This is a genomic window from Streptomyces sp. ST2-7A (assembly GCF_021390475.1).
Taxonomy (GTDB): Bacteria; Actinomycetota; Actinomycetes; order Streptomycetales; family Streptomycetaceae; genus Streptomyces.
Map to the genome: position 1 here is coordinate 57672 of NZ_JAJUWS010000022.1, position 44146 is coordinate 101817.

Genomic DNA, 44146 nt, shown 5'->3' on the forward strand with positions numbered 1-44146 from the left:
GCTCGTCGCGCAGAGTCCAGAACGGCTGGTCGAGCAGGATGCCCAGTTCGGCGTAGAGCGCGACCCCGCGCGGGGCGCTGCCGCCGGCCGCCCGCAGGAAGGACCGGTAGGAGTCCGGCAGCCGGTAGCCGAGCTTCTCCTCGACCGCCCGGACGCGCTCCTCCGGCACCGCGACCGAGCGCGGCACGGTGAAGTGCGCGGGACGCGTCTCCGCCAGCGGCCGGGTGCCGCGCTTGTGGTGGTCCACCGGACTGGTGGCGATGCCGCCGTGGTGCCGCATCAACGCCTTGACCTCGACCGGGATCAGCTCCAGGCGACGGGTGCCGGCCACGTGGTGCCAGGTCCAGCCGTGCGGGGTGGCGACGGCCGGCAGGTCGGCCCACAGCTCGTGTCCGGCGGCGCGCAGGGCGGCGTTGGCGGAGACGTAGTCGGTCAGCCGCAGCTCGTCCACGCCGAAGCCCTCCGGAGGGTCGGCGATCTCGGCCGCCGCCCGGGCGTAGGGGGAGAAGTCCGGGTAACCGGAGTCGTCCACCCGCACGCCCTCGGGGTACCGGCCGGCCCGCACCGGGTCCGGGAAGCGCACCACCTGGCCGGCGTAGGCCCTGTTCGGTGGCGCGGCCTGCTGTCCGAGCCGGCCTGTCGTCATGGCGTCTGCCCCCTGCTGGTCAGTCCTGTTCGGGCACAGCCTAGGACCTCTCGTCGGCGCCGGCACGGGGCGGCGGGGGCCGACGGAGGGGCGGTGACCGACACCAATCGGTGGAAACGCCCGCGTGCCGGGCGGATCGGACGCGGGTTCGACCGGTTCCGGTCCGGGACACGGCCGCAGCCGGCTCCGGCGAGTCGCCGGGCGGACGGGCGGACGGGCGGACAGCCGGGGAGGCCGGGGCGGCCCCGCCCTCCGAGTGGTCCGCCCCCGGATGAGGGCGGCCCGTTTCGCCCCGCGTCGGCTCCGGCGGTGTGCGGTGACGGCGAGGGAAACCGACGGCCCGGGTGGGGGAACCGGGGGTTCCGGCGACGGGTCGTCCCCGTTGGGGTCGATTCCGGCGGCCGCCCGGTGGTTCCGGCGGGTCCCGGCCGCGGGTCCCGGTGTTCGCACTCCGGGGCCTCGGTCGTCTTCCCGGCGCCGCACCGACGGTGTTCGGTGACGGGGGCCGGGTGGGGGAACCGGGGGTTCCGGCGACGGGTCGTCCCCGCCGCCTCGATCCCGGGTCCCCGGTGCCGGCCTTCGGGGCCCGGGTCGTCGCCCGTGTCCCCGGCGCCGAGCCGGCTACCCGGCGGCGCCGCGTTCGGTCTCGGCGACGCGCAGGGTGTCGCGGTAGCGCCGGGCGGCGGCGCGCAGCGCGGATTCGGGGTCCACCCCCGCGGCCTCGGCCTCGGCGGCGAGGGCGAGCAACCGCCGTCCGAAGTCCTCGGCGCTGTCCCCGGACGACCCGGCCCCGGATACCCCGGACGACCCGCCGGCCCCCCTCGCCGGCGGCGCGGCGGGCAGCCCGGCCGTACGGGCCCTGGCCGACAGCTTCGCCGCCAGCGCCAGCGCAGGCTGCCCCATCGGCACGCCCTCGGTCACCGAACCGCGGGCCTTCTCCGCCGCCTTGGTGCGCGACCAGTGCTCGCGCACCTCGTCCGGGGTGTCCGCCCGGGCGTCCGCGAAGACGTGCGGGTGGCGGTGGATCAGCTTGGCGACGATGCCTCCGGCCACATCGTCGATCGAGAACGGCTCCTCGGCGTTCTCCTCCGCGATCCGGGCGTGGAAGACGACCTGGAGCAGTACGTCCCCCAACTCCTCGCGCATCTCGGCCCGGTCACCGGCCTCGATCGCCTCGACCAGTTCGTGGACCTCCTCCAGCCCGTACGGCGCGAGGTCGGCGTGGGTACGGATCGAGGACCACGGGCACTCCCGCCGGATCCGGTCCATCACCTCGATCAGGTCCAGCAGTCGGGCGCCGGGCAGGTCCCAGGAGCCGGGGAGCAGTTCCAGGTCCGGCACCCCGGCGCGGCCCGATCCGGCCAACCGCGCCAGGCCGTCGGTCAGTCGCCGCTCGCCATCGGCCGCGGCGAGCACCACCACCGTGCGACCCCCGGCGCAGCGGTCGGTCACCTCGCGGGCGTCGAAACCGTCGGCCGGGGTGACCGTCACCGCGATCCCGGCGCCGGTCAGGTGGGGGAGCTGCGGGTGCCCCGGGTCGCGGCACAGCACCCGGTCCGCCGCGCGCAGCTCGTGCCAGGCGGGGGCGGACAGCAGGCCGGCGGCGACCCGGTGGCTGCTGGTCAGCAGCACCAGCCGACCGGCGTCGGTGTCGGGGACGCCGGGGGTTCCGGCGCCGGCCGGATCATCGGGGACACCGGCGGGGACGCCGGGAGCACCGGGAACGCCGGTGGTGCCGGGGAGATCGGGGTCGGGGAAACGACGGGGGTGTGTACCGCTCACCCGCCGAGCGTATCCGCGTCCTCGGAGGGGCCCCGCAGCCAGGGGACCTCGGCGTCGACCAGGCCCAGCTGGTGCACGTCCCAGGTGCCGTAGCGCGGGTTGACCTCCACTCCGATCTCCTCGGCCGTGCTGCTCAGCAGGGTGTAGACGCGGTCGTTGCCCTCCTCGCCACCGCCCCCGATACCGGCCACCATCAGGCCGACGCGCAACTGGCCGTCGATCTGGTCCTCGGTCAGCGGGACGTTCTGCCCCACCAGCGCCACCTCGGCCAGGCCCTCGGGGCCGCCGAACTGCTCCTCCAGCGCGGCGCGCTCCTGCTGCACCTCGCGGTTGGTGACCACGACGCCGGCGTCCTCGGCGGCCTGCTCGACCAGGTTGTGGAAGATCATCAGACCCAGCATCTGGCGCTGCAACGCGGGGGTCTCCTCCACCAGGATGTCCCCCTGCGCGGTGGCGCGCTGCGCCTCCCGTACGGCCGCCGCCCGGCTCTGCACCTCGGAGATGGTGATCCGCTCGCCGCCGACCACGGCGGCGGCCCCGGGATGGGTGTCGCCGGCGCAGCCGGTGAGCAGCGGCGCGGCGAGGAGCAGCGCGGCGGCGGAGACGGACAGTGCGGACGTGCGACGCTTCACTGGGTGCTCCCGGCGGTGGGTCCGATGGTGGGAACTGACTCGGCACTCGGCGTGATCTTAGGCACAGAGGGAGGCCGTGACCACCTGTTCGTCGACGCCGGTCCCCACCGATCGTGCCCGGAGGCCGCCGGCCCGCCGTTCGGGGCGGGCGGGACGCCGGGCCCGGCATCCCGCCCGCGCCCGTTCCGGCCTCAGCCCCGGGCCAGCCGCCGGATGGTCGGCGCCACCCGCCGCCGCCCCAACCGGTACAGTCCGCCGGCGCCGCGCACCACCATCCGCCGCACCGGGCCGACCGTCGCCGGCTCGGGTGCCCGAACCCGTTCCCCGTCCGGGCCGATGCCCCGGCGCCGCAGCAGTGGCTCCAGGTAGGGGGCGTGGTGCGCGGCCGTGTAGTGGGGACGCAGCGGTGGCAGGGGGCCGGCGGCGCGCAGTCGGGCGATCCGGGCCCGTGCCTCCTCCCACGGGTCGGTGCGCCCCAGACCGTGCCGGGCCGCCCAGGCGGGGTCGGCCCTCGGCACCAGGCCGGAGTCCAGGTCGGTGAAGGAGGCCAACAGGCCGGAGCCGACGAAGAAGTGGTTGCCGTGCGCCTCGCGGATGCCGTAGTCGGTGATGATCGCCGCCGGTATGCCCCGGTGCACGGCCTCCATCGCGGCGGTGGAGCTGACGGTCACCAGCAGGTCGGTGCGGTCGAGGATCTCCCCCATGTCGCCGTAGCGCAGGGACAGGTTCGCCGGGCGGTCCGGCAGCTCCTCGAACAGCTTCTGGTAGGAGTGGCGTTCCACGTGCGTCACGCCCTCGTCGGGCCGGTTGCGCAGTTTGACGAGCACCTCGCGCCCGGGGTGCAGCAGGGCGTGTTGCCGCAGCCGCCGCAGCAGGGCCAGCCGGTCGCCCCGGCCGGCCGGCACGGACGGCTGCACGGCGAAGCAGACGGTGAAGGGCCGGTCCCGGCCGGCGGCGGCCGGGTCCCACGGCGCGCCGTCCAGGTAGGGGAGGGCCGACTCCACGATCGCCTCCGGGTCGGCACCCACCCCCGCGTACACCTCACGGAACAGGTCGGCGTCGTGCGCGCTGTTGGCCAGCACCACGTCCGAGCCGATGCGCAGCATCGTGCCGTCCACCTGGTTCTCGTAGGCGACGCCGACGTAACCGGTGACCACGACCGGGCGCCGGGTCCGGTCGGCCCACCGCCGGGAGAGGCCGTGCAGGACGGTCATGACGCTGCCGCCGGTCACGCCCAGTACCAGCAGGTCGGCGTCGGCGCAGGCCGGGTCCTCGAGCAGGTCGGCGCAGTCCACGATCCGGGAGGTGTCGGGGGCGATCCCGACCTCGGCGATCTGCCGCTCCGAGGGGGCGCTGTCGCCGCGCAGGAAGCGGGCGTCCAGGGCGTGGTCCGGCGCCAGCCGGCGGGCCGTGAGGGCGGCCCACTTCCAACGGCTGTCCGAATCGGCGAACACGACGACGCGCGGCCGGGTGCCGGCATGGTCCATGGTGAACGGTCCCTTCGCCGGGGTCCGACCCGGTCGGGCCCCGTGTGGTGCGCTGATGGTGCGGTGCCCCTCTCCAACGTCCCGGGCGGGATCGGGGTGCCCCGGTCGGTGGTGGGTTTCGGTGCCCGGTCGCCCGCCCCGGGGGGCGGTGGGGCCGGCGGGGTGCGCCGAACCCCGGACGCGGCAGGGGAGTGCCGGGGCACGGAACGTCCCCCCGATCGGGGCCACGGCTCCCTCGGCACGGGTCCACCGGGGCCGGGGGCGTCCGGAGAGGGCCCGTCAGTGGTATCCGCCGGGGGAGACGCGTTGCCGGCCGGCCGGTGAACCGGTGGTGACGCGCGTGCGACGCGAGGAACACATCCGCAGGTCATGGCTCCCGCCGGTACGCCCGGAGCCGGCGGGACGGCGACCCCGGCGGAATGGAACCGGGCGGGACGGCGACGGGGAGGGCTTCGGCGGGGTTCCGGGAACACCGCCGCCGGCCGCTTCCGGCTCGTCCGCGCCCGGTCCCCCGGGGGAGCGACTTGCGCCTTCCCCTACGTCGGGGTCGATCCTGACCGGGTACCCCTAGGGGGCTCTGCGACCACGTGATGACCCGCGCCCCCACGGGGTTCCCTCCCGGGGGCGATGAGTCACGACGCGCGGAACCCTAACCTCTGGGGTGGGATAAGGAATACGTCAGAAGATCGGGCAGGGGAGAGCATCATGGAAGCGGCGGCAACGCGGACGACCGCAGGAGACGACGGGGGCTCCGGCGGGACATCGGCCGCCCGCGCGGAAGGCGTCGTCAAGGCGTACGGGGAGGGCGAGACCCGCATCCTCGCGCTGAACGAGGTGAGCGTGGACATCGCCCGCGGTGCCCTCACCGCCATCATGGGCCCCTCCGGCTCGGGCAAGTCCACCCTCATGCACTGCCTGGCGGGCCTGGACTCGGTCACCTCCGGGCGGGTGTGGGTCGGTGACGCCGAGCTGACGGGTCTCTCCGACAAGCATCTCACCCGCCTGCGTCGGGACAACATCGGTTTCATCTTCCAGTCGTTCAACCTGCTGCCCACCCTCAGCGCGGCGGAGAACATCACCCTGCCGATGGACATCGCGGGCCGGAAGCCGGACCGGGAGTGGGTGGACCAGGTCATCGAGACGGTCGGGCTCTCCGACCGACTCGGTCACCGCCCCGCCCAGCTCTCCGGCGGTCAGCAGCAGCGGGTCGCCGTCGCCCGCGCGCTGGCCGCCAGGCCGGCGATCATCTTCGGTGACGAGCCGACCGGCAACCTCGACTCCCGGGCCGGCGCCGAGGTGCTGGACTTCCTGCGCCGTTCGGTGGACGACCTGGGACAGACCATCGTGATGGTCACCCACGACCCCACCGCCGCCGCGTACGCCGACCGCATCCTCTTCCTCGCGGACGGCGCGATCGTGGACGAGATGTTCGACCCCACCGCCGAGAAGGTGCTGGACCGGATGCGCGGCTTCGAGGCCCGGGGGCGCACGTCGTGAGCGTCATGAAGACCTCCCTGCGCAACTTCTTCGCGCACAAGGGAAGGATGATCCTCTCCGGGCTGGCGGTGCTGCTCTCCGTCGCCTTCGTCTGCGGGACCCTCGTCTTCACGGCGACCATGCAGACCACCTTCGAGCGGCTCTTCGACGTCAGCGCCTCGAACGTCATGGTCACCCCCGGGTCGGGTGAGGAGGGCGCCACCGGCGGCGGCATCGACGATATGCCGTCGATGACCGGCCGCCCCGAGACCATGCCCGGCGACCTCGCCGACACCCTGCGCGGCGTGGACGGCGTCGAGGAGGTCACCGGCACCCTCGACTCGCAGAGCGTCGTCGCGGTGGACGCCGAGAACGAGAACATCGGCCCCGCCACCGGCGCGCCCACCATCGTCGCCAACTGGAACCCGATCGAGCTGCGCTCCATGGAGATCGTCGAGGGCTCCGCCCCCGAGGGCTCCGGCGAGGTCATGGTGGACTCCCAGACCGCCGAGTCCTCCTCGGTGGCGATCGGTGACGAGCTGCGGCTGCTGAGCGTCGGCGGCTCCTTCGCGGTCACCGTCTCCGGCATCGTGGAATTCCAGATCACCAACCCCGGCGCCACCCTGCTGTACGTCGACACCCCCACCGCGCAGGAGGTCCTGCTCGGCGGTGAGGACGGCTACACCGCCTTCTACGTGGACACCACCGACGCGGTCACCGACGAGGAGATGCGTGACCGGGTGGCCTCCGCCGTCGGCGAGGACCGGTACCTGGTGCGCACCTCCGAGCAGTTCGCGGAGGACAACCGCAACGCCCTCGGCGAGTTCCTCGACATCATCCGCTGGGTGCTGCTCGGCTTCGCCGGCATCGCCCTGCTGGTCGGGATCTTCCTGATCGTCAACACCTTCACCATGCTGGTCGCCCAGCGCACCCGGGAGATCGGTCTGTTCCGTGCCATCGGCGCGCAGCGCGGCCAGGTCAACCGCTCGGTGATGATCGAGGCGCTGCTGCTGGGCGTCGTCGGATCGATCCTCGGTTTCCTCGCCGGCATCGGCATCGCCGTCGCCCTGATGGCGATCCTGGGCGCGGTCGGCATGAACCTGAGCACCGACGACCTCACCATCGGGTGGACGGTGCCGGTCACCGGCATCGTGCTGGGCGTCACGGTCACCCTGATCGCCGCCTGGATCCCCGCCCGCCGGGCCGGCCGCATCACCCCGATGGCGGCGCTCCAGGACGCCGGCAACCCCGGCGACGCGAAGGCGGGCCGGATCCGGGCCGCGATCGGCGCCGTGCTGCTGGTGCTCGGCACCGCCGCGCTGCTCGCCGTCACCGGCACGGAGTCCTCCGGCGCCGCGGGGCAGCTCCTGGGGGTGGGCATCCCGCTGACCCTGGTCGGCCTGGTGCTCGCCGCCCCGGCGCTGGTCGGACTGGTGATCCGCGGACTGAGCGCGGTGCTGCTGCGCTGGTTCGGCTCCATCGGCCGGCTCGCCGAGCGCAACGCCATGCGCAACCCCCGGCGCACCGGTGCCACCGCCTCCGCGCTGATGATCGGCCTCGCGCTGGTGTCGGCGTTGGCGGTGGCCGGTGCCTCCCTGGTGGCCTCCACGGACAAGGCCATCGACGAGACCATCGGCGCCGACTTCATCGTCCAGAGCGAGAACTTCATGCCGGTGATGCCGGAGGCGATCGCGGCGATGGGGGAGGCCGAGCACCTGACGGCGACCTCCGAGTACCGCGACATCGGTGCCGAGATCACCACGGCCGACGCCGACGAGCCCTTCGCCCAGCGGTTCGGCATGGTCGACGCGGACTACCCGCGGGTCTTCGCCGTCGATGTCGCCGAGGGGGACATCGACGAGGCCCTCGCGCCCGGCGGCTTCACGGTGACCACCGGCGTGGCCGAGGCCCGGGATCTGGCGATCGGCGACGAGGTGGAGGTCGTGGTCGAGGGCGGTGACTCCACCACCCTGACCCTGCGGGCCATCACCCGTTCGGCGGGGGCCGCCATCGAGGGCGACTACGCCTACATGGGCATCCCCACGGCGGAGGAGTTCGTATCCGACGAGGCCATGCCGCTCCCGTGGGCCGTCTTCGCGATGGCCGAGGAGGGGCTCCAGGCCGAGGCCAAGGCGTCGCTGGAGACGGCGCTGGAACCGTTCCCGCAGCTCGTGGTCCGCGACCAGGCCGACTACAAGGAACTGGTGCGCAGCGAGGTCGGCATGATCCTCAACATGGTCTACGGCCTGCTGGCGCTGGCGATCATCGTGGCGGTGCTGGGCGTGATCAACACGCTGGCACTGTCGGTGGTCGAGCGCACCCGGGAGATCGGCCTGATGCGCGCCATCGGGCTCTCCCGCCGACAGTTGCGCCGGATGATCCGCCTGGAATCGGTGGTCATCGCGCTCTTCGGCGCCATCCTGGGCGTCGCCCTCGGCCTCTTCTGGGGCTGGGCCTCGCAGCAGGTCATGGCGCTGGAGGGGATCGACGTCCTGGAGATCCCGGTGGGCGTGATCGTGATCGTCTTCATCGGGTCCGCCCTGGTGGGCCTGCTGGCGGCGCTGATCCCGGCGTTCCGGGCGGGACGGATGAACATCCTGCGGGCGATCGCCACCGAGTGACGATCCCCGGTCGCGTGACCGCGTGACCGTGCCGTACGACCACCGCCCTCGGCGGGTCCTCCGGGGCCCGCCGGGGGCGGCGGCGCGTGCGGGGCCGGTGGTGGGCTCCGCCCCGGCCGGCGCCGGGTGAAGCGCGGGTGCGGGCGCGGAACCCGGGGCGGCGAGTACCGCTCCCCGGGTCGTGCGGGGCCGGCCCCGCACCGCCGACGGCACCGGGGACACCGGGGGAAGCCGGCCGGGGCCATCCGGCCGGCGCGGGGAGAGACGGGGCGCGGCCACCCCCGCGCGCTCCCGGCACACCACTGCGCGCCCTCCCGATGGGGGACAGAATCGGGGGAAGCGGATCCGAGCGATCCTACGATCGGGAGTGAGTGCGGTGACCCGTGAGCACGACAGGAGACCGGATGTGGCGATGACCGTGGTCGGACCCCGTACCGGCACCCCTCTGCTGGACGCGGCCGAGGGGTTGTACGACTCCCTGCCCGGTCACCGCGTGGAAATCGTCGGAGGGCGCCTCGTCGTGACCCCGCCACCGGACTCCGGGCACGCCCGCTCCCTCACCCGCCTGACCTTCGCTCTGGCACCGTTCCAGGGCCACGGCACCGAGGTGGTGCAGGGGGTCGGGTTGTGGTTGCCCACCGGCGAAGAGGACTACGCGGTGCCGGACCTGGCCGTGGTGGGGGTCGGCTTCGGCAAGCACGTGGTCGCGTTCAACTGCTGCGAGCCGGAGGTCTTCCGCATGGTCGTGGAGATCACCTCGAGCAACCGGATCACCGACCTGACGGCCAAGCCGCAGAGTTACGCCGCCGCGGGTGTGCCCGTGTACGTGGTGGGGGACCGCCGGCGGCGGGAGGTGGTGGTCTTCGCCGATCCCCGGGGCGGCGAGTACCGCTCCCGCGCCGTGTACCCGTCGGGGGAGACCTTCGTCGTGCCGGAGGTGGTGCGGGCGGGGTCGGGGTTCCCGGCGGATCCCGGAAACCGGGGGTCGGACGGGCCGGGTCGGCCGGTGGAACTCGATGTCGACGACTTCCTGATCATCGAGTGATCCCGGTCGTCGGGTGAACAGATCGCGTCGGTCCGACACCCGGTACCGGCGTCGGGCGCCGGGTGTCGCCGGGCGGGCGTAGGGTGGGAACCCCGGCCCGTTCCACGTGTCGGGCCTTTCGCGTGTTTCCCCGCTCCCCATCCGGGATGGTCTCCTCATGAGTCTGCACGGCCTGCTCGACGCCGTCGTGGAAGATGCCGCCCTCGACGAGGCGGTCCGGGCCGCGGCGGCCGGCCGGCGCTCGCACGTGGACCTCGTCGGTCCCCCGGCCGTCCGCCCCTTCGCGGTGGCGGCCCTGGCCCGGGGCACCGACCGCACGGTGCTGGCGGTCACCGCCACCGGCCGGGAGGCCGAGGACCTCGCCGCCGCGCTGCGTTCGCTGCTCCCCGCCGACGGCGTGGTCGAGTTCCCCTCCTGGGAGACCCTGCCGCACGAGCGGCTCTCCCCCCGCTCGGACACCGTCGGCCGTCGGCTGGCCGTGCTCCGCCGGCTCGCCCACCCCGGGACCGACGACCCCGCCGCCGGCCCCGTGAAGGTTCTCGTCGCCCCCATCCGCTCGGTGCTCCAGCCGCAGGTCAAGGGCTTGGGCGAGCTCGAGCCGGTGGCGCTGCGCACCGGCGGTACCGCCGACCTCGCGGAGGTCGTCGAGGCGCTGGGCGCCGCCGCGTACAGCCGGGTGGAGCTGGTCGAGAAGCGCGGCGAGTTCGCCGTGCGCGGCGGCATCCTGGACGTCTTCCCGCCCACCGAGGAGCACCCGCTGCGGGTGGAGTTCTGGGGCGACGACATCGAGGAGATCCGGTACTTCAAGGTCGCCGACCAGCGCTCACTGGAGGTCGCCGAGCACGGCCTGTGGGCCCCGCCCTGCCGTGAGTTGCTGCTCACCCCGGAGGTCCGGGCGCGGGCGGCGGCGCTCGCCGAGGAACACCCGGAGCTGGACGAGCTGCTGGGGAAGATCGCCGAGGGCATCGCGGTGGAGGGCATGGAGTCCCTGGCGCCGGTGCTGGTGGACGAGATGGAGCTGCTGCTGGACGTGCTGCCGGCCGACTCGATGGCGGTGGTCTGCGACCCCGAGCGGGTCCGCACCCGGGCGGCCGACCTGGTCTCCACCAGCCAGGAGTTCCTGGCCGCCTCCTGGGCGGCCGGCGCCGGCGGCGGGGAGGCCCCCATCGACGTCGGCCCCGCCTCGCTGCGCTCGATCGCCGAGATCCGCGAGCGGGCCCGCGAACTGGGCCTGATGTGGTGGTCGATCTCGCCGTTCGCCACCGACCCGACGGCGGACGACACCGACGAGGGCCCCGGCGCGGACGGCGGGGACACCCTGCGCACCGGGCTGCGGGTGCCGGAGAGCTACGGCGGTGACACCGCCCGCGCGCTGGCCGACACCAAGGGCTGGCTCTCCGAGGGCTGGCGGGTGGTCTACCTGACCGAGGGCCACGGCCCGGCCGGCCGGACCGTGGAGGTGCTGGGCGGCGAGGGTATCGCGGCCCGGCTGGACCCCTCGCTGGACGGTGCCATCGACCCGTCGGTGGTGCACGTGACCTGCGGCTCGGTGGAGAACGGCTTCGTCGCCCCGCAGCTGCGACTGGCCGTCCTCACCGAGACCGACCTGACCGGCCGGCGGGGCGTGGCCAAGGGGCAGCGGATGCCCGCGCGGCGCCGCAAGACCCTGGACCCGCTGACCCTGCGGCCGGGCGACTTCATCGTCCACGAGCAGCACGGCGTGGGCCGGTACGTGGAGATGGTGCAGCGCACCGTGCAGGGCGCCACCCGCGAGTACCTGCTGGTGGAGTACGCGCCGGCCAAGCGCGGCCAGCCCGGCGACCGGCTGTTCGTGCCCACCGACCAGCTCGACCAGGTCACCCGGTACGTCGGCGGCGAGGCGCCCTCGATGCACCGCCTGGGCGGGGCGGACTGGGCGAAGACCAAGGCCCGGGCGCGCAAGGCGGTCCGGGAGATCGCCGCCGACCTGATCAAGCTGTACTCGGCGCGGATGGCCGCGCCCGGCCACACCTTCGGCCCGGACACCCCCTGGCAGCGGGAGCTGGAGGACGCCTTCCCGTACGCCGAGACCCCCGATCAGCTGACCACCATCGGCGAGGTCAAGGAGGACATGGAGAAGTCGGTCCCGATGGATCGGCTGATCTGCGGCGACGTCGGCTACGGCAAGACCGAGATCGCGGTGCGCGCCGCGTTCAAGGCGGTGCAGGACGGCAAGCAGGTGGCGGTGCTGGTGCCGACCACACTGCTGGTCCAGCAGCACTTCAACACCTTCACCGAGCGGTACCGGCAGTTCCCGGTGATCGTGCGGGCGCTCTCCCGGTTCCAGTCCGAGACCGAGTCGAAGGCGGTGCTGGAAGGGCTGCGGGACGGCTCGGTGGACGTGGTCATCGGCACCCACCGCCTGTTCTCCTCGGACACCCGGTTCAAGGACCTCGGCCTGGTGATCGTCGACGAGGAGCAGCGCTTCGGCGTCGAGCACAAGGAGCAGCTGAAGAAGCTGCGGGCCAACGTGGACGTGCTCACCATGTCCGCGACGCCGATCCCGCGCACCCTGGAGATGGCGGTCACCGGCATCCGGGAGATGTCCACCATCACCACCCCGCCCGAGGAGCGGCACCCGGTGCTGACCTTCGTCGGCCCGTACGACGAAAAGCAGATCGGCGCCGCGCTCCGCCGCGAACTACTGCGCGAGGGACAGGTCTTCTACATCCACAACCGGGTGGAGTCGATCGACCGCGCCGCCTCCCGGCTGCGCCGCATCGTGCCCGAGGCCCGCATCGCCATCGCGCACGGCCAGATGTCCGAACAGGCGCTGGAGCGGGTGGTGGTGGACTTCTGGGAGAAGCGGTTCGACGTGCTGGTCTCCACCACCATCGTGGAGTCCGGCATCGACATCTCCAACGCCAACACCCTGATCGTGGAGCGCGGCGACACCTTCGGCCTGTCCCAACTGCACCAGTTGCGCGGCCGGGTCGGGCGCGGCCGGGAACGCGGGTACGCCTACCTGCTGTACCCGCCGGAGCGCCCGCTCACCGAGACCGCCCACGAACGACTGGCGACCATCGCGCAGCACACCGAGATGGGCGCGGGCATGTACGTGGCGATGAAGGACCTGGAGATCCGGGGCGCCGGAAACATGCTGGGCGCAGAGCAGTCCGGGCACATCGCCGGGGTCGGCTTCGACCTGTACGTGCGGATGGTCGGCGAGGCGGTGGCCGACTACCGGGCCTCGCTGGAGGCCGGTGGGGGCGCGGTGGAGGAGCAGCCGGCGGAGGTGCGGATCGAACTGCCGGTGGACGCGCACGTCCCGCACGAGTACGCGCCCGGCGAGCGGCTGCGCCTGCAGGCGTACCGGGCGATCGCGGCGGCGACCACCGAGGAGGATGTCGTGGCGGTCCGCGAGGAGTTGACCGACCGCTACGGCAAGCTGCCCGAACCGGTGGAGAACCTGCTGTTGGTGGCCGGGCTGCGGATGCTGGCCCGCTCCTGCGGGGTCGCCGAGATCACCCTCCAGGGCAACAAGGTGCGGTTCGCGCCGGTGGATCTGGCGGAATCGCGGGAGCTGCGTCTCAAGCGGCTCTACCCGGGATCGACCGTCAAACCGACGACGGGGCAGGTGCTGGTGCCGCGTCCGATGACGGCGCGGGTGGGCGGCAAGCCGGTGATCGGACGGGCGCTGCTGGCCTGGACCGGGGAGTTCCTCACCACCGTCGCCGGCGGCTGACCGGCCGGGCGGGGGCCGGTCGGTCCGGTGACCGGCCGATCCGAGGGCCCGGGGGGACCGATCGGCTCGGCTCCGGCGTGTTCCGGCGCCCCGGGGACCGCCCCCGGGCCCGATCACCCCGGGTCCGGTCGGGGAGCCCGGGCCCGGGGCCGCCGACATCCCACCGACCCCCGGCACCCTCCAACGCCCCCGCCCCGCCCCGACCGACCCGCTGTCGGCGCGCCCCCGCCCCCTTCGTCCGCTCCCCGCCCCTCCCCTCGCCGAGCGGCGGACGGCGGCCCCGGACAGCGATATCCTCATCGTGTCCCCTGTCATGGGGGAGCGTGTCGCGCAACCACCGAAGGGGAGGGAGGAAGCGCCGATGTACGGTCAGCCGTCCGGACCCGCTTTCACACCGGCGCCGAGGCCCCTGTACACCGGTCCCCGGGTGGTCGTCCCACGCCTGCTCCTCGCCTGCGTACCGATCGTCTCGCTCGGGATACTCGCCTGGGTCCCCTCGCTGAGAATGGCCCTCCAGGGCCGCCGCAACCGGGACTGGGTGGTGCTCTGCGTCTGGGTCACGACCACCCTGACCTACATCGTGGTGCTCGCGGAGTCCCCGGACGAGGCCGTGGACGGCCCCTTCGCCTACTGGTTCGCGGTGTTGTTCATGCTGGCGCACATGGGTGGGGCCGCGCTGCACGCCATCCTCGGCGACATGGCGGTGCAGAAGCACCGACGCCACCGGGACACCCCGCCCGCCGGCTACCCCGGGCCCATCGGCCACCACTTCCACACCGGCCCGGCCTATGGCTATCCCGGTCCCGGCACGCCGGGCGTGTCGGGACCGGTGGGCGTGTCGGGGACGCGGGCCCCCCAGCCCGGCCCGACCGGCCCCCTCGGCGGCCCGGCGCCGTTCCACACCTCGACCCCCGTCCCCTCCTCGCCGCCCCCCTCGACCCCCGTCCGGATGTCCGCGCCGTCGCCCGCGCCGACGCCGTCCGGCAGGCCCCCCGCGTCCGTCCCCGGCCACGCGGCCCCGCCGACGGTCCCGGTCCCCCACCGGGCGCCCGGTCCGGCCCCCGCCGCACCCCCCGGCGGCGCCGTTCCCCTCGGCAAGTCCGCCTCCGGTCCCGTCCCCGCGGAGCCGTCGCTCCCGTCCGACGCCCCGACGCCCGCCTCCCACCGGATGCGTCAGGTCGCCTCCGAACTCGACGAGCTCGACGACTGGCTGCGCGGCGGGGACCAGCGGTGACCCCTCGGCTCCTGGCCGGCCGCTACCAACTCGGCGAACCGCTCGGCAAGGGCGGCATGGGGGAGGTCTGGGCCGGCCGCGACACGGCCCTGGGCGGCCGACGGGTCGCCGTCAAACTCATGCACTCCGGCCGCCTCGCCGCCGTGACCGGCACCGCGGAGCCCGAGGAACTGCGGCGCCGCTTCCTGCGCGAGGCCCGGGCCACCGCCCGGCTGGACCACCCCTCCCTGGTCGCCGTGCACGACGCCGGCGCCGAGGAGGACTGGCTCTACCTGGTCATGCAGCTCATCGAGGGCTCCGACCTCGCCGACCACCGGGCCGAGAACGAGCCCTATCCGTGGTCGTGGACGGTGGCGGTGCTCGCGCAGCTCGCCTCGGCGCTGGTCGCCGTCCACAGCGGGGGCATCGTGCACCGGGACCTCAAGCCCGGCAACGCGATGGTCCGACCCGACGGCCGGGTCACCGTTCTCGACCTGGGCATCGCGGCGGTCCGCGAGGACGAGGACACCCGCCTCACCCGCACCGGCATCCTGTTGGGCACCCCTCTGTACATGGCGCCCGAACAGGCCCTGGGCGGCACCCCCGCCGGGCCCCCCGCCGACCTGTACGCGCTGGGCGTGATCGGCTACGAACTGCTCACCGGACGGGTCCCGTTCACCGCCGGCAACGCCACCGGCCTGCTCTACCGCAAGCTGCACGAGGAACCCGAGCCCGCCGCCTCGCTGCGTCCGGGCGTGCCGGAGGAGCTGCCCCGCCTGCTGCACCGGCTGCTCGACCGCGAACCCGAGCGACGCCCCGTCGACGCGCACGCCCTCTTCGCCGAACTGGAGCCGCTGCTGGAGCGGCCCGATCCGGAGGCGCCGCCGGGCGCGGCCGTGCCGATGGACCCCACCCGCCCGTTCCGCCGCCCCCTGGCACCCTGGCCGCCGGTGCGCCCCGCCGGCGGCCCGCACCCGGACCCGGAGTTGGCCGCCACCATCGGCGAGGTCAAGCGTCTGCTGGCGGTCGGCGAGTACACCCGGGTGGCGGAGCTGCTCAGCCACGCGGTGCCGGTGGCGACGGCCCGGCACGGGGACTCCTCCCGGGTGGTGCGCTCGCTGCGCAAGCAGTACGCGGCCACCCTCCTGGACACCGGCCAGTACGCCCGCGCGCTGCCGGAGATCCGGCGATTGCTCCACGACCTCGCCGCCGACCTGGACCCGCGCGACCCCGTCCTGGCCCAGTTGCGCGAGGACGAGCGACTGTGCGTGCAGCGGCTGCGCGGCGGGGTGCGCTGACCCGGCCGTGCCGACATCGGGCGTGCCGACCCCGGGTGGGCGGTTTCCCCGGGCGTCGGAGGGCGCGGGGGAGGACGGGAGGCGGTCCGGGCGTCACGGAACGGGACGCGTCCGTCCCGGGCACGGCGGGCCGGGCGGCACCGGCCCCGCGAGCACCGGACGGGACGACCCGCGGACGACGGCGGAGCGACCCCCGCACCGGTACGGGGGTCGGAAATGCCGAAGGGCCGGGAAACCCGGCCCCGGCCATGGCTCCGCCGGCTGGATTCGAACCAGCACTACAAGGATTCAAAGTCCTGCGGGCTACCGGTTACCCCACGGCGGATCGCAGCACAGACCCTACCCGAGGTCGGGAGCGCCGCGCGCCGTCCTCCCCGTACCTCCACCGGGTCACCCGAAAAGGGGTCGACAAGCGGTCGTAGTCTGGTGTCCATGACGGAAACGGGGGTGGAGCCGCGACGCGCCGACGCGCGCGCTTCCGGGGCCGGGGACGGCCCCTCCCGGTCACCGTCGGGATTCCTGTGGTGGTCCCGACGGCGCGGCGCGCTGCTCGACATCGGGCTCGCCCTGATCTCCGTCGTCGAATGCGCCGTCCAGGGCATCGTCTTCGCGAGCCGTGCCGGTCTCCCGGCGCCGCCGGTCATGCTGTTCGGCGCGCTCGCCGGGTCGTTGCTGGTACTGCGCCGCCGCTCCCCGGTGGCCGTCATCCTGATCGCCATCGCGGTGCTCCCCGCCCAGATGGGCTGGGTGATGGCCTTCGTCGGCCTCTACACCCTGGCCACCTCCGAGGTGCCGCGCCGGATGGTCGCCTGCTTCGCGGGCATGGTCGGGCTGGGCTCGATCCTGGTCTCCGTGCTCTCCCTGGACGGCGGTGACCTGTACCGGGATCAGGGCCTGCCGACCTGGTTCATCCTGCTCGTCTCGACGATGTTCGCGATGCTGACCGTCTTCCCGCCGGTCCTGCTCGGCCTGTACGTGCGGGCGCGGCGCCGGTTGGTGGAGTCGCTGCGCGAGCGCGCCGACGGTCTGGAACGGGAGCTGGCGCTCCTCGCCGAACGGGCCGGGGAGCGGGCCGAATGGGCACGCCGGGAGGAACGCACCCGGATAGCCCGGGAGATGCACGACGTGGTGGCCCACCGCGTCTCGCTCATGGTGGTGCACTCGGCGGCACTGGCGGCCGTGGTCCGGGAGGACCCGGAGCGGGCGGCGGAGAACGCCGGCCTCATCGGCGACATGGGTCGCCGGGCGCTCACCGAGTTGCGCACCATGTTGGGCGTGCTGCGGGCGGACGAGACCGGGTCGGTCGACGACACGGCGATCGGCGCCCCGGGCCCGGGTACCGGGCGCCGGTCGGTGCCCCCGGCCGGCGGTGCCCCGGACTCCGACCCCCGTACGGGCCCCGACGGGGAACCCGGGCCCTCCGAGGGCACCTCCTCCGGCGATCGTCCCCCCGGCGACGACTCCGGCCGCGGTGCCGACACGGCCCGCTCCGCGCCCGGCACCGGCACCGGCGGGGACCCCGCCGACGACGGGGGATCACCGGGGTCGGGAGCCCCGGCCTCCCCGCGTTCCGGCGGGCACGGTGCGGGCGGCTACGGCGCCGATTCGGACGGTTTCACCGATCCGGCGGACACCGGCCCCCGCCTGTGCGACCTCTCCGATCTCGTCGCGCAGTCCCGGGCGGCGGGCATGGAGGTGCGGCTCTCGATGGAGGGGACCGTGCGCGAGCACCCGCCGGTGGTGGAGCGGACCGCTTACCGGGTGGTCCAGGAGGCGCTGACCAACGTGCACAAGCACGCCGCCGGCGCGTCCACGCTGGTGCGGGTGGCCCACCGCGAGGAGGAGTTGGCCGTTCAGGTCCGCAACGACCCGCCGCCGGACGCCTCCGACACCGACCCGGTGCTGCCCAGCGGCGGCAACGGTCTGGTCGGCATGAGGGAACGGGTCAGGGCGCTGGGGGGCGGCTTCGTCTGCGGGGCCACCCCGGAGGGCGGCTTCCGGGTCTCGGCGGTGCTGCCGGATCGGGCCGGCCGGCCCGTGCGCTGAGCCACCGGGGCGCGCGCCCCTCGCCCCCCTGTTCGCCGGTCCCGTGGGGCCCGCCGGTGGGAGGCCGCGTGTCGGCGGGGACCGGACCGGGCCCCCGACCGACGAACCGGAGACGGCCCCGACGGGGACGCGGGCGGGCCGACGACGGCCGGTGGTGGGAGGTTCCCCTCCGGGACGGCGCGCCCCCGGGTGGTCCCCGCTCTCCGGCGAGGTGGACCGCGGTGGGGCATGCCCCGGATCCCGGATCGCCGAGCTCCCGCTCCCGTCGGTCCCCGGCTCCCGCCCCGGGTCCGGGCCGATGGCCTTCATCCTTCTGTTCGCCGGCCTCGACACCACCGTCAATGTGATCGGGAACGGTGCCCCCGCTCCCGCCCCGCTCCCGCCCCGCCCCCGGCTCCGTGGCCGCCCCGGTCCCGCCGTCCCGCCGGTGGGGGATACGGTCGAGGCGTGTCGTGTCCGTTCCCCTCCTCTCCCTCCTCCCCGGGCGCTCCCGGCGCCCCGGCGGTGTCGTCGCCCGCCGGTTCCCGCCCCACCGGCGGGATATCCCCCGCCCCCGGCGGGTGCCCGGTCACGGGCCCGGTGCCCGAACTGTTCGGCCGCGAGTTCGCCGCCGACCCCTATCCCGCCTACGCCTGGCTGCGCGAGAACGCCCCTGTGCGCCGGGTGACCCTCCCCAGCGGCGTCTCCGCCTGGCTCGTCACCCGATGGGAGGACGCCCGCCGCACCCTGGCCGACCCCCGGTTGAGCAAGAACCCCGACCGTCACGGCCCGACGGAGCACGAGCGCGGCCGGGTCGGCATCCCGGGGGAGCGAGGTGCGAACCTGATGACCCATCTGCTCAACATCGACCCGCCGGACCACACCCGGCTGCGCCGCCTGGTCTCGGCCGCGTTCACCCCACGCCGGGTGGCGGCCTTCGCGCCCCGGGTGGAGGAACTGACGGATCGCCTGATCGACGGGTTCGCCGGTCGGGGGTCGGCCGACCTCATCCATGAGTTCGCCTTTCCGCTGCCCATCTACGCCATCTGCGACCTCCTCGGTGTTCCGGAGGAGGACCACGACGACTTCCGCGACTGGGCGGGGATGATGCTGCACACCGCCGGGAGGCGCGGCGGGGTGGGTCGGGCGGTGAAGCGGATGCGGGCGTACCTCTCCGAACTCATCGACCGCAAGCGGGCCGAGCCGGGCGACGACCTCATCACGGCCCTCATCCGGGCCTCGGACGACGGGGAGCACCTCACCGGCGAGGAAGCCGCCGCGATGGCCTTCATCCTGTTGTTCGCCGGCTTCGAAACCACCGTCAACCTGATTGGCAACGGGGTGTATGCCCTGCTTCGTCACCCGGATCAGATGGAGTACCTGCGGGCCGCCGTGCGAGCCGGCGACGAGGCGGCGGTGGACCGCGCGGTCGAGGAACTGCTGCGCTGGGACGGGCCGGTGGAGATCGCCACCTGGCGTTTCGCCCGCGAACCGTTGACGGTCGGCGGGCAGCGGATCGACACCGGGGACCCGGTACTGGTGGTGCTCGCGGCCGCCGACCGGGACCCCGAACGTTTCCCGGAGCCCGATCGGTTGGACCTGACGCGGGGTGACCAACAGCACCTGGGATACGGTCACGGTGTTCATTACTGCCTCGGGGCCCCGCTGGCCCGGCTGGAGGGCCGCATCGCGCTGTCCGCCCTCCTGACCCGCCTCCCCGACCTGCGGCTCGCCGCGGATCCGGCGGAACTGCGGTGGCGCGGTGGGCTCATCATGCGGGGTCTGCGCGCCCTGCCGGTGGAATTCCGGTGCGAAAAGGACCTCCGGGTGGGTAACGCTCCGTCAACATTGTGATCTGCGCGTGATCCATGCGGGATCGGCTTGTGATGAGCCGCATGGTTTGGCTAGGTTCTGGCGCAACCGCAACGGTGTTCGGCTTCGGGTGAGATCCCGGGGTGATGCTCGCGGGGTCCGTTTGGTTCCATCGAGAGGCCTTCGTCATGCTTTCCGGGTCCGGTCGTCATCGTCGCCCTCGTCAGGCCCCCGCGTTCCTGGTCGCCGCAGGCGTCACCGGCGCGGGCGCGGCACTCCCCCTCCTCGGCGCGGGGGCGGCGCAGGCGGTCGACGGCGAGACCTGGGATCGGGTCGCCCTGTGCGAGAGCGACGGTCAGTGGACCGCCGACACCGGCAACGGCTACTACGGTGGCCTGCAGTTGCCGCTGAAGCTGTGGATCGAATACGGCGGCGAGGAGTTCGCCGACACCCCGGACCTCGCGAGCCGCGGCCAGCAGATAGCCGTGGCCGAGCGCATCCTCGCCGACCAGGGCCCCGGTGCCTTCCCGGACTGCGCGCACAGCGGCGGCCTGCTGGGCGCGGTGCGCGAGGCGCGGGAGGCGGAGGCGGCCGCCGAGCGGCAGGCGGAGGGCGAGGCCGCCGCGCCCTCGCGGTCCCGCCACATCTCGGCGATCGTCGATGACACCGGCTATGGCCTCGGCGTCGTCCCGGCGGCCGGCGACTCCGCAGTCGAGGAGCGGGAGTCCGCCGCGGAGAGCGCGGAGGCCTCCTCCGGCGGCCGGCACCGCGGCATCCCCGACCCGAACGAGACCGACCGGGCCGACGAGCCCTCCTCGGGCCGGCACGCCGCCGATCGCGACGCGGTGGACACCGACACCGAGGTGGACGCCGAGCGGAGTGACACCTCCGAGCGCGCTTCCGGCGACGGCAAGCCCTCCGGCGGGAACGGGAAGGGCTCCGGCACCGACGGGAAGAGCAGCGACGCGGGCGACGACGCCGCCGACGCGACGGAGAGCACCGTGGTCGACCCCTCCGTGTACGAGGTGCTGCCGGGCGACTCGCTGGAGGGCATCGCCGACGAGCGGACCGTGGACGGTGGCTGGAGCGCCCTGTACCGGGCGAACGAGACCCTCATCGGCTCCGACCCCGACCGCATCGTGCCGGGGCAGGTGCTCACCCTCGACACCTCGGGTGTCACCGGAGCCACCGTCAGGGCGGCGGGGGACGCCGACACCGAGGTGGACGAGGACCTCGAGGACGAGGGCGCGGCCGGCGGCACGCAGGGCTGAGGCCCCGTCCCGCCGGGGCCCTCGCGGCCCCGGCGGGCCCTCCCGTCGGCCCTCGGTTCCCGTGGTGGGTCCGGGCTCTCCCGGCCCTTTCCCCGGGCGCCGGTGTTCCCACCGTCCGGTCGCTCCCACCCCCCGGACGGCCGGGGCCGCCGGCCCTCCCCAACCGCCTCTCGCCCGGCGCCCTCTCGCCCGGCGCCCTCTCGCCCGGCGCCCTCTCGCCCGGCGCCCTCTCGCCCGGCGCCCGGCGCCCGGTCGCCCGGCGCCCGGTCGCCCGACGCCCGGTCGCCCGGCGGCCCCCGGGTCCGGCGTCCCGCCTTCGGTTCCTCCCCGGCCACTTCCCCCGTGCCGGTCCACCGCCGTGTTCCCCGGCCCACTCCGGGCGGTGCCCGACGCCGGTTCCCGGGGCCCGGCCGGTTCCCGGATCGGGTGGAGCCCGTTCCGGCCTCCCCGCCCCTCCGTCGGGCCGCGGTGCCGACTCCGGTGCCGACTCCGGGGCGGACTCCTGTCGGCGCCGACCCACCGGCGCCCCACCCCACCGGCACCCCATCGGCGATCCGGGCCCCGGCTCTCCCGGTCGTCGGTCGGTCCCCGCGGGGTCGGACCCCTTCCTCCCGCCCCCGGTCGGTTCCCGGTCCTCCCGACTCCGGGCGGTCTCCCGGACCTTGGTCCCGGGTCCTCCGGCCCATCCGGGGGCGGGCCATACACCATCCGGGACGGGTCGTACGACGGCGCCGGCGCGCGCGGCAGGGGGTGCTCCGCCTCCGCAGGCCCCTCGACGCTTCGACCACGCGGGGCGCACCGGCGGTTCGCGACTCGGGCCGTACGGGTCAATTGTCCATTTTGGGGTGATGTCGCGAAGGGTGCAGGGGTGAGGAAAAGTCAGTTTCCGGGCGTCTTCCGGCGTTCGGGGTGCCGGGCATTTTGTGACGATATGACGGCTCGAGGCTGCGCTGATCGTGTGACCATCGTCTCGTGGTAATACGGTTGTGGCGAGTGTGTACCACTCCTTCGAATCGTCTGTGACCTGCGGTGACAATGCCTCGCCCCCGTCAAGTGTCGTCCGTGACGCGATCTTGATTGTTCTTGAATCGTGATGCTCGCTGTGTCTAGTGTCGCCACGCTCGTTCCACAACGGGCACCTTGGACCGCACGCCGAATCCTGCCGACGGTCCGGAGGTCATGCCGTCGTACGCGTCAGCACCGCAGGCAGGAGCGGGGGACCCAGGTAGGTCGCCGGTCCGGAGTCCATCCGGAGCGGCTCGGGGTGAAGCCGGCGGAGGAGCGCGAGAAGCGTTCCTCCACCGGCCGGGCAACTCACCACGCCCGAACCCGACAGCTCACCTCGTAGGCGTTCGGTGAGAAGGAATCTCATGCTGTTCTCCGGTAAGGGTCGTCACCGTCGCCCCTCCAAGCCCACCCGTCTCGCCGTGGCGGCCGGTGTCACCGGCGCCGCCGTGGCCATCCCCGTCATGGGCGCCTCCGCCGCCTCCGCCGCCCCGGTCGCCACCTGGGACCGCGTCGCCCAGTGCGAGTCCGGCGGCAACTGGTCCATCAACACCGGCAACGGCTACTACGGCGGCCTGCAGTTCTCGCAGTCCAGTTGGGAGGCGGCCGGTGGCACCCGGTACGCCTCGCGTGCCGACCTGGCGGGCAAGGACCAGCAGATCGCCACCGCCGAGCGCCTGCTCTCGATGCAGGGCCCGGGTGCCTGGCCGCACTGCAGCGTGGTGGCCGGCCTGACCGCGGGTGGCCCCGCCGCCGAGGTCAACCCCAACGGCGGCGGCCAGAGCGCCCCCGCCGAGTCCGCCCCGCAGCAGCAGTCCCAGCCGCAGGCGCAGCCCCAGCAGCAGGCGCAGCCGCAGCAGAGCGCCCCCGCGGCCTCCGACTCCGGGCAGAAGGCCAACCGCGGCACCGAGCGCTCCGCGACCGGCAACTACACCGTGGCCGCGGGCGACACCCTGCACAAGATCGCCACCGCCCACGGCACCACCTGGCAGAAGGTGTACGAGGCCAACAAGGACGTCGTCGGCTCCAACCCGAACCTGATCTTCCCCGGGCAGAAGCTGAACGTCTGATCGTCGATTCGACGGGCCCGGCCGATCGGCGGGTCGAACGACACCTCGATCGAGACATCGATCGCCGAGTCGATCGGCACCCCGATCGGGGACGGCCCCTCCGGGCGGATGCGCCCGGGGTCCTCTCCCGGTGCGGCGGCCCGCGACGGTCCGGCCGGACGTCGCGCTTCGCCGCACCGGGTTTTCTTCTCCTCGTAAACAAAAAGATGCCTTGCCGCTCCACCCCCTCCCGCCTGCGGTGATTCACCCGAAGGGGGGCACGGGGGCGGCGCGGTGACGTCCGAGGGGCGAGCCGGCGGGGCCCGGGGGGCCGGCGGCCCGATAGGCTCGGACCGCTGGAAACCGACCACACGAAGGAGAACCGCGTGCCGTCCATCGACGTCGTCGTAGCCCGGGAAATCCTCGACTCCCGAGGCAACCCCACCGTCGAGGTCGAGGTCGGCCTCGACGACGGCAGCACCGGCCGCGCGGCGGTGCCCTCCGGCGCCTCCACCGGCGCCTTCGAGGCCCTCGAGCTGCGGGACAAGGACCCCGAGCGCTACAACGGCAAGGGCGTGGAGAAGGCCGTTCTCGCCGTCAGCGACCAGATCGGCCCGGAGCTGCTGGGCTACGACGCCTCCGAGCAGCGCCTGATCGACCAGGCCATGCTCGACCTGGACGCCACCCCCGACAAGTCCTCGCTGGGTGCCAACGCCATCCTCGGTGTCTCACTGGCGATCGCCCACGCCGCGTCGGTCTCCGCCGACCTGCCTCTCTTCCGGTACCTGGGTGGCCCCAACGCCCACGTGCTGCCGGTCCCGATGATGAACATCCTCAACGGTGGGTCGCACGCCGACTCCAACGTGGACATCCAGGAGTTCATGATCGCCCCGATCGGCGCGGAGTCCTTCTCCGAGGCGCTGCGCTGGGGCACGGAGGTCTACCACAAGCTCAAGTCCGTGCTCAAGGAGCGCGGTCTGGGCACCGGCCTGGGCGACGAGGGCGGCTTCGCCCCCGACCTGGGCTCCAACCGCGAGGCCCTGGACCTGATCCTCGAGGCCATCAAGGGCGCCGGTTACACCCCCGGCCAGGACATCGCCCTGGCCCTGGACGTCGCCGCCTCCGAGTTCCACAAGGACGGCTCCTACGAGTTCGAGGGCCGGTCCCGGACCGCCGAGGAGATGACCGACTACTACGCCGAGCTGGTCGACGCCTACCCGCTGGTCTCCATCGAGGACCCGCTGTTCGAGGACGACTGGGACGGCTGGGCGAAGATCTCCGCCCGCCTGGGCGAGCGCGTCCAGCTGGTCGGTGACGACCTGTTCGTCACCAACCCCGAGCGGCTCCAGCGCGGCATCGACGGGAAGATCGCCAACTCCATGCTGGTCAAGGTCAACCAGATCGGTTCCCTGACCGAGACCCTGGACGCCGTCGAGCTGGCCCACCGCAGCGGCTACACCTGCATGATGTCCCACCGCTCCGGCGAGACCGAGGACGTCACCATCGCCGACCTGGCCGTCGCCACCAACTGCGGCCAGATCAAGACCGGTGCCCCGGCCCGTTCCGAGCGCGTCGCCAAGTACAACCAGCTGCTGCGCATCGAGGAGCTGCTGGAGGACGCCGCCGTCTACGCCGGTCGCAGCGCCTTCCCGCGCTTCCGCCCGCAGGGCTGACACCCCCCGCCGGCCGACCGGGACGCGCCCGCCCCCCGACGCCGCCTCCCGCCGCCCCGGCAGCCTGTCGCCGTCCCGTCCCCGGTCACCGTCCCGTACGGTGGCCGGGGACGGTTGTTCGGGCCGTTCGGCATGTTCGGACCGGGAGGTTCGGCCCCGCCCGGGCACCGGGGACCGAGGGAGACCGACGGAGGAGGAGCGGGTGGCCGAGGGGCGGGGCAGGTTCTCCACCACGACCCGCATCAAGGTGCTGGGCGAGCAGGCCGCGGCCCGGGTCTACCGTGCGCAGAGCCGCCGTCTGCGCCGCCCCGCCCGTCGGGGTCGGTTGACCGGACGGGCCGCGCTGCTGGCCCTGGTGGTCTGCGCGCTGGCGGTGGCCCTGGCCTACCCGCTGCGCCAGTACATCTCCCAGCGCTCGGAGATCGCCGAGCAGGAGCGGTTGGCGGAGGAGGCTCGCGAGCGCGTCGAACAACTGCGCGACGAGAAGGCCCGCTGGCAGGACCCCGCCTACGTCGAACAACAGGCCCGCCGTCACCTGCACTGGGTACGGCCCGGCGAGTACGGCTTCGTGATGCCCGAGGCCGCCGAAGCGGTCGAGGAACCCGAACGCGCCGATCGCGGGCGCGGCGCCGTCGCCCGCCCCTGGTATGACAACCTCTGGGACGGCGTGGACCGCGCCGACCGGTCCCGCTGAACCCGAAGGGTCCCGCGGGGATCGGCCGAGCCCGCCGGCCCGCAGAGCCCGGGGGCGGCCGTCGTGGATCGTCGCGGGCCGTCGGAACGATCGAGGAGACACCCCACCCGTCATGCACACCCCACCCCCGCAGACCGAGTCGCAGCCGCCCACCGAGGCGGACATCGCGGCCTTCCGCGAGCAGATGGGACGGCCCCCGCGCGGGCTGCGCGCCATCGCCCACCGCTGCCCGTGCGGCAACCCGGACGTGGTGGAGACCGCCCCCCGCCTGGAGGACGGCACTCCCTTCCCCACCACCTACTACCTCACCTGCCCCCGGGCGGCCTCCGCGATCGGCACCCTGGAGTCCGAGGGCGTGATGCGGGAGATGAACGAGCGGCTGGCCGGTGACCCCGACCTCGCCGCCGCCTACCGCCGCGCCCACGAGGACTACCTCGCCCGCCGCGACGCCATCGAGGTGCTGGAGGGCTTCCCCAGCGCCGGCGGGATGCCCGATCGGGTCAAGTGCCTGCACGTACTGGTGGGGCACTCCCTCGTCGCGGGGCCCGGCGTCAACCCACTGGGGGACGAGGCACTGGCCATGCTGCCCGAGTGGTGGCGGAAGGGACCCTGCGTCCCGGCCGGAACCGGGCCCGGGACCGCCGACATCACCGGAACCGCCGACACCACCGGGACTCCCGACATCACCGGGACTCCCGACATCACCGGGACTCCCGACATCACCGGGGAAACGCGAGGGGATCGATGACCATCCACCGGGTCGCCGCCGTGGACTGCGGCACCAACTCCATCCGCCTGCTGATCGCCGACATCGACACCGTCACCGGCACCCTCACCGACCTGGACCGCCGGATGGAGATCGTCCGGCTCGGCCAGGGCGTGGACCGCACCGGGGCCTTCGCCCCCGAGGCGCTGGAGCGCACCTTCGCCGCCTGCCGGCAGTACGCCGAGGCGCTCGAGCGGCACGGTGTGGGCGCCGACGCCGTGGCGACCGGCGCACTGCGCTTCGTCGCCACCTCCGCCTCCCGGGACGTCTCCAACCGCGAGGAGTTCGTGAACGGCGTCCGGGAGATCCTGGGTGTCGAACCCGAGGTGATCACCGGTGACGAGGAGGCGCGGCTCTCCTTCACCGGCGCCACCCGGGAACTGGTCGGCCGTGACGACCTGCCCGGCCCCGCCCTGGTGGTGGACATCGGAGGCGGGTCCACCGAGTTCGTGCTCGGGGAGTTCGGCGGCGCGGTGCGGGCCGGCCGCAGCGTGGACATCGGCTGCGTGCGCCTGACGGAGCGCCACCTCGTGCGCGACGGGGTCCCGGTCGAGCCGGTGGACGCCGGGCGTCGGGAGGCGCTGCGGGCGGACATCCTGGCCGGCCTGGACCGCGCGGCCGAGGTGGTGTCGCTGGGGGAGGCGGGAACCCTGATCGGTCTGGCCGGTTCGGTCACCACCGTGGCCGCCCTGGCGCTGGATCTGCCGGAGTACGACTCCGAGGCCATCCACCACGCCCGCGTCGACCGGGAGACCGTCCGCGCGGTCACCGACCGACTGTTGGCCTCCACCCACGCGGAGCGGGCCGAGCGGGCGGTGGTCCACCCGGGCCGGGTGGACGTGATCGGCGCCGGCGCGCTGATCCTGGACACGATCATGGAGCGGACCGGTGCCCGTGAGGTGATCGCGAGCGAGCACGACATCCTCGACGGCATCGCCTGGTCCGTGACGGCCCGACTCGCCGACTGAGGGGTGGTCCCCGACGGCCCGGGCGGACCCCGCCCGGGCCGTCGGGGGTTCACCGCCCACCGCCGTGCCGGGGGTGTCGTGGCCGGCTTCCGAGGTGGTCCGCCGGTCGCTCGGGTCCCTTCGGGGAGCCGCGACACGCGGCCTGCCCGCCTCGCTCCGGAAACTTCGTGAAGTTGTTCACATGGGAAATCCCCCCATCCGGGGGTCCGGGGGCGTCAAGGGGGCCCGGAAGCCCCCGTTCGGCCCCCGGGAGGCCCCGAACGGCCCCCCGGACTTCCGGTGATCACCGCGTGACATCCGGGTTGCGACGGGGTGAAGCCGACCTCACGTCGAGGTGTGACCGGTCTCCTCGATCTGATATTTACGCAGCTCATACGGGGGCTTGCGTCCGGAGACGCGTGCCTCCCGGAGGCCCCGGTCGTCAAGCGATTCCATGATCACGAACAAGGGGGTGCGCAGTATAACAGAAGTGTCCGGGGAGCTTGTGAAGCCCCTCACGAGCCCCCCTCCCCGGGCGGGGGGATACTCGAGGCATGAGCACCACGGAGCGTCCTCGAATCCTCGTCGTGGGTGGCGGGTATGTCGGTCTGTACGCCGCCCGCCGCATCCTGAAGAAGATGCGATACAGCGAGGCGACCGTCACCGTCGTCGATCCGCGTTCGTACATGACCTACCAGCCGTTCCTCCCCGAGGCGGCTGCGGGCAGCATTTCCCCCCGGCACGTCGTGGTGCCGCTGCGCCGGGTGCTGCCCCGCGCCGAAGTCCTCACCGGCCGTGTCACCGAGATCGACCAGGACCGCAAGGTCGCCATGGTCGCGCCCCTCGTCGGTGACGCCTATGAGATCCCCTTCGACTATCTGATCGTCGCGCTGGGCGCGGTCTCCCGCACCTTCCCGATCCCCGGCCTCGCCGAGAACGGCATCGGCATGAAGGGCGTCGAGGAGGCCATCGGCCTGCGCAACCACGTCCTGGAGCAGCTGGACAAGGCGGACTCCACCACCGACGAGGCGATCCGCCGCAAGGCCCTCACCTTTGTCTTCGTCGGCGGTGGCTTCGCCGGCGCCGAGACCATCGGCGAGGTCGAGGACCTGGCGCGCGACGCCACGAAGTACTACCCCTCCATCTCGCGCGAGGACATGCGATTCGTCCTGGTGGACGTCGCCGACCGGATCCTCCCCGAGGTCGGTCCCAAGCTCGGGGAGTGGGGTCGTGAGCACCTGGCCGCGCGCGGTATCGAGATTCACCTCGGCACTTCGCTGAAGTCCTGCGTGGACGGCCACGTGGTCCTCTCCAACGATCTGGAGATGGACGCGGGCACCCTGGTGTGGACCGCCGGCGTCAAGCCGAACCCCGTGCTGGCCCGCTACGGCCTGCCGCTGGGCCCGCGCGGTCACGTGGACGTGGACCCGACCCTCCAGGTCAAGGGGACCGGCCACATCTGGGCCGCCGGCGACAACGCCCAGGTACCCAACCTGGTCAAGGGCGAGGGTGACTGGTGCCCGCCCAACGCCCAGCACGCGCTGCGCCAGGCCAAGGTCCTCGGCGACAACGTCATCAGCGCCATGCGCGGCTTCCCCCAGAAGCAGTACAAGCACGCCAACAAGGGCGCGGTGGCCGGTCTCGGCCTGCGCAAGGGCGTCGCGATGATCCGCCTGGGCAAGTTGAACATCCGGCTGCGCGGCCGGCTGGCCTGGTACATGCACCGCACGTACCACGGCATGGCCGTCCCGACCTGGAACCGCAAGATCCGGGTCTTCGCCGACTGGACGCTGGGGCTGTTCCTCAAGCGCGAGGTCGTCTCGCTGGGCGCCATGGAGAACCCCCGCGAGGAGTTCTACGAGGCCGCCCGCCCGCCGGTCGCCGCCTCGGCCGGGAGGGCACCGGCTCCCCGGGACGCCAAGAGCCCCGCCGGTGGTGAGCGGAAGAAGGCCGACGCCAAGGTCGGCTGAACGGCGCCCCACGGCCGGCCCCCTGCGGGGAGGGCCCCGGGTGATCGTGTGACATCGCGTCGGGCCGGCGCGCACCCCTACCGGGGGTGCGCGCCGGCCCGACGCCGTTTCCGTTTCCGGAGCCCCGACGTCGGTCGGCTGTCGAAGGCCGTCGGACATCCCGTGGTGACCGACGCCCGACCGGCGGCCCCCGTCGGGCCCCGGGGTGGCCGCCGGGGTGGCCGATGATTTCCGTCATCCCCCCTGTTTCCGGCCGGCCCACCACGGGGCCGGATCGGCGGCGAACCGACTCCCCGGTCTCCCCGCCGGGCGGCCCACCGTCCTGCGGGCGACCATCATGCCGAGGTCGACGCCGCGTGCCGGCCGGACGCCGAACCCGGGAGACGGTTCGGCCCGGGATGTCACGGTGCCCCCTCCGCCCCGGGCATCGGTCGCCTCGTGCCGTCGGTGCGCTGCGGAGTCGTCGGCCGTGACCGGTACTTCGGCCCGTTCGTTCCGCCCCGATCCGCTCCATCGTGCGCCGCTCGGGCCGACCTCCACTTCGAACACCACCCGTTCAACACGCGTATTCACCCCATACGGGTGATGAGCGGCCGGTAGTCGAACCGGCACCCGGCGAAATCGCGTCATTCTCTCCGATCGCGCCGGAGCGGAACGCGGGCGTCCGCCCCTTCCCGACTGGAGGGGTGTGCTGATGGGTCATCAGTTGGCCATAAAATCAGACAACCTCGTTCTCCGAGGCGGCTGTTCGCAAGTCCTGTGACGGATAAGCTGCGGAGCGCACACACCCCTCGGGTGCGGGCGCCCAACACGGCCCGGGGTTCGTGCCCGGATGGTGGAATGCAGACACGGCGAGCTTAAAACTCGTTGACCCTCCGCGGTCGTGCCGGTTCGAATCCGGCTCCGGGCACTTCCCGTGCACCCGGTGTGAGCTGGAGGAACGACCCGGTCCCTGAGCCGGCGCGTGGATCACTTCCTTGGGGATTGGTGTGGGGAGCCGGGGCGGCCGGGGGTGCCTGCTCGGTCCGGGCTGATGGAGCGGATCGGGCGGTGGGTGGGCAGGTCGGGCACGAGCTGCACCCCAACGGCGGCGACTCCCTGCGGGATGCGGTCGATACGGCCAACGCGCGGCTGGAGCGGCTGTGCCCGGATCCGATGGCGGAGGACTGCGCTCGGGAAGGGGGGCGGGTGGATGATGGGTCGGTGAGCGATGACACCGATCTGATCCGTTTCCTCCGCCGGCGGCTGGACGAGGTCGAGGCGCGAGCCCGGGTGGCCGGCGCACTCCACTGGACGGCCGAGATCCACCATCACCGCAAGACGTGGCGAGCCCAAGCTCTTCGAGGTCCTCCCGGTGGCCGAACTGGCGGGCAACGGGGCCGGGGGTTTCCGCACTGCGGGTGATGCCCGGCACGCTGCCCACCACGATCCGGGCCGCGCGTTGCGGCGTGTGGAGGCCATGGGGTCGGTTCTCGCGATGTGCGAGGAGTCGGTGTGGGATGCGGCGTCACCGGAGCTGGTGGTGAGGAGTGCGGCCCGGGCCGCACTCGGGGTCCTGCGGCTCGTCTTGGTGGCCCTTGCCGCCGAGCGGTCCGACCACCCCGACCACCGCGAGGAGTGGACCCCGTGACCGGCCCCGGCTGAGGGTGCCGCTGCGGGTCATGCCCTCGGCGGTCCGGCGGAGCGCCGCGGCGGTGCGCTCGGGGCCTCCTGAATGCCGAGGAGACCGTCGAGCAGGGGATCCGGGGCGGCGGCCTCGGCGTGGTGGGGCATGGTGTCTTCCGTTCAGGCGGCGGTGACGAGGGTGGCGGGTCCGGGCGTGGTGGCGGCCCACAGGGCGAGGAGACGGGCGTATTCGCGGGTGCGGTCCTCGCCGGCCGGCTGGTCCATGAGCGCGCGGATACGGGCGTTGACCTCGTCCCGGCACGGCACGGGCACGGGGTTGGTCTGGTGGGCCACGCAACCACGTTACTTCCCGGCACGGACAGTCACAGACCACATCGGCCCCGGCCGCCCGTGGGGGCGGCCGGGGCCGAGATGAACCCTCCGCAGCGCACATCGGGAGGGGTACCGTTCTGGTGTCGAGTCAGAACAGGAGTCAGCATGACACATGCGACTGACAAACACACCGGTGCCCCGGAGCCGGTATCGGTGGGGGCCAGGATCAAGACGGTGCGCAAGGCGCGGGGCTGGTTGCAGCACGGGTTGGCGCAGCGTGCGGGGCTGTCGGTGTCCACGATCTCGAAGGTGGAGTCCGGACATCTGGCGGCCTCTCCGATCGTGACGGCGGCCTGTGCGCGGGCCCTGCGGGTGCCGGTGACGGAACTGACCGGGCAGCCGTACCTGGACGCTTTGAAGGCTGAGGAGTTGGAGATTCTCGTCCAGCCGTTGCGGCAGGCGATCGCCAATCCGATGCTGCCGGGCGAGGACATCGAGCCCCGGCCGCTGGCGGCGATCCGGGCCGACGTGGCGCGGCTGGATGCCACGCGGCTGCTGGGGGAGTACATGCCGATCGGCACGGAGGTTCCGGGGCTGATCGATGAGTTGCTGGTGGTGGTGGATCGGGTGCCGGAGGGCCGGGAGCGGGAGGCGGCCTACCGGGTCCTTGCCGATGCGTACCGGCTCGCCCGCTCCTTCGCGGGGAAGCTCGGGTTCACCGACCTGAGCCTGCTGGCGCTGGACCGGATGCAGCAGACCATCCCGCACGCCGGCGACCCCTACCTTTCCGCGGCGGTGGTTTATTACCGGTCGGAGTATTTCCTTCACCACGGCTTCGCCGAAATAGCGTTGCGCGAGATCAGCCGGGTGGAGAGATTCCTTGAGGAGCCGGTGCGGCGGGGGAGCTCCCGGGCCGTGTCGGTGCGGGGGGCGCTGTATCTCAAGAGCGCGGTGCTGCATTCCCGGACCGGAGCACCGGGAGCGGCTGGTGAGGTCGCGGCGCGGATCGGGGAGGCCCGGGGGCTCGCCGCTCGTCTGGCCGGGTGCCCGGACCCCTATGGGCTGATCTTCGATTCAACCAACGTGGAGCTGCACGCGGCCAGCACGCAGTTGGACCTCGGGGAGGTGGGGCGGATGGTGGAGATGGGCGAGGGCATCCGGATGCCGGCCGGGTGGGCGAAGAACCGGGAGAGTCATCACCACATGGACATGGGTCGGGCCTATGAGCTGATGGGGCGCCGGGAGGATGCGCTGGCGGCGTTGGAACGGGCGCGACACGCGGCGCCGGCGCAGACGCGATATCACCCGACGACGCGGGAGACGGTGCACGCGCTGTTGAGGGCGCGGGGGACGCCGTCGGCGAAGCTGCGGGGCTATGCCCGGTGGGTCGGCGTGTAACGGGCCGGTAGCACACGGCAAGGCCCCTGACTTTCATCAATCGGTGAAAGTCGGGGGCTTTTTCGTGTCGGCATGATGGTGACGGTGAGCGCACATCACGTTACTGAGCATGTGTCGAGTGTCGAGACGTCACCTGCGAGACCGCCGAGGGGGCCGGTGCATCCGGACCCGGTGCGGGGCCTGCACCGCTGCACGCGGTGCGGGGAGTTGGTGCAGTCCGGCCGGGAGGCCGGGCGGGACGCGGCCGGGGACCCCCTGTACGTCTGCGGGCCGACGTGCGGAGGACCGGCCCCGCCCGAACAGGAGCGGGAGGCCGCACGGCGGTTCCGGTTCCGGGAGTACGACATCGAGCCGGACCGGGAGCCGGACGGGGAGCCGATCGCGTACGCCGCGCAGTGCGCGGTGTGCGAGGAGACGGGCGCGGCCGGGGAGGGTGAGGAAGCGGGCACGGATTGGATGCTCGCCCATCTGCGGGCGCATTCCGAGCATCTGACGTACCGGGAGGTCGTCACCCGGCCGTATCGGGCGGTGCCGGGGGACTGGCTGTGACGGCCCGGGGTGACGAGGCGGAGCGGGTGGAGTCCGTGGTCATCACGCGGGCATCGGCGCGGCGCGGGGACGTGCTCGTCGTCGGTGGCCGGCCCATGAGGGTGGAGAACGTGGTGCGCACCATCACCGGTGCGCGCCTGGACTTCCCCGGGGGTGAGCGCATGTGGCTGACCGACCGTTCGGAGTTCGGCGGCACCCGCACCGTGGTCGAGGGGGGTGGGGGGTTGTGACGGCGGATCGGATATCGGCGGCACGGTGCGCGCGGACGCTGCCCGGGCCGGGCTGGTGGGAGACCGGCCGGTGCTGGCTGGGCTGTGAACGGACCGGCCTGCCGGTGCAGTGGGTGGGCCCGGTGGAGGTCGGTGTGGAGCGGGCCGACCTGTACGGCTGCGCGGAGTGTTTGGCGCGGCTGCGGGCGCGGGTGCTCGAGGAAGCCGGGCGCCGATAGAGACCCCGGGCCCGGGCGGGACGTGTTGGCCGGCCGTCCTGCCCGGGCCCGGTCCAAGACCGAGGCGGCGGCAAGAGGCCGCCGCAATCGAGGTGATGGGGGAGGTGAGGGAGATGGAGCAGACCACCGAGGTCTACGCCGCGCCGGTCGTTGTCGAGGCCGGTGACGTCGTGGCGGTGACGCTGGGGTCGAACAACTTCGATTCGGCGGACGACACGCAGTACGTCAAGACCGAGGACGACTGACGCACGCGGTGTGGGCCGGGTCCGGGAGGGCAGCGTCCCCTCCGGGCCCGGCCTGTGTGGTGTCCGGAACGAGTAATGAGTGGGTGATGTCGTGAGGTGGTGCACGGGGTGGGTGGGCCGCTCGGGGCCGCCGGTCCGGCCGGTGGCCGGGCGTGCGGTGCCGGGCTGGGACGCGGTGTGGACGGTGGGCCGGCCCCCGGGGCAGGTGCGGGCCGTTCGCGCGGGCGATGCGGCGCTGGCGGTGATCGGGGCATGCGGGGCCGATGACCACCGGCTCGCTGCCGGGTTGCGGGCGGTGCGGTCCGGGCGTTGGCGGGAACTGACCGACTGGCCGGGGTCCTACCTGGTCATCGCGGAGCACGGGCCGTTGACGGTGGTGATCGGGGATCTGTCGGGGCAGCATCCGGTGTACTGGCGGCAGTCGGGCGGCGGGGTGTGGTGGGCGAGCGCTGCCTCCGCGCTGGCCGCTCTGGACGGGGCGCCGGTCGATGCGGTGGCCCTGGCGGCGCACCTGGCGATCGGGCAGCCCGATCTCCTGGCCGGGCGTTCCCCGTTTCAGGGGGTGCATCGGGTTCCGCCGGGATGGCTCCTGCGCCTCAATGCCGGTGTTCCGTCCGTGGAGCGGTTCGAGCCGGTGGAGTACGAGCCGGTGCCGATGGTGGAGGCCGGGCCGGTGGTGGGCGAGGCGCTGCGGGGTGCGGTCGCCGCGCGGATCGATGGCCGGCGGGCGGTGAGTGCCGATCTGGCCGGGCTGGATTCCACGACCCTGGCGTGCCTGGCCGCCGAACGCGGGCAGGTGACGGCGACGACGTTCACCGACCCGCGTCTTCGTGACGATGACTTGGCCTATGCCCGGCGCACGGCTGCCACGGTGCCGGGGGTGCGGCACCGCGTGGTCACCGGCGGCCCGGGCACCGTCTACTACAGCGGCCTGGAGGACCTGGCCCACCTGCCGGTCACCGACGCGCCGAACCCGTACGCGGTGACGGCGGGGATCAAGCGGGTGGTCCTTGCCGCCGCCGTCGAGGGGGGCGGTGCGGGGGTGCACTTCGCGGGCACGGGCGGGGACACCGTGTTGTCCGCGACGGGTTACCTGCCGGACCTGCTGCGCGAACGGCGGTGGGGTACGGCGCTGTCCCACGCGCAGGTCCGTGCCCGTGTCGGCCGCACGTCGCCGTGGGGTGTGCTGTGGCGGGCCCATCGGGCATCCCGCACCGACTCCTCCGGGGTGGCGCGGGATGCGGTGGCGGAGCTGCGGGCCCCGGCCGGTCCGTGGATTCCGGGGCAGCGGGTGCCGCTGTCCCGGGTGCCGCTGTTGGCCGGTGCCCGGTGGATGGATCAGCCGGTCCGCGACGGGCTCGCCGAGGCCCTGGGCTTGGCCGTCGAGCAGGCCATGGTGGGGCCGGGGCGGTTGTCCGGGTGGATGGACCGTGCGGACCTGCTGCACCTGGGAGCGGACATGAACGGGTGGCGGGCCATCGCCGAGGGGTTCGGGGTGGAGGTGGCCGCCCCGTACCTGGACAACGAGGTGATCCGTGCCTGCCTGGCGGTGCCGGCCGAGGAGCGCGGCGCCCCGGGGGCCTACAAGCCGCTGTTGGCCGCCGCCTTCCCCAACGGCCCCGTCCCCGGCTTCGTTTTGTCCCGGGTGACGAAGGGGGGGTTCAACGGCGTCTCCTACGCGGGCCTGGTCGGGCACGCGGACACCATCGCCGAGCTGCTGGGCCCGGCCTCGCGGCTGGCCGCGCTCGGCCTTCTCACCCCCGGGCCTGTGGAGGCGGTGCTGCGGTTGGCCGGGGCGGGGCAGCGCGTCCCGCAGGGCTCGCTGCACCTGGCGGTCGCCACGGAGGTGTGGTTGCGGCAGCTCGATGTGCGGCCCGCCGCGTGGTGGGAGGAGGTGGCCGGTCGTGTGGCGACTGCGTGAGCACGTCCATGCGGCGGTGACCGCAGAGGGCGGGGCCGTCCTGGATGAACGCACGGGGCGGTGGACGTACCTGTCGCCGACCGCCGCGGCGGCGGTGGCGTTCCTGTGCGCGTCCACCGGGAGGGAGGGGGCGGTGGAGCGGTATGCCGCGCGGTACAACCTCCCGGCCGGGCGGGCGGCGGCCGATGTGGCGGCGGTGGCCGATGCCCTCACTGCGGCCGGTCTGGCGGGGGACGAACCCGTTGTGCGGCGCCGGTTCGGGTGGGGGTGGTGGCGGTGAGCCTGATCCGCGCCCACCGGGCGCCCCGGGCCGGGACACTCGTCGAGCGGTGCGCGGCCCGCCTCGGCCTGGCCGTGGCGGTGGTGTTGCTGCGGCTGCCGTTTCGGCACACCGTGCGCGCGGTCCGGTTGGCCCGGTGTTTCGGGCGGGGCCGCGTCGAGCCGGGGCGGGGCGAGGAGTTGGTGGCGGCCGTGCGGTACGTGGGGCGGCGCTGGCCGGTGCGTATTGCGTGCGTGGAGACCAGCCTCGGCGCGGTGCTGGCCGCCGCGATCCTGCGCCGGCACCTGGTGTGGTGCCTGGGGGCGCGGTTCGTGCCGCCGCCGGTGGAGTACCACGCCTGGGTGGAGGTGCCCGGTCACGGGCCGGTGGGCGAGGACACCGCCGGCGGCTGGTACCACTTCGCGGCCCTGTCCATCTGACCCGGGCCCGGTCTCGTGTCCTGCGCGCGGCCGGGCCCGTTGAGTGAACGAGAGCAACCGGAGAAAGAGGAAGTGAACGCGTTGAGCGCACCTGTTGTTGACGTGCCGGTGGGCCCCGGGGTGGCCCGGGCGGCCGAGGTGGTGCCGGAGGGGCACTACACCCACCACGAGGAGCGCGGGGTGACGGTGCACCGCACCAACCCCGTGTTCGTGCACCGGGACCTGTCGAGTCTGGCCCCGGGCGAGGGCATGAGGGTGCTGGAGATCGGCACCGGGTCGGGTTACTCCGGTGCCCTGCTCGCCGAACTCGTCGGCCCGTCCGGGCGGGTGGTCAGCCTGGATATCGACCCCTTCCTCACCCGGTGGGCCAACTTCATCCACCGCCGGCGCGGGGTGGTGAACGTTCGCTGCCACGCCGTCGACGGCGTGGCCGGCTACCCGGCAGGCGGGCCGTATGACCGGATCGGGGCATGGTGTGCGCCGCCGCTGCTGCCGAAGGCGTGGGTGGACCAGGCCGGGGAGGGGTGCCGGATCGTGGCCACCCTGCCGATCGCCCGGGTGCCGGAGGTGACCGTGCTCGCCGTCCTGGTCGTCACCGACGGCCGGCCGACCGTCGAGGCCGTCATGGGCGGGAACTACATCGACGCCACCGCCGCGCCGAAGGTGGACCTGGAGGCGCCGGGCCGGTGGGTCGATTGGGAGACGCGGGTGTCGGGGCACCGGTGGGTGTCCGTCGCGTGGCGGGAGCGGGACGACTGGCACCACTCCGGTGCCCGCGCCACGCTGGAGCGCCTGGCCGAACCGGGGTACGTCGAGTCGGCCGGGGAGGTGCCGTGGAAGCCGGTGCAGTACTGGGCGGCGGCCACGGGGGATGAGGGCCTGACCGTGGCCCGCCTGGACGCCGGGATGGTATTCGGCCACTCCACGTCGGGCTCGGCGGCGGCGTTCACCCAGGACGGGCGGATCATCGCGGACGCCCCGGATTCCCCGTCCCTGGCCGTGGTGCGGGGTTGGATCGAGGGGTGGCGTGCCGCCGGGTGCCCGTCGCGGGGGGACTACCGGCCGGTGCTGGTGCCCGCCGAGGGGCCGGACGGTACCGGCTGGGACCTGCGGCTGACGCGATAACGGCAGACGATCGCCGAGGGGGGTTCCGGGGGCTCGACGGGTGTCGGGCCCCCGGGGGCGTTCCCCGGCTTTCCCGCCGCTGCTCCCGCCGGTGCTCCCGTGGGAGCACGGGCGCGGGGGGACGCGGGCCCATGCGGGCCGGTTCGGGCCATTTCGGGTGTCCGGGTGCTGCGGTTATCGCCGACGGTGACATTTTCCCTGGTCAGATGGGGTGACTAGGTCGGATTCGAATCCGGCTCCGGGCACTTCCCGTGCACCCGGTGTGAGCTGGAGGAACGACCGAATCACGCAGGTGCTCTCCTTGCGTTGGGCGCATCACGGGCGCACGGTGTCGCCACGGTGCGCGCATGGCGTGTGTGGCGAAGCGGAAGAACCGGGCCGGCAGGGCTTGCGGCGGGTGATCTACTACGAGGCGCCCGATATCCACCAGTTCGTCAAGGCGGACCATCCGTGGCTGTCCCGGCTCCGGGTGGAGGTACAGGCCTTCGGCGGTGGGTTGGCCGGCGCCAACAGCGCGGCGGGGGAGCTGATCGCCCGTAACGGGGTCCTCGGCGGGGGCTGGTCGGGAGCGCTGATCGAGGCGAACCTCCCGGGGCCGTGGAGACGGTGGTCGTCGGCCAACCCCCACGCGCCGGTTCGTCCGGGGGCCTTCACGCGCGTGATGCCCGCGAGACCGGCGGGAGCCCGCGTCGACGGGATCGGCGACCACGGCCGAACCGACCGAAGACGTGGTGGTGCCCGGTCCGGTCCCGGATCACCGGCGGCCCCGGGCTTCGATCGGGATCGAATCGGCCCGGAACCGATGAGGGACCGGGTTCGTCGGGTCCGGGGTTCCGGCCGGTGCGGAGGTCGGGAGGGGGCCCGCGCCGGCCCCGGCACCCGAACCCGCCTTCCGCGTCCTCTTCCGCCGCGACCTCAGGCGGCGGTGACCAGCTCCGGACGCCCGGCGGCCGCCCACAGGGCGAGGAGTCGCGCGTACTCACGGGTCCGCTCCTCGCCCGCCGGCTGCTCCATGAGCAGACGGATGCGGGCGTTCACTTCGTCACGGTGGGGGATGGGGATGGGTAGCGGGGTGAGTTCGACGATCACGGTCCCACCGTACGTGCCACCTCCGACACACGACACCGAAAAACGCCCCGGCCCGGCCCGTTCCGGCCGACCGGGTGGCCGTCGGGACCGGGGATAACCGGGAACGCGGCGAAGGTATCGAAGTGCGACCCCGTTGTCCCCGGGACCCGGGAGGACCCGGATGGCCGCACCCATGGGGGGACGACCGCATCGGCACCGGCTCCTGCTCGCGGAGGATCCCTCCGGCCTTGTTCCGTTCGTGGTCGTCGGGGAAGCCGCCTCGCCCGGGTGTCGGTCCCACACGTCCCATCGTTCGGCGGCGGATCCCCGGGTCCGGTTTCCGTACTCCCCCTTCGCGGAGAGGACCGACGATGTCGGTGAAACCCTTTCACCTGCCCGTCGTCACGTGGAGGTTGAAAGGGTGTCGGGCCGAAGGAGTGGGAGAGCGTGGTGTCGGGCGCCCCTCCCGGTGAGCCCGGGTCACCGGCTCGACGACGCCTGGTTCGGGTCGTGGGTGAGCCGGGGGCCCGGCGCATCGGGTCGGTGGGAGCCGGGCGAGGATTCCGCCGAGCACCCGGTTCCCCGCACTCCCGGACGCACCGCCGCCATGCGGAAACCCGTCCGGTGGTGGTCCGGGAGGGGACCGCCACCGGCCTTCGGATCACGCCCGCGGTATCACGGCGGGGGCGCGGGCACGGATCGCCCGGGCGACGTCCCGCGGGTGGGTCAGTTGGGGATGGTGACCGGCGCCGTCGATGACCGTCACGGTGGCGCGGGAGAGCATGGCCGCCAGGGCCTGTCCTTCGGGGGTGAGCGGGTCGCGGGAGCCCACGACGAGGTGCACGTGCCCCGGGTATTCCCGCAGCTTGGCCCGGAGGTCTTCCCGCCGGCGCGGTCGTGCGCCGGCGGCCAGGAGCCGGGCGGTGGTGGCCGCGACGCCGCCGCGACGAAGGTCCGCCACGCTCGTTCGCAGCGCGCCGGCGTGCGCGGTGGTGCCCGTCAGCCGCTCCGCCAGCCCTTCGGGGGACACCCGGCTCAGGTACCAGCGGCTCACGGGCGTCCGGGTGGCGGTGCGGGCCGGGGGCGCCTGCAGGAAGAAGGGCGATACGAGCGTGAGCCGGTCCACCGTGCCGGGACGGGCGGTCGCGGCCTCGATGGCGGCGGCGGCGCCGAGGGAATGGCCCACCAGGTGACGGGCGCCGGCCCCTCCCGTCAGCGCGCCCAGCCAGGACGGCCAGTCCTCCCGGGCCCCCGCGCTCATGCCCAGCCCGGGGAGGTCGACGGCGCGGGCGTCGCCCAGGTCCGCGACGACCGGCGCCCAGGTGTCGGCGTTGACCGGCAGACCCGGCAACACCACCGTGGGCGCGTCCGGTTCGCCGAGCTCGAAGGTCCTTACCCCGGCCGGTGTCGTGAACCGCCTGCCGCCCGGGGGCGCGTCCCCGAAACGGTGTGCCGCGAGATGGTCGGCCCAGCGGAGGATCGTCGTGGCGGTGTCCGGCACGGTCAGCCCGTGATGGGCGGCGAAGGCGTGTGCCGAGTCGGTCGGGTAGCGGTCCTCCGAGAGGAACGTCAGGGTCTCCGGGTCGGCCCGGGTGAGCCATCGGGGCAGACGCCTGACCAGGGCCACCGGGATCCGGGCACGGGGTGCCCCGACGCGGTAGTGCGCCGCGATGAGCGCGAGCAGGTCGGGCAGCGCGGGTGTCTCGTCGTCCATCAGCCAGTACGCGGCGCGCTCGGCGGTCTCGTCCTCCGGAAGCCGGGCCATGAATCGGGCGAGGTGGTCGGCGGCGACCACCGGTACGAAGGTCCGCGTGTTGCCCGGCACCGCCGCCAGCGTGCCCTGCCAGAGGTGTCGCACGGTCTGCGCGAGCCCCAGGTACTGGTCGGACTCGCCGGTGACACTGTCACCGATCACACTGGCCGGGTTGACGATGGACCAGGGAACGCCCAGCCGCTCGGCCTCGGATCGGAAGACGGCGTCCGCCTCGACCCTGGACGCCTCGTAGGCACCCAGGGTCCGGTAGGTCTCCCGTCTCCGTTCCTCACTCCAGGGAGCGGGGTCCTGCCCGCCGACGCGATATCCGGAGACCTGGACCAGGCGGCGCAGGCGCGGCAGCCGCGCCGCGAGGGCGACGACCGCGCGGACGGTGTCGACGTTGGCGCGACGGGCCTCGTCCGCCGACATCCCGAACCGGTAGGCACCGGCGCAGTTGTGGATCTCGGTGACGTCCTCGCACTCGCCCTCGATCAGCGACAGCCGCGTGAAGTCCACCCGCAGGTCGGCCGGGGCCCGGTCCTGTCCGTGCCGGGCCAGCCACCGGGCCAGCCGCTGATGGGATCCGGGGCTTCGGCCGGCCGTGCTCACCCGGACGCCCGCCCGGTCGAGTGCGAGCACCAGGTGGCGTCCGATGAAGCCGCTCGCGCCCAGCACCAGCGCGTGGCGTTCCGCGGCGCTCATGCCGTGGCCTCCCCGTCCCGGTCGAGCAGTACGGAGAGCGCCCGGGCCGCGTGGTGCAGCGGCTCGGTGGACCGCCGGGCACGAGACATGATCACCGCCCCCTCGACCATGCCGACCACGGCTGTCGCCAGGGCGCGGGCGTCGGCGCGGGGTCGGCCGTGTGCGACGAGAAGTTCGGCCACCGGCGCGATCCACGACTCGAAGGCGTTCGCGCAGGCCTCCCGCAGCCGCTCGTTGATCGCACCCATCTCCAGTGTCACCACCGAGACCGGGCATCCCAGTTGGAAGTCGGCGTCGTCGAGCATCCCGGCCAGGGTCTCGATCACACGGCGCACCACCTCCCCCGGGGTCGCCGGCTCCGGTGCCGAGTCGGCGAGGAGGGCGCCGAAGCGCTCGGCCGCCAGTTCGACGGCCTTCTCCCCGAGCTCCTCCTTGCCCCGGGGGAAGTGGAAGTACAACGACCCCTTGGGGGCACCCGCGTGCTCCACCACGGTGTTGAGGCCCGTGCCGCTGTAGCCGTTCCGTTGGATCAGTTCGAGCATCGATTCCGCCAGCCGTGCGCTGGTTCTGGCTCCCTTGGTTTCGCTCACGGGGCAACAATAGACCGGTCTATAGATTTTGCAAACGGTGCCGCCCGCGCCATGGCGGCGGGTGCCGTCGGCGGCCGGCCCGCGCGAGGGTGTCGGCCGGCCCCCGAGGTGCCCCTCAGGCGTGGGACATGTGCCAGGCGCGGGCGCGTTCGTCCAGTTCCTCGGCGATCCGGGCGCCCCGGCCGCGCAGCGGCACGAGGGTGCGCCGCATCCCGTCCACGGCGTCCACGGCCCGGGCCGAGCGCACGTCTTCCAGCAGGTCCAGGGCTCGCCCCCACGTACCGCACGCCTGTTCCACGTGGCCCAGCGCCGCCTGCTCACCGCCCTGTGCGGCGAGGGTCAGGGCGGTGATCCGCTGGTACTCCGGGCCGGGCCGCGCCCGCGCGGCGGCGGCGTAGTGACGCTCGGCGGCGACGTGGTCGCCCATTCCCCGCACGGTCTTGGCCGTGTGACTCGACACGCAGGCCCGGGCGCTGCCCCAGAGCGCGGCCCAGTGCGGCAGTTCGGTCTCGTCCCCGCGCAGCACGAGATCCTGCGCGGCCCGCAGTTGACGGGCCGCCTCGGCCGGGCGCCCCGCGTTGGCCAGGGCCCTGGCCCGGGTGACGGCGAACAGCGCCTCGGTCGCCGGCTCGACCCTTCCCCGCGCCCGGGACAGGGCCGCGTCCGCCAGGTCGAGGGTGTGCTCAGGACGCCTGACGTCCATGCCGTTGTGGGCCAGGATGCGCAGGATGAACGCCTGGTGCGCCTCGTCTCCCGCCTCCATGGTCAGTTCGTACGCCTGGAGTTGATAGCGCTGGGCGAGGCCGTGTTCCCCGGCGTCGTAGGCCTTCCAGCCGCACAGGTAGGCCACTTCCGCGGCGGCCCCGAGCATGTCGGCGCGGTCGGCCTCCCGGGTGAAGGAGGCGCGGCACAGCCGGACCACGTCCGTGGTCAGGTACTGCACCACCGCCGTGCGGCCGTGCTGCCCGCCGTGCCGTTCGTCGATCCGGGTGAACATGCGCGTCATCTCCCGCACCGCGTCGATCTCGGAGCGGCCGGCGTGGAAACCACCGGACTCCTCACGTCGTTGACCCGGGATGGACCGCTCGACCCCGAGCGGGAGACCGGCCGCCGCGACGCTGTAGGCCGCGTTGGTGAGCAAACGCCTGCGATGGATGTCGGCCTCCCCGATGAGTCGTAGCACTTCCACGGGATCGGCTCCCGGGTACATGCCGAGCGATACCCGGGATCGATCCTCGTCTCCCGGATCCTCGAAACCGAGTTCGGAGGGTGTGGTCTCCCGACCGAGCGCACGGGAGACCGCCTCGGCGACGTAGACGGTCGTGCGGGGTTGCGGCTCGGTACCGCCCACCCAGTGCGCCACGGCGCTCTTGTTGGTCCGCAGTTCCTCACCCGCCGTCCTCGCCACGGCCCGAACCTCGGACGCCAGACGGTCATAGGTCAACCCTGCCTCCCTAAGGGCTTCCACCAGCGCTTCGTTGCGGGCGCGCGGTCCGGTCACCTGTCCTCCCACTCCCGGTGAGGAGCCGTAAACCCCGTTGAACGCATCCGGGGTCACGAACCATTGATGGCACAGAGTAGCGTCGTGTGTACTCAAGGTGTCACGCGGTGTGGGCGATGAAGGGGGTTCGCGGATGAGGGCTTGTCCGGGCTTCGAGGGGGAGACCCGTGGCGGACGGCGGGACGGAAGCGGATCGGGCGCCGGGGGGAACGGGAGTGGTGGGAGGCGCGCGGAGGGCGGGACGGGCGGACGGACGGGTCCCGTGCCGGGGCCGGGGCCGGGAGCGGGGCCGGGACGGCGACAGAGGCTCCCACTCCTGTTCCCCGAACCGGTGCGAGGGCTGCGACGCTGTGCCTGGTGCGGCGAACTGGTGCAACCCGGACGCGAGGCGGGCCGGAACGGCGCCGGGGAGCCGCTGTACACCTGTGGTGGGGCGACCTGCGGCCCGGAACCTGTCCCGGAAACGTTGTCGTACCCGGCACGGGGCCGGTCGGCGGCGTCGGCCTCCACCCCCGCCCCGGCGGCCGACGGGATGGGTGGGGGGAGCGGTGCACCGGAGGGGCGTCCCCACCCCCGGGAATATGTGATCGAGCCGGCCGAGGGGCCCGACGCGGAGCCGCTTCTCTTCTCCGCCCGGTGCGCGGTGTGCGGGGCGTCCGGCCCGGCCGGCCCGGAGGCCGGGGCAACCCCGCGATGGATGCTCGCGCATCTGCGGTCCCACCCGGGCCATCTGTCGTTCCGCGAGGTCATCACCCGCCCCTACCGGGCGATACCCGAGGAGGAGCGGTGAGTGGTCTTTCCGGACCCCGTGCCGCCGGTCTCCGCACGGTGGCCGGCACATCGCCGGGGACGTGCCGGATGGGTGGGTGGGAATCCCGGCGGGATTTCGACACCGGCCCCGGTGTCGTGGTGGCCGGTGGTCGGTTCACCGGCGGGCGGTTTTCCGCCGGTCGGTTTTCCTGCGGTTCTTTTCAAGTACGGGGAGGGAAACAACCCACCCGCCCACCCACCTCTCGGCGCGGTGTTCGCGGCGGGTGTGGCGTCCACGAAAAATTGGTGCTCACTCGTTC

Annotated in this window: 35 protein-coding genes, 2 tRNA genes, 1 pseudogene and 1 riboswitch (1 of these 39 running past the window's edge); of the genes and pseudogenes, 27 read left to right on the plus strand and 11 right to left on the minus strand. The window is 73.5% G+C overall.

The features are described from left to right. The 4 genes from LZF96_RS14960 to LZF96_RS14975 all read right to left on the minus strand — a co-directional run. Positions 1-646, minus strand: partial view of an HNH endonuclease gene (locus tag LZF96_RS14960; RefSeq protein ID WP_233871704.1) — the 5' portion only. Its footprint begins 329 nt before the window's first position; 646 of the gene's 975 nt are visible here — the first part of the coding sequence; its start codon is at positions 644-646; its stop codon lies beyond the left edge, outside the window. Between the two features lie 621 nt (positions 647-1267). Continuing rightward, positions 1268-2281 carry a MazG family protein gene (locus tag LZF96_RS14965; RefSeq protein WP_233871813.1) on the minus strand — a complete coding sequence of 338 codons (1014 nt, stop codon included), beginning with the start codon at positions 2279-2281 and terminating at the stop codon, positions 1268-1270. Between the two features lie 143 nt (positions 2282-2424). Further along, on the minus strand, positions 2425-3060 hold the full coding sequence (locus LZF96_RS14970) for a SurA N-terminal domain-containing protein (protein ID WP_233871707.1): 636 nt from the start codon (positions 3058-3060) through the stop codon (positions 2425-2427). 191 nt (positions 3061-3251) lie between these two features. Continuing rightward, on the minus strand, positions 3252-4547 hold the full coding sequence (locus LZF96_RS14975; RefSeq protein WP_233871710.1) for a DUF6716 putative glycosyltransferase: 1296 nt from the start codon (positions 4545-4547) through the stop codon (positions 3252-3254). Between the two features lie 705 nt (positions 4548-5252). Here LZF96_RS14975 and LZF96_RS14980 point away from each other — a divergent pair. The 5 genes from LZF96_RS14980 (at position 5253) to LZF96_RS27370 (ending at position 15924) form a co-directional block, all read left to right on the plus strand. Then, positions 5253-6044, plus strand: coding sequence for an ABC transporter ATP-binding protein (locus LZF96_RS14980; protein WP_233871713.1), 792 nt, complete (start codon positions 5253-5255; stop codon positions 6042-6044). Next, positions 6041-8644 (plus strand): ABC transporter permease, encoded by a 2604-nt coding sequence (locus LZF96_RS14985; RefSeq protein WP_233871716.1) that lies wholly within the window; start codon positions 6041-6043, stop codon positions 8642-8644. The genes LZF96_RS14980 and LZF96_RS14985 overlap by 4 nt, the downstream gene beginning before the upstream one ends. 376 nt (positions 8645-9020) lie before the next feature. Continuing rightward, entirely contained in the window at positions 9021-9689 is a 669-nt protein-coding gene (locus LZF96_RS14990; RefSeq protein ID WP_233871718.1) for a Uma2 family endonuclease, read from the plus strand. Positions 9690-9846: 157 nt separating this feature from the next. Further along, positions 9847-13413 (plus strand): transcription-repair coupling factor, encoded by a 3567-nt coding sequence (mfd, locus tag LZF96_RS14995; protein ID WP_233871721.1) that lies wholly within the window; start codon positions 9847-9849, stop codon positions 13411-13413. Between the two features lie 27 nt (positions 13414-13440). Further along, positions 13441-15924: a protein kinase gene (locus tag LZF96_RS27370; protein ID WP_374203240.1), complete on the plus strand. Its 2484-nt coding sequence runs from the start codon at positions 13441-13443 to the stop codon at positions 15922-15924. 249 nt (positions 15925-16173) lie between these two features. Here LZF96_RS27370 and LZF96_RS15010 read toward each other — a convergent pair. Next, a tRNA-Gln gene (locus LZF96_RS15010) sits at positions 16174-16249 on the minus strand. 107 nt (positions 16250-16356) lie between these two features. Here LZF96_RS15010 and LZF96_RS15015 point away from each other — a divergent pair. The 8 genes and pseudogenes from LZF96_RS15015 (at position 16357) to LZF96_RS15055 (ending at position 27187) form a co-directional block, all read left to right on the plus strand. After that, on the plus strand, positions 16357-17970 hold the full coding sequence (locus LZF96_RS15015; RefSeq protein ID WP_233871730.1) for a histidine kinase: 1614 nt from the start codon (positions 16357-16359) through the stop codon (positions 17968-17970). A gap of 504 nt (positions 17971-18474) precedes the next feature. Further along, positions 18475-19803 (plus strand): cytochrome P450, encoded by a 1329-nt coding sequence (locus tag LZF96_RS15020; RefSeq protein WP_374203243.1) that lies wholly within the window; start codon positions 18475-18477, stop codon positions 19801-19803. A gap of 146 nt (positions 19804-19949) precedes the next feature. Further along, on the plus strand, positions 19950-21032 hold the full coding sequence (locus LZF96_RS15025) for a transglycosylase family protein (protein ID WP_233871733.1): 1083 nt from the start codon (positions 19950-19952) through the stop codon (positions 21030-21032). A gap of 1188 nt (positions 21033-22220) precedes the next feature. Continuing rightward, positions 22221-22399: riboswitch (cyclic di-AMP (ydaO/yuaA leader) on the plus strand. A gap of 3 nt (positions 22400-22402) precedes the next feature. Further along, complete coding sequence (locus LZF96_RS15035; protein WP_233871739.1) at positions 22403-23107, plus strand: transglycosylase family protein; 705 nt, start codon at positions 22403-22405, stop codon at positions 23105-23107. Between the two features lie 365 nt (positions 23108-23472). Next, positions 23473-24759: a phosphopyruvate hydratase gene (gene eno, locus LZF96_RS15040; protein ID WP_233871742.1), complete on the plus strand. Its 1287-nt coding sequence runs from the start codon at positions 23473-23475 to the stop codon at positions 24757-24759. Positions 24760-24961: 202 nt separating this feature from the next. Next, positions 24962-25453 carry a septum formation initiator family protein gene (locus LZF96_RS15045; protein ID WP_233871745.1) on the plus strand — a complete coding sequence of 164 codons (492 nt, stop codon included), beginning with the start codon at positions 24962-24964 and terminating at the stop codon, positions 25451-25453. 112 nt (positions 25454-25565) lie between these two features. Then, positions 25566-26078 (plus strand): annotated as a pseudogene (locus LZF96_RS15050) (DUF501 domain-containing protein); the annotation flags it as partial. Positions 26079-26203: 125 nt separating this feature from the next. Continuing rightward, positions 26204-27187, plus strand: a complete 984-nt coding sequence (locus LZF96_RS15055; protein ID WP_308294210.1) for a Ppx/GppA phosphatase family protein — start codon at positions 26204-26206, stop codon at positions 27185-27187. Between the two features lie 324 nt (positions 27188-27511). Here the strand turns inward: LZF96_RS15055 and LZF96_RS15060 are convergent, their stop codons facing one another. After that, positions 27512-27685, minus strand: coding sequence for a hypothetical protein (locus LZF96_RS15060; protein ID WP_233871753.1), 174 nt, complete (start codon positions 27683-27685; stop codon positions 27512-27514). A gap of 35 nt (positions 27686-27720) precedes the next feature. Between LZF96_RS15060 and LZF96_RS15065 the strand changes: the two genes are divergently transcribed. The 4 genes from LZF96_RS15065 (at position 27721) to LZF96_RS15080 (ending at position 30766) form a co-directional block, all read left to right on the plus strand. Beyond that, positions 27721-29136: an NAD(P)/FAD-dependent oxidoreductase gene (locus LZF96_RS15065; RefSeq protein WP_233871756.1), complete on the plus strand. Its 1416-nt coding sequence runs from the start codon at positions 27721-27723 to the stop codon at positions 29134-29136. A gap of 826 nt (positions 29137-29962) precedes the next feature. After that, a tRNA-Leu gene (locus LZF96_RS15070) sits at positions 29963-30046 on the plus strand. 140 nt (positions 30047-30186) lie between these two features. Then, positions 30187-30540, plus strand: a complete 354-nt coding sequence (locus tag LZF96_RS15075) for a hypothetical protein (RefSeq protein WP_233871759.1) — start codon at positions 30187-30189, stop codon at positions 30538-30540. Next, positions 30446-30766, plus strand: coding sequence for a DUF6221 family protein (locus tag LZF96_RS15080; protein WP_233871819.1), 321 nt, complete (start codon positions 30446-30448; stop codon positions 30764-30766). Before LZF96_RS15075 ends, LZF96_RS15080 begins: the two co-directional genes overlap by 95 nt. A 155-nt stretch (positions 30767-30921) precedes the next feature. Here LZF96_RS15080 and LZF96_RS15085 read toward each other — a convergent pair whose 3' ends face one another. After that, positions 30922-31095, minus strand: coding sequence for a hypothetical protein (locus tag LZF96_RS15085; protein WP_233871762.1), 174 nt, complete (start codon positions 31093-31095; stop codon positions 30922-30924). 144 nt (positions 31096-31239) lie between these two features. On the opposite strand from LZF96_RS15085, the gene LZF96_RS15090 reads away from it, so the two are divergent. The 9 genes from LZF96_RS15090 to LZF96_RS15130 all read left to right on the plus strand — a co-directional run bounded on the left by LZF96_RS15090 (position 31240) and on the right by LZF96_RS15130 (position 37459). After that, a complete protein-coding gene (locus LZF96_RS15090; RefSeq protein ID WP_233871765.1) occupies positions 31240-32472 on the plus strand; it encodes a helix-turn-helix domain-containing protein in 1233 nt (410 codons plus the stop codon). 156 nt (positions 32473-32628) lie between these two features. Then, a complete protein-coding gene (locus LZF96_RS15095) occupies positions 32629-33021 on the plus strand; it encodes a hypothetical protein (protein ID WP_308294209.1) in 393 nt (130 codons plus the stop codon). Continuing rightward, positions 33018-33251 (plus strand): hypothetical protein, encoded by a 234-nt coding sequence (locus LZF96_RS15100; protein WP_233871768.1) that lies wholly within the window; start codon positions 33018-33020, stop codon positions 33249-33251. Before LZF96_RS15095 ends, LZF96_RS15100 begins: the two co-directional genes overlap by 4 nt. Then, positions 33248-33469 (plus strand): hypothetical protein, encoded by a 222-nt coding sequence (locus LZF96_RS15105; protein WP_233871771.1) that lies wholly within the window; start codon positions 33248-33250, stop codon positions 33467-33469. Before LZF96_RS15100 ends, LZF96_RS15105 begins: the two co-directional genes overlap by 4 nt. Positions 33470-33582: 113 nt before the next feature. Then, complete coding sequence (locus tag LZF96_RS15110; protein ID WP_233871774.1) at positions 33583-33714, plus strand: lasso RiPP family leader peptide-containing protein; 132 nt, start codon at positions 33583-33585, stop codon at positions 33712-33714. Positions 33715-33826: 112 nt separating this feature from the next. After that, entirely contained in the window at positions 33827-35635 is a 1809-nt protein-coding gene (locus LZF96_RS15115) for an albusnodin/ikarugamycin family macrolactam cyclase (protein ID WP_308294211.1), read from the plus strand. Continuing rightward, positions 35619-35915 (plus strand): PqqD family peptide modification chaperone, encoded by a 297-nt coding sequence (locus LZF96_RS15120; RefSeq protein WP_233871780.1) that lies wholly within the window; start codon positions 35619-35621, stop codon positions 35913-35915. The genes LZF96_RS15115 and LZF96_RS15120 overlap by 17 nt, the downstream gene beginning before the upstream one ends. Further along, positions 35912-36334 (plus strand): lasso peptide biosynthesis B2 protein, encoded by a 423-nt coding sequence (locus LZF96_RS15125; protein ID WP_233871783.1) that lies wholly within the window; start codon positions 35912-35914, stop codon positions 36332-36334. Before LZF96_RS15120 ends, LZF96_RS15125 begins: the two co-directional genes overlap by 4 nt. A 72-nt stretch (positions 36335-36406) precedes the next feature. After that, positions 36407-37459 carry a protein-L-isoaspartate O-methyltransferase gene (locus LZF96_RS15130; protein WP_233871786.1) on the plus strand — a complete coding sequence of 351 codons (1053 nt, stop codon included), beginning with the start codon at positions 36407-36409 and terminating at the stop codon, positions 37457-37459. A 915-nt stretch (positions 37460-38374) separates the two neighbouring features. Here the strand turns inward: LZF96_RS15130 and LZF96_RS15135 are convergent. From LZF96_RS15135 to LZF96_RS15150, 4 genes are all read right to left on the minus strand, one after another. Then, positions 38375-38548: a hypothetical protein gene (locus LZF96_RS15135; RefSeq protein WP_233871789.1), complete on the minus strand. Its 174-nt coding sequence runs from the start codon at positions 38546-38548 to the stop codon at positions 38375-38377. A 640-nt stretch (positions 38549-39188) separates the two neighbouring features. Continuing rightward, positions 39189-40985 (minus strand): alpha/beta fold hydrolase, encoded by a 1797-nt coding sequence (locus LZF96_RS15140; RefSeq protein ID WP_233871792.1) that lies wholly within the window; start codon positions 40983-40985, stop codon positions 39189-39191. After that, a complete protein-coding gene (locus LZF96_RS15145; RefSeq protein WP_233871795.1) occupies positions 40982-41575 on the minus strand; it encodes a TetR/AcrR family transcriptional regulator in 594 nt (197 codons plus the stop codon). Before LZF96_RS15145 ends, LZF96_RS15140 begins: the two co-directional genes overlap by 4 nt. A gap of 115 nt (positions 41576-41690) precedes the next feature. Then, positions 41691-43076, minus strand: a complete 1386-nt coding sequence (locus LZF96_RS15150; protein WP_233871798.1) for a hypothetical protein — start codon at positions 43074-43076, stop codon at positions 41691-41693. Positions 43077-43659: 583 nt separating this feature from the next. On the opposite strand from LZF96_RS15150, the gene LZF96_RS15155 reads away from it, so the two are divergent. Further along, positions 43660-43866 carry a hypothetical protein gene (locus tag LZF96_RS15155; protein WP_233871801.1) on the plus strand — a complete coding sequence of 69 codons (207 nt, stop codon included), beginning with the start codon at positions 43660-43662 and terminating at the stop codon, positions 43864-43866. Positions 43867-44146: the final 280 nt, after the last annotated feature.

What these genes read in the sequence shown, in the direction of transcription:
- LZF96_RS14975 (WP_233871710.1), bottom strand. Translation starts at nt 4,547, where the DNA reads ATGGACCATGCCGGCACCCGGCCGCGCGTCGTCGTGTTCGCCGATTCG.
- LZF96_RS14980 (WP_233871713.1), top strand. Translation starts at nt 5,253, where the DNA reads ATGGAAGCGGCGGCAACGCGGACGACCGCAGGAGACGACGGGGGCTCC.
- mfd (WP_233871721.1), top strand. Translation starts at nt 9,847, where the DNA reads ATGAGTCTGCACGGCCTGCTCGACGCCGTCGTGGAAGATGCCGCCCTC.
- LZF96_RS15015 (WP_233871730.1), top strand. Translation starts at nt 16,357, where the DNA reads ATGACGGAAACGGGGGTGGAGCCGCGACGCGCCGACGCGCGCGCTTCC.
- LZF96_RS15025 (WP_233871733.1), top strand. Translation starts at nt 19,950, where the DNA reads ATGCTTTCCGGGTCCGGTCGTCATCGTCGCCCTCGTCAGGCCCCCGCG.
- LZF96_RS15035 (WP_233871739.1), top strand. Translation starts at nt 22,403, where the DNA reads ATGCTGTTCTCCGGTAAGGGTCGTCACCGTCGCCCCTCCAAGCCCACC.
- LZF96_RS15065 (WP_233871756.1), top strand. Translation starts at nt 27,721, where the DNA reads ATGAGCACCACGGAGCGTCCTCGAATCCTCGTCGTGGGTGGCGGGTAT.
- LZF96_RS15090 (WP_233871765.1), top strand. Translation starts at nt 31,240, where the DNA reads ATGACACATGCGACTGACAAACACACCGGTGCCCCGGAGCCGGTATCG.
- LZF96_RS15110 (WP_233871774.1), top strand. Translation starts at nt 33,583, where the DNA reads ATGGAGCAGACCACCGAGGTCTACGCCGCGCCGGTCGTTGTCGAGGCC.
- LZF96_RS15140 (WP_233871792.1), bottom strand. Translation starts at nt 40,985, where the DNA reads ATGAGCGCCGCGGAACGCCACGCGCTGGTGCTGGGCGCGAGCGGCTTC.